59 protein-coding genes (2 of these 59 cut by a window edge) are annotated in these 57,671 nt (G+C 45.2%); 26 read left to right on the top strand and 33 right to left on the bottom strand.

The annotated features are described in order from the left end of the window. From tsgA to NL647_RS17815, 9 genes are all read right to left on the bottom strand, one after another. Nucleotides 1-861, bottom strand: the 5' portion of a protein-coding gene (gene tsgA / locus NL647_RS17775; RefSeq protein WP_038890380.1) for an MFS transporter TsgA. It extends 306 nt beyond the left edge of the window; 861 of the gene's 1,167 nt are visible here — the first part of the coding sequence; it begins with the start codon at nucleotides 859-861; its stop codon lies beyond the left edge, outside the window. A gap of 87 nt (nucleotides 862-948) precedes the next feature. Next, a complete protein-coding gene (gene deoD / locus NL647_RS17780; RefSeq protein WP_253650476.1) occupies nucleotides 949-1,656 on the bottom strand; it encodes a purine-nucleoside phosphorylase in 708 nt (235 codons plus the stop codon). A 224-nt stretch (nucleotides 1,657-1,880) separates the two neighbouring features. After that, a complete protein-coding gene (locus NL647_RS17785) occupies nucleotides 1,881-2,729 on the bottom strand; it encodes an ABC transporter permease (protein WP_253650477.1) in 849 nt (282 codons plus the stop codon). 2 nt (nucleotides 2,730-2,731) lie between these two features. After that, a complete protein-coding gene (locus NL647_RS17790) occupies nucleotides 2,732-4,012 on the bottom strand; it encodes an ABC transporter permease (protein ID WP_253650478.1) in 1,281 nt (426 codons plus the stop codon). Then, nucleotides 4,009-5,148, bottom strand: a complete 1,140-nt coding sequence (locus NL647_RS17795) for an ABC transporter ATP-binding protein (RefSeq protein ID WP_253650479.1) — start codon at nucleotides 5,146-5,148, stop codon at nucleotides 4,009-4,011. Before NL647_RS17795 ends, NL647_RS17790 begins: the two co-directional genes overlap by 4 nt. 74 nt (nucleotides 5,149-5,222) lie before the next feature. Next, nucleotides 5,223-6,137 carry a dihydrodipicolinate synthase family protein gene (locus NL647_RS17800; protein WP_050924254.1) on the bottom strand — a complete coding sequence of 305 codons (915 nt, stop codon included), beginning with the start codon at nucleotides 6,135-6,137 and terminating at the stop codon, nucleotides 5,223-5,225. Between the two features lie 56 nt (nucleotides 6,138-6,193). Continuing rightward, a complete protein-coding gene (locus NL647_RS17805; protein ID WP_253650480.1) occupies nucleotides 6,194-7,165 on the bottom strand; it encodes an ornithine cyclodeaminase family protein in 972 nt (323 codons plus the stop codon). A gap of 105 nt (nucleotides 7,166-7,270) precedes the next feature. Next, a complete protein-coding gene (locus NL647_RS17810) occupies nucleotides 7,271-8,344 on the bottom strand; it encodes a polyamine ABC transporter substrate-binding protein (protein ID WP_253650481.1) in 1,074 nt (357 codons plus the stop codon). Nucleotides 8,345-8,465: 121 nt separating this feature from the next. After that, complete coding sequence (locus tag NL647_RS17815) at nucleotides 8,466-9,722, bottom strand: FAD-binding oxidoreductase (protein WP_253650482.1); 1,257 nt, start codon at nucleotides 9,720-9,722, stop codon at nucleotides 8,466-8,468. Nucleotides 9,723-9,832: 110 nt separating this feature from the next. Here NL647_RS17815 and NL647_RS17820 point away from each other — a divergent pair, with 110 nt between their 5' ends. The 4 genes from NL647_RS17820 to NL647_RS17835 all read left to right on the top strand — a co-directional run bounded on the left by NL647_RS17820 (nucleotide 9,833) and on the right by NL647_RS17835 (nucleotide 13,995). Then, nucleotides 9,833-10,834 (top strand): 4-hydroxyproline epimerase, encoded by a 1,002-nt coding sequence (locus NL647_RS17820; protein ID WP_047516976.1) that lies wholly within the window; start codon nucleotides 9,833-9,835, stop codon nucleotides 10,832-10,834. Between the two features lie 18 nt (nucleotides 10,835-10,852). Next, nucleotides 10,853-12,385 (top strand): aldehyde dehydrogenase (NADP(+)), encoded by a 1,533-nt coding sequence (locus tag NL647_RS17825; protein WP_253650483.1) that lies wholly within the window; start codon nucleotides 10,853-10,855, stop codon nucleotides 12,383-12,385. Between the two features lie 140 nt (nucleotides 12,386-12,525). Beyond that, the gene (locus NL647_RS17830; protein ID WP_005439897.1) at nucleotides 12,526-13,200 is read left to right on the top strand and encodes a GntR family transcriptional regulator; all 675 of its coding nucleotides are present in this window, start codon (nucleotides 12,526-12,528) and stop codon (nucleotides 13,198-13,200) included. A 27-nt stretch (nucleotides 13,201-13,227) separates the two neighbouring features. After that, the gene (locus NL647_RS17835) at nucleotides 13,228-13,995 is read left to right on the top strand and encodes a hypothetical protein (protein ID WP_009697395.1); all 768 of its coding nucleotides are present in this window, start codon (nucleotides 13,228-13,230) and stop codon (nucleotides 13,993-13,995) included. A gap of 111 nt (nucleotides 13,996-14,106) precedes the next feature. Here NL647_RS17835 and NL647_RS17840 read toward each other — a convergent pair whose 3' ends face one another. From NL647_RS17840 to NL647_RS17855, 4 genes are all read right to left on the bottom strand, one after another. Then, nucleotides 14,107-15,228 carry a GGDEF domain-containing protein gene (locus NL647_RS17840; protein ID WP_017190301.1) on the bottom strand — a complete coding sequence of 374 codons (1,122 nt, stop codon included), beginning with the start codon at nucleotides 15,226-15,228 and terminating at the stop codon, nucleotides 14,107-14,109. Nucleotides 15,229-15,423: 195 nt separating this feature from the next. Further along, nucleotides 15,424-16,599, bottom strand: a complete 1,176-nt coding sequence (gene rlmF, locus NL647_RS17845; RefSeq protein WP_253650484.1) for a 23S rRNA (adenine(1618)-N(6))-methyltransferase RlmF — start codon at nucleotides 16,597-16,599, stop codon at nucleotides 15,424-15,426. Continuing rightward, complete coding sequence (locus tag NL647_RS17850; RefSeq protein ID WP_253650485.1) at nucleotides 16,586-17,101, bottom strand: M48 family metallopeptidase; 516 nt, start codon at nucleotides 17,099-17,101, stop codon at nucleotides 16,586-16,588. Before NL647_RS17850 ends, rlmF begins: the two co-directional genes overlap by 14 nt. A gap of 159 nt (nucleotides 17,102-17,260) precedes the next feature. After that, complete coding sequence (locus NL647_RS17855; RefSeq protein WP_005445513.1) at nucleotides 17,261-17,731, bottom strand: type II secretion system protein; 471 nt, start codon at nucleotides 17,729-17,731, stop codon at nucleotides 17,261-17,263. A 272-nt stretch (nucleotides 17,732-18,003) separates the two neighbouring features. Between NL647_RS17855 and NL647_RS17860 the strand changes: the two genes are divergently transcribed. The 4 genes from NL647_RS17860 (at nucleotide 18,004) to NL647_RS17875 (ending at nucleotide 21,768) form a co-directional block, all read left to right on the top strand. Further along, complete coding sequence (locus tag NL647_RS17860; protein ID WP_005439862.1) at nucleotides 18,004-18,231, top strand: glutaredoxin family protein; 228 nt, start codon at nucleotides 18,004-18,006, stop codon at nucleotides 18,229-18,231. A gap of 286 nt (nucleotides 18,232-18,517) precedes the next feature. Next, on the top strand, nucleotides 18,518-19,624 hold the full coding sequence (locus NL647_RS17865) for an HlyD family secretion protein (protein ID WP_005445514.1): 1,107 nt from the start codon (nucleotides 18,518-18,520) through the stop codon (nucleotides 19,622-19,624). After that, entirely contained in the window at nucleotides 19,614-20,615 is a 1,002-nt protein-coding gene (locus NL647_RS17870) for a DUF2955 domain-containing protein (RefSeq protein WP_005445515.1), read from the top strand. Before NL647_RS17865 ends, NL647_RS17870 begins: the two co-directional genes overlap by 11 nt. 133 nt (nucleotides 20,616-20,748) lie before the next feature. Further along, nucleotides 20,749-21,768 carry an FUSC family protein gene (locus tag NL647_RS17875; RefSeq protein WP_253650486.1) on the top strand — a complete coding sequence of 340 codons (1,020 nt, stop codon included), beginning with the start codon at nucleotides 20,749-20,751 and terminating at the stop codon, nucleotides 21,766-21,768. Nucleotides 21,769-21,834: 66 nt separating this feature from the next. On the opposite strand, the gene NL647_RS17880 is transcribed toward NL647_RS17875, so the two are convergent. Further along, nucleotides 21,835-22,704 carry a LysR family transcriptional regulator gene (locus tag NL647_RS17880; RefSeq protein WP_009697387.1) on the bottom strand — a complete coding sequence of 290 codons (870 nt, stop codon included), beginning with the start codon at nucleotides 22,702-22,704 and terminating at the stop codon, nucleotides 21,835-21,837. 112 nt (nucleotides 22,705-22,816) lie between these two features. Here NL647_RS17880 and NL647_RS17885 point away from each other — a divergent pair, with 112 nt between their 5' ends. The 3 genes from NL647_RS17885 to NL647_RS17895 all read left to right on the top strand — a co-directional run bounded on the left by NL647_RS17885 (nucleotide 22,817) and on the right by NL647_RS17895 (nucleotide 25,376). Beyond that, on the top strand, nucleotides 22,817-24,028 hold the full coding sequence (locus tag NL647_RS17885) for an MFS transporter (RefSeq protein ID WP_253650487.1): 1,212 nt from the start codon (nucleotides 22,817-22,819) through the stop codon (nucleotides 24,026-24,028). An 82-nt stretch (nucleotides 24,029-24,110) separates the two neighbouring features. Next, nucleotides 24,111-24,692, top strand: coding sequence for a DUF1415 domain-containing protein (locus tag NL647_RS17890; protein WP_009697385.1), 582 nt, complete (start codon nucleotides 24,111-24,113; stop codon nucleotides 24,690-24,692). Nucleotides 24,693-24,800: 108 nt separating this feature from the next. Then, nucleotides 24,801-25,376, top strand: coding sequence for a nucleoside triphosphate pyrophosphohydrolase family protein (locus NL647_RS17895; protein ID WP_005445519.1), 576 nt, complete (start codon nucleotides 24,801-24,803; stop codon nucleotides 25,374-25,376). An 89-nt stretch (nucleotides 25,377-25,465) separates the two neighbouring features. Here the strand turns inward: NL647_RS17895 and NL647_RS17900 are convergent, their stop codons facing one another. The 15 genes from NL647_RS17900 to NL647_RS17970 all read right to left on the bottom strand — a co-directional run bounded on the left by NL647_RS17900 (nucleotide 25,466) and on the right by NL647_RS17970 (nucleotide 39,226). Continuing rightward, entirely contained in the window at nucleotides 25,466-26,239 is a 774-nt protein-coding gene (locus NL647_RS17900) for a nucleotidyltransferase domain-containing protein (RefSeq protein ID WP_253650488.1), read from the bottom strand. Nucleotides 26,240-26,599: 360 nt separating this feature from the next. After that, nucleotides 26,600-27,043, bottom strand: coding sequence for an AAA family ATPase (locus tag NL647_RS17905; protein WP_017818016.1), 444 nt, complete (start codon nucleotides 27,041-27,043; stop codon nucleotides 26,600-26,602). Nucleotides 27,044-27,590: 547 nt separating this feature from the next. Then, a complete protein-coding gene (locus tag NL647_RS17910) occupies nucleotides 27,591-28,007 on the bottom strand; it encodes a lysozyme inhibitor LprI family protein (RefSeq protein ID WP_009697380.1) in 417 nt (138 codons plus the stop codon). 163 nt (nucleotides 28,008-28,170) lie between these two features. Beyond that, a complete protein-coding gene (locus NL647_RS17915; protein ID WP_017190311.1) occupies nucleotides 28,171-28,527 on the bottom strand; it encodes a hypothetical protein in 357 nt (118 codons plus the stop codon). Between the two features lie 53 nt (nucleotides 28,528-28,580). Beyond that, nucleotides 28,581-29,102 (bottom strand): hypothetical protein, encoded by a 522-nt coding sequence (locus NL647_RS17920; protein WP_061065109.1) that lies wholly within the window; start codon nucleotides 29,100-29,102, stop codon nucleotides 28,581-28,583. Nucleotides 29,103-29,160: 58 nt separating this feature from the next. Further along, nucleotides 29,161-30,342: a hypothetical protein gene (locus NL647_RS17925; RefSeq protein ID WP_253650489.1), complete on the bottom strand. Its 1,182-nt coding sequence runs from the start codon at nucleotides 30,340-30,342 to the stop codon at nucleotides 29,161-29,163. A gap of 246 nt (nucleotides 30,343-30,588) precedes the next feature. Next, nucleotides 30,589-31,356 carry a vitamin B12 ABC transporter ATP-binding protein BtuD gene (gene btuD / locus NL647_RS17930; protein ID WP_080654225.1) on the bottom strand — a complete coding sequence of 256 codons (768 nt, stop codon included), beginning with the start codon at nucleotides 31,354-31,356 and terminating at the stop codon, nucleotides 30,589-30,591. After that, a complete protein-coding gene (gene btuC / locus NL647_RS17935; protein WP_253650490.1) occupies nucleotides 31,343-32,338 on the bottom strand; it encodes a vitamin B12 ABC transporter permease BtuC in 996 nt (331 codons plus the stop codon). The genes btuD and btuC overlap by 14 nt, the downstream gene beginning before the upstream one ends. A 102-nt stretch (nucleotides 32,339-32,440) precedes the next feature. Beyond that, nucleotides 32,441-33,469 carry a succinylglutamate desuccinylase gene (locus NL647_RS17940; protein ID WP_005439838.1) on the bottom strand — a complete coding sequence of 343 codons (1,029 nt, stop codon included), beginning with the start codon at nucleotides 33,467-33,469 and terminating at the stop codon, nucleotides 32,441-32,443. Between the two features lie 238 nt (nucleotides 33,470-33,707). Next, nucleotides 33,708-35,507, bottom strand: a complete 1,800-nt coding sequence (locus tag NL647_RS17945) for a M3 family oligoendopeptidase (protein ID WP_253650491.1) — start codon at nucleotides 35,505-35,507, stop codon at nucleotides 33,708-33,710. An 82-nt stretch (nucleotides 35,508-35,589) separates the two neighbouring features. Then, nucleotides 35,590-36,204 carry an alpha-ribazole phosphatase gene (gene cobC, locus NL647_RS17950; protein ID WP_191117502.1) on the bottom strand — a complete coding sequence of 205 codons (615 nt, stop codon included), beginning with the start codon at nucleotides 36,202-36,204 and terminating at the stop codon, nucleotides 35,590-35,592. Beyond that, complete coding sequence (gene cobU, locus NL647_RS17955) at nucleotides 36,201-36,749, bottom strand: bifunctional adenosylcobinamide kinase/adenosylcobinamide-phosphate guanylyltransferase (protein WP_253650492.1); 549 nt, start codon at nucleotides 36,747-36,749, stop codon at nucleotides 36,201-36,203. The genes cobC and cobU overlap by 4 nt, the downstream gene beginning before the upstream one ends. Continuing rightward, nucleotides 36,746-37,552, bottom strand: a complete 807-nt coding sequence (locus NL647_RS17960; protein WP_253650493.1) for an adenosylcobinamide-GDP ribazoletransferase — start codon at nucleotides 37,550-37,552, stop codon at nucleotides 36,746-36,748. The genes cobU and NL647_RS17960 overlap by 4 nt, the downstream gene beginning before the upstream one ends. Then, nucleotides 37,552-38,595: a nicotinate-nucleotide--dimethylbenzimidazole phosphoribosyltransferase gene (gene cobT, locus NL647_RS17965; RefSeq protein ID WP_253650494.1), complete on the bottom strand. Its 1,044-nt coding sequence runs from the start codon at nucleotides 38,593-38,595 to the stop codon at nucleotides 37,552-37,554. Before cobT ends, NL647_RS17960 begins: the two co-directional genes overlap by 1 nt. Before the next feature lie 19 nt (nucleotides 38,596-38,614). Next, a complete protein-coding gene (locus NL647_RS17970; protein ID WP_049535865.1) occupies nucleotides 38,615-39,226 on the bottom strand; it encodes a flavin reductase family protein in 612 nt (203 codons plus the stop codon). Between the two features lie 675 nt (nucleotides 39,227-39,901). Here NL647_RS17970 and NL647_RS17975 point away from each other — a divergent pair. From NL647_RS17975 to purT, 8 genes are all read left to right on the top strand, one after another. Beyond that, complete coding sequence (locus NL647_RS17975; RefSeq protein WP_253650495.1) at nucleotides 39,902-40,597, top strand: NAD(P)H-binding protein; 696 nt, start codon at nucleotides 39,902-39,904, stop codon at nucleotides 40,595-40,597. A gap of 194 nt (nucleotides 40,598-40,791) precedes the next feature. Next, nucleotides 40,792-42,165 (top strand): L-cystine transporter, encoded by a 1,374-nt coding sequence (locus NL647_RS17980; RefSeq protein WP_253650496.1) that lies wholly within the window; start codon nucleotides 40,792-40,794, stop codon nucleotides 42,163-42,165. Nucleotides 42,166-42,386: 221 nt separating this feature from the next. Next, complete coding sequence (locus NL647_RS17985; RefSeq protein WP_005445535.1) at nucleotides 42,387-43,067, top strand: DUF1826 domain-containing protein; 681 nt, start codon at nucleotides 42,387-42,389, stop codon at nucleotides 43,065-43,067. A gap of 161 nt (nucleotides 43,068-43,228) precedes the next feature. Next, the gene (gene sbcB, locus NL647_RS17990) at nucleotides 43,229-44,650 is read left to right on the top strand and encodes an exodeoxyribonuclease I (RefSeq protein ID WP_253650497.1); all 1,422 of its coding nucleotides are present in this window, start codon (nucleotides 43,229-43,231) and stop codon (nucleotides 44,648-44,650) included. 58 nt (nucleotides 44,651-44,708) lie between these two features. After that, entirely contained in the window at nucleotides 44,709-45,083 is a 375-nt protein-coding gene (locus NL647_RS17995) for a CidA/LrgA family protein (protein ID WP_005445537.1), read from the top strand. A 1-nt stretch (nucleotide 45,084) separates the two neighbouring features. Then, the gene (locus NL647_RS18000) at nucleotides 45,085-45,762 is read left to right on the top strand and encodes an LrgB family protein (RefSeq protein ID WP_005445538.1); all 678 of its coding nucleotides are present in this window, start codon (nucleotides 45,085-45,087) and stop codon (nucleotides 45,760-45,762) included. A gap of 255 nt (nucleotides 45,763-46,017) precedes the next feature. Further along, nucleotides 46,018-46,905, top strand: a complete 888-nt coding sequence (cdd, locus tag NL647_RS18005) for a cytidine deaminase (protein WP_005445539.1) — start codon at nucleotides 46,018-46,020, stop codon at nucleotides 46,903-46,905. A 148-nt stretch (nucleotides 46,906-47,053) separates the two neighbouring features. Continuing rightward, nucleotides 47,054-48,229, top strand: coding sequence for a formate-dependent phosphoribosylglycinamide formyltransferase (gene purT, locus NL647_RS18010; protein WP_172580704.1), 1,176 nt, complete (start codon nucleotides 47,054-47,056; stop codon nucleotides 48,227-48,229). Between the two features lie 76 nt (nucleotides 48,230-48,305). Here the strand turns inward: purT and NL647_RS18015 are convergent, their stop codons facing one another. Beyond that, complete coding sequence (locus NL647_RS18015; protein WP_253650498.1) at nucleotides 48,306-48,956, bottom strand: thiopurine S-methyltransferase; 651 nt, start codon at nucleotides 48,954-48,956, stop codon at nucleotides 48,306-48,308. Nucleotides 48,957-49,292: 336 nt separating this feature from the next. On the opposite strand from NL647_RS18015, the gene NL647_RS18020 reads away from it, so the two are divergent. Then, on the top strand, nucleotides 49,293-50,066 hold the full coding sequence (locus NL647_RS18020) for a phosphoribosylglycinamide formyltransferase (protein WP_005445543.1): 774 nt from the start codon (nucleotides 49,293-49,295) through the stop codon (nucleotides 50,064-50,066). A 143-nt stretch (nucleotides 50,067-50,209) separates the two neighbouring features. Here NL647_RS18020 and ihfA read toward each other — a convergent pair whose 3' ends face one another. Beyond that, a complete protein-coding gene (gene ihfA / locus NL647_RS18025; RefSeq protein WP_005445544.1) occupies nucleotides 50,210-50,506 on the bottom strand; it encodes an integration host factor subunit alpha in 297 nt (98 codons plus the stop codon). Nucleotides 50,507-51,032: 526 nt separating this feature from the next. Here ihfA and NL647_RS18030 point away from each other — a divergent pair. The 6 genes from NL647_RS18030 to NL647_RS18055 all read left to right on the top strand — a co-directional run bounded on the left by NL647_RS18030 (nucleotide 51,033) and on the right by NL647_RS18055 (nucleotide 54,485). Further along, entirely contained in the window at nucleotides 51,033-51,911 is an 879-nt protein-coding gene (locus NL647_RS18030; RefSeq protein WP_017818000.1) for an AEC family transporter, read from the top strand. A 182-nt stretch (nucleotides 51,912-52,093) separates the two neighbouring features. After that, a complete protein-coding gene (locus NL647_RS18035) occupies nucleotides 52,094-52,327 on the top strand; it encodes a hypothetical protein (protein ID WP_253650499.1) in 234 nt (77 codons plus the stop codon). A 256-nt stretch (nucleotides 52,328-52,583) separates the two neighbouring features. Further along, entirely contained in the window at nucleotides 52,584-52,844 is a 261-nt protein-coding gene (locus NL647_RS18040) for a hypothetical protein (protein ID WP_005445548.1), read from the top strand. After that, complete coding sequence (locus NL647_RS18045) at nucleotides 52,844-53,227, top strand: hypothetical protein (RefSeq protein ID WP_253650500.1); 384 nt, start codon at nucleotides 52,844-52,846, stop codon at nucleotides 53,225-53,227. The genes NL647_RS18040 and NL647_RS18045 overlap by 1 nt, the downstream gene beginning before the upstream one ends. Then, the gene (locus NL647_RS18050; RefSeq protein WP_253650501.1) at nucleotides 53,218-53,556 is read left to right on the top strand and encodes a hypothetical protein; all 339 of its coding nucleotides are present in this window, start codon (nucleotides 53,218-53,220) and stop codon (nucleotides 53,554-53,556) included. The genes NL647_RS18045 and NL647_RS18050 overlap by 10 nt, the downstream gene beginning before the upstream one ends. Before the next feature lie 203 nt (nucleotides 53,557-53,759). Continuing rightward, a complete protein-coding gene (locus tag NL647_RS18055) occupies nucleotides 53,760-54,485 on the top strand; it encodes a metallophosphoesterase (RefSeq protein ID WP_253650502.1) in 726 nt (241 codons plus the stop codon). Between the two features lie 89 nt (nucleotides 54,486-54,574). Here the strand turns inward: NL647_RS18055 and pheT are convergent, their stop codons facing one another. Together pheT and pheS are read right to left on the bottom strand one after the other, a co-directional pair. Continuing rightward, nucleotides 54,575-56,980: a phenylalanine--tRNA ligase subunit beta gene (gene pheT, locus NL647_RS18060; protein ID WP_053050944.1), complete on the bottom strand. Its 2,406-nt coding sequence runs from the start codon at nucleotides 56,978-56,980 to the stop codon at nucleotides 54,575-54,577. Between the two features lie 18 nt (nucleotides 56,981-56,998). Next, a protein-coding gene (pheS, locus tag NL647_RS18065; RefSeq protein WP_005439802.1) for a phenylalanine--tRNA ligase subunit alpha crosses the window boundary here: on the bottom strand, nucleotides 56,999-57,671 show its 3' portion. 311 nt of this gene lie beyond the right edge of the window; 673 of the gene's 984 nt are visible here — the last part of the coding sequence; its start codon lies off the right edge, out of view; the stop codon is at nucleotides 56,999-57,001.

Raw genomic sequence — 57,671 nt, forward strand, 5'->3', positions numbered from 1 at the left:
GGTGACGATAACGCTAGTGATCACCATCGCAACAGAGATGATAGTCAGTAGGAAAGTTTGAATCTTCATGCGCGAAACAATCACGGTAGAAACCAATGCCCCCACCAGAGCCGCAGACCAGTATTGTGTGATGATGTTGCCAGCTTGCTCAAATGGGATATCAAACTTCTCTTTTACAAACATTGGTGCCCAAGTTAGGAAGGTATACAACGCAAGCATACCTAGGAACAAACCTACACCGCCGCTGATGATACCAAAGTTCCACTCTGATTTTGCCTCTTGCTCCGAGCCACTTTCGCCGCCACATTGGTTAAAGTTAGTCAGCAAAGCAACGAACATAGTTGCTAACGCCACAACGCCCACACTTAGGTAACTGATGCTCCAGTTCATTGCGTTCGTCAATGCGTAAGTGGTGATCAATGGGAAGACGACGCCTGCAATGTTAAAGGTCGCGTCTTGAACCACCAGCATGGTGCTTTGAATTTTGTCTTTCCATACCGACACCACGATAGTACCCGCAATACAAAGACCGACACCGCCACAGAAACCAATCACAGTCATGCCGAGCATCACGATAAACAGAGAAGGCGCAACGTATAGGCTCAGTGCCGCAGCGGCAATCGCACCGTAACACAATACGGTCATGCGTTTGATGCCGACTTTTTCAATCAAAAAGAAAGCCGCGATAGTACCGGCAAGTGCGCCGCCGTTTAATAGCGAGAAAATCGATGCGACTTCGTTAACGTTCGCATCAAAGGTGTTGGCAAGCGGTTCAACCAACATACCAAATTGGGTCGCAAAACCCGCCATGATGAAGTTGGCGAGAAAGCTAATTGCGGTGAGTGTTATTTTATTTTTCATAATTCACTCCAAGGGCTCATGAGATAGATGTTCTTAGTATTAGAGAGAGCCAGCGAGCCAGCTCTCAAAGAAAACTTAATTGTAGGGTTAAGCTTTAATCGCAGTTTCTAGCGCAATTTCAATCATGTTGTTGAAAGAAAGCTGACGCTCTTTTGCTGTGGTTTCTTCGCCAGTAATGCAGTGATCAGACACGGTCAAAATCGCCAGCGATTCAATACCGAATTGGTGTGCCAAGCCATACAAGCCCGCTACTTCCATATCCACACCAAGCACGCCAAAGCGCTCTAGGGCTGGGATCATGTCTTCATCCGGATCGTAGTAAAGATCGCCTGTGAAGATGTTACCCACTTTGACATCAATGCCCTTCTCTTTCGCAGACATGTAAGCGTTGTGCAGCAGTTCAAACGTTGCAGACGTTGCCATATGGTAGCCACTGCTGCGCTTAGCATTCGTCGGTGAATCTGTGCCTGCCGCTTGGGCTAGGATAACGTCACGCATGTGAACGTCTTTTTGTGTCGCACCGATGCTGCCGATTCGGATGATGCGTTTCACACCAAAGTCATTAATCAGCTCGTGACCGTAAAGCACCATTGATGGAATGCCCATGCCGTGCCCCATCACTGAAATGCGCTGACCTTTGTAATAACCGGTGTAGCCCAGCATGTTACGAATGTCCGTAACCAGTTTGGCGTCATCTAGGTAGGTTTCAGCGATGTATTTCGCGCGTAGCGGATCGCCCGGCATGATAACTGTTGAAGCAAAATCTTCTGCAGAACCTGCGATATGAGCAGTCATAATGTTTTCCTCGTTCGTTCTGATGGCGCAATCATAATGAGGAAGCAGGACAAAGTTTCAGGACAAAAGTCCGGTTTGAAAGTACGAGCTCTCATAACTGAGCAAAGCGTCAGTATTCAACGAAAAAAGCGCCCACAAGGAGGCGCATTCGGTCAAAAAAGTGAGTAATTCTTTGCAGAGAAAGCTCAGGGTAACCGCAATATGGCTTGTTGCTTTAACCAGATTTATTCTTGAATGCCACGGATGCGCACGTTTCGTCTGCGCAGTATTTCTAGCGTGACGAGCAGACACACCGACATAAAAATCAACAGTGTCGCGACCGCGAGTATGGTCGGACTGATTTGCTCGCGAATACCAGACCACATTTGCCTTGGTACGGTTTTTTGCTCCGCCCCCGTTAAAAACAGCGCGACCACCACCTCATCAAACGAAGTACCAAAAGCAAACAAGCCGCCGGAGATCATACCCGGACGAATTAGAGGAAACGTCACGTGCCTGAAGGTATATACTGGATTAGCTCCAAGGCTAGCAGCGGCTTTAACTAAGCTGTGGTCAAAACCACTCAGTGTTGCCGTTACCGTGATCACCACAAACGGTGTACCAAGTGCAGCGTGAGCCAGAATGATGCCGATGTAGGTTTGGGACAGTCCTAAGCGCGTATAAAAGAAATACATAGCTGCCGCCGAGATGATCACCGGAACAATCATTGGCGAGATCAGTAGCGCCATAATGGCATTGCGAAACGGCAAATTACTGCTGGCTAATCCTAGCGCCGCTAATGTGCCAAGCGCTGTAGCAATCAAAGTCGCCATCAAAGCGATGAAGGTGCTGTTCTTGAGTGCTAACAACCACTGCTCGTTGGTGAACATCTCTTGATACCATCGCACTGAATACGCCTCAGGATCAAGATTCAGCATGCCCTCAGTAAAGGTAAAATAAGGTGTGGCATTAAACGACAGAGGAATGATGGTTAAAATCGGTGCGATAAGGAAAAACAGCACCAAACCACAAAAAACCAAATACCCAGCGTAGGCAACTCTCTCACGTTTGGATGCATAATTCGGCAAACCCATGATTACCCTCCTACCTTGATATTATTAATGCCCACGACGCGGTTGAACACATAAAACAGCGCTAACACCACAAACAACAACAGACCGCCTAAAGCCCCCGCCATGCCCCAGTTCAACGATGTTTGCATGTGATAAGCAATCATGTTGGAAATCATCTGTCCGCTTCGTCCGCCAACCAATGCCGGTGTGATGTAAAAACCGATGGAAAGAATGAAGGTCAAAAGTGCGCCTGCGCCAATACCGGGTAGCGTCAACGGCATATAAACTTTGGAAAACGCCACCAAAGGCGTGGCACCGAGTGAACGAGCCGCACGAAAGTAAGTCGGACTAATGCCCTTCATCACGCTGTAGAGCGGTAAAATCATAAACGGCAAAAGGATGTGGACCATCGATACCACGGTGCCAAATGTATTGTGAATCATTTGAATCCGTTCCGACGTCAAGCCAGACCAAATCAGTAAGTCGTTAATCACACCTTGGTTTTGCAACAACACAATCCAAGACGTAGTTCGAACAAGTAGCGAAGTCCAAAATGGTAGAAGAACAACGATCAACAATAGGTTTGCGCGCTTGTCTGGTAAGTTTGCTAACAAGTACGCTACGGGGTATGCCATTACCAAGCAAATGAGCGTGATTAAGACCGACATCCAAAAGGTTTTAAAGAAAAGGTCGACGTAGATCTGGCGTTTTTCTGGTTGCGCTTCAATTTCACCAAACTCATTCACTTGCATGTCTAATGCCGCTAAATAGTGGCTCAATGTAATGGCACCACTGAGGTTCTTAAACGCCGCCCAATACTTAGTTTCTGCCCAGCGCTTATCTAGCTTAGACAACTCTGTAATCGATGTTGGCAATGACTCAAGGCGAGATAACTTTCTTCCGGTTTTCATCATTAAGCTGCGCATTCCGGAAACTTCAATATTCATGCGATTGGCGATTTTTGGCAGCGTTTTGCTTTGATACAAAGCCAATAGCTCATTAGAAAACGCAGTGATCACTTCTGGGTGCGGCTGACCTCGATAGTCCCAGCTTTCCAGCGCTTGAATAGTGTCTGGTAATGCTTGTGGTATGGCTCGGTTGTCGACACTGCGATACAGCATTTCTAAGATGGGAAATGCAAAGGTGAGCAAAATGAAGCACACCAAGGGCACAGTAAGCATGATCGAACGAATGGTTTTTCTCCGTTCTGCTTTTTGCAGCTGAGCTTTGAGATCGTGTTCTTGTTCATGAACTTGGCGCTCGATTTCCAATACCGAGTCCAACGAGGTTAACTCTCGACTCATGCTGCCTCCTCATTGCATTCCGTTTGCGCTTGAGATTGAGGCTGTGAGCAATCAAGGGCGTGACAATCTTCACTTTGCCAGCCGATGCGGCATTGTGCGCCCGGAGTAAGTGAGAGATGGGTGCGATTGTCATTTGGCACTTTGACGACGAGTTTACCCACCGTCTCAACGTCAACCACTAAGCGATAATGGTCACCATGGTAAATGAGCTCACGCAAGATACCGGAAACTTGGTTATCACACTGATCGCCATCAGACTGAAGGATGATTTTTTCCGGTCGAATCGAAAGCGTGGTGCTCTGCCCTCGCTCTTTGACTCTTACAGGTTTCGCATTGAATGCCGCTTTCCCGACCTGCACTTGGCAGCGAGCATCATCTAACGTGTTTACAATACCGGTAAGTTGGTTGTTCTCACCGATAAACTGCGCCACAAACGCATTGCTTGGCGATTCGTACAACTCAGTTGGCGGCGCCAATTGCTGCACTTCGCCATGGTTAAATACCGCAATGCGATCAGACATCGTCAGCGCTTCATCTTGATCGTGCGTCACGTACAAAATGGTGATGCCGAGCTTTTCGTGAAGATGCTTTATTTCCATCTGCATCTGCTCGCGAAGCTGCTTATCCAACGCACCCAACGGCTCATCCATCAACACAAGTTTTGGCTCGAACACTAAGGCTCTTGCGAGTGCAACGCGCTGCTGTTGACCTCCGGATAATTGCTTGGGATAACGACTAGCAACGTGCCCTAGCTCCACCATGTCTAATGCGCTTTGCACTTTGCTCTCGATGGTTTCACTGTCGAGCTTGCGAACCTTCAACGGGAAGGCAAGGTTTTCAGCAATGGTCATATGGGGAAAGAGCGCATAGTTTTGAAATACCATGCCGATGTCTCGCTTATGCGGAGCAAGGTTATTCACCGGCACGCCATCAATATAAATTTCGCCGCCAGTGGCAGTTTCAAACCCTGCCAGCATCATTAAGCACGTGGTTTTGCCCGACCCGGAAGGTCCAAGCATGGTGACAAACTCACCGGGGGCAATATCTAAGTTAAAATCTTTTACAACCAAGTTGGTGCCATCGTAGGTTTTCTTAACGTGTTGAAAGCTGACATAGTCCTTGTTCGCCGAATTCATGGCTTCCCTCCTCTCACTTTTTTGAACATCAAGAATAAGCAGAGCGTCAGTTAACGCCCTGCTAAACAGCTTGGTTATAGATTGTATTTAGTTAGATCTAGACGAGTAGCAAGCGCATGCTCAACCAATTGAATCACCTGTTCACGCTCTGCGCCTTGCAAGATTTGACGAGGGGCACGAACTTGCTCAGAGCCGCGTCCACACACTTGCTCCGCTAGCTTGATGCACTGAACCAAAGTTGGGATGGTGTCTAAACGCAGCAATGGTAGGAACCAGCGGTAAATCTCTAACGCTTCTGCGTAACGACCTTGACTTGCCAACTTGTAAATCGCCACCGACTCCTCAGGGAACGCATTAGTTAAGCCAGAGATCCAGCCAGTAGCACCAAGCATTAGTGATTCAAGCGCAATGTCATCTACGCCGCTGAACACGGTAAAGCGATCGTCAAATTGGTTGTAGAGCTCTGTAATGCGGCGCGTATCCGTGGTGGACTCTTTCACCGCCACAATGCTTTCAAATTCAGCCAACTTCGCCATGATGTCGAGATTGACATCCACCCCGTAAGAAACTGGGTTGTTGTAAATCATGATTGGCATTTCTGGCGTAGCTTGCGCCAACGTGCGGTAGTAATCAAAGGTCTCGCTTTCTGACGTGCGGTACACCATTGCAGGCATCACCATACAGCCATCAATACCGATTTTTTGTGCGTCTTGCATATAGTCAACCGCAGCAGTAGTGATGGACTCTGCCGTACCTGCAATCAAAGGTACACGACCATTGACCACTTCTTGTGCTGCCTGCAATACCTGACGTTTTTCTTCTGGATACAAGGCGCAGTTTTCTCCTACCGTACCCAAACAGATAATGCCGTTGACGCCATCTTTAATTTGGTTATCGATAACGGTTTGTGTTGCATCTAAGTCAATCGACTGATCGTGACGAAACTGAGTACTGACCGCTGGATAGACACCTTTCCATTCTACTTTCATGAATTTTCTTCCCTATATGTATATTGTATGCAATTTTAAAAGACGAGCGAAAATGCTCAAACTAGGCTGATGCCGCTTTCTTTCAATACCGCTTGTACAGCGGCTAAATCGGCTAAGGCACTGCCCACCGATTTGTATAAGGTGATCGCCTCATCACTCTGACGCCCTCTCACTTCTTTGGCGCAAAGCTGTGGCAACTCTCCTTTAATCTGCTCGGCGTTAAACACGCCCTCTTGGATTGGGATCAGTAAATCCCCCGCTTCCGCTAACACATTAATGCGGCTATCGACATACACCTGTGCGCGCTGCACAACTGTCGAGTCACACTCTCGTTTATCCGAATCGTGATTGCCCACTAAGTCGATATGCGTACCGGGTAGAACCTTTGCACCATCAAACAGTGGTGTAGCGGAAGCGGTCACACAACTAATAATATCAACGTGTTCAAGAGTCTCATCGACGCTCTCAACCACCGACACCGCAAACTGACGTTCGATTGGCAAGGATTGATACTCTGGCGAAGAGACAATGCGATCGACGGTAGTCATCGCTTTGTCCAAGTTGCGCCCCCAAACATAAACCTGTTTAAGCGGTCGAACTGTGGCATACGCCCACGCAAAATATGGTGCCAGATTGCCAGTTCCGCATATCAGCAACCGAGAAGCGTTTTCACGCGCTAGGTAATCCGCAGCTAACGCAGACGCCGCTGCTGTTCGCCAGAAGGTCAGCACTTTTCCATCGACCAATGCAACGGGTTGACCGTCTTCTCTATTAAACACCAAGATTTTGGAAGCCAGCGTATCTTTGCCATCCGATGGGTTTTGCGGAAAATAGGTAAAAGCTTTGACCGCGATTAAGTCTTGGTTCCATGCGGGCAGCAAAGCAAATGCTTCATACTTACCTTCTTCCAAAGGCATCACTCTTCGTTGGGGAATAGCGGCAGGCTGGGCATAAGTTTCTCGCATGGTTTCAATCAATGACTTCATGCTCAAACACTTGGCAACTTGCTGCGCATCGATAACGTTCATGGTTTCTCCAAAGCAACTAAAGGGGAACGTCAGAGGCGGAACTTTTGGTTATCAAGCCCGCCCCTTCAGAGGTAACACTCAACTGAGTTAGCGTTTGATTAACGCCTAATTAAGCAGCCAAGTGTTGAATTCTTCATTCAGTTCATCGGCATAATCCGACCACCACTCGTCATCAATCAAAAAGGCTGTTTTAAAGTTCTGCGGTGCGGTAGGCAGGTTTGCCAAAATCTCAGGACTTACTTGCGCCGATGACGACTTGCGGGTCGGACCATAGGCAACGTATTTTGCTTGTTCAGCTAAAGGCTTGGTACCCGACGAAAAAGCGATGAAATCGAGCGCTAGCTTGGTGTGCGCACTGCCTTTTGGAATCGCCCAGCCGTTCATGTATCCCATTTGGTGATCCCAAATAATGCGAAATGGCTGCCCTTCATCTTGTCTGGCATTATGGATACGACCGTTAAACGCCGAGGCTATTACCACTTCTTTGTCTGCGAGCATTTGTGGTGGCTGAGCACCTGTGGTCCACCACAACACTTGTGATTTGATGGTATCGAGCTTGGCAAATGCTCGCTCACGCCCTTGTTCGGTCTCTAGCAAGGCATAAACCTCTTCAGGCTTCACGCCATCCGCCAACAGCGCCCACTCTAAGTTGCCTTGAGGTTGCTTTTGCAGCGCACGTCGACCAGGAAAGGTGCTCAAATCAAAAAGGTCGGTCAACTTGCTTGGTGCGGCTTTACCTTTGAATGCCTCTTCATTGACGGCAAGCACTGTCGAAACCACAATCGAGTTGATAGCGCATTCGTGAATCGCTCCTTCAATGAAGTCTTGTTCTGCTGGCGTGCCATCCGCACCCGGCGGCAAAATACTTGGATTAACAGGCTCCAACAGCCCTTCTGCACAGCCGCGTACAATGTCTGGCTTGTCTAGTGATACCAGATCCCAGCGCACGTTATTAGCTTCTACTTGCGCTTTGATTTCGGCTAAACCACCACTGAAGTCTTCTGAGACAATCTCAACGCCCGTCTTTTTGATAAAAGGTTTGTGGTACGCCTCAACTTGGCTCTTGGTAAACGCACCGCCCCAAGACACAATCGTTAATTTCTCTTCTGCGTATGCAGAGGTCCCCAACAGCATTCCTGAAATCAACATCGCCAGTGGTGCTTTCGTCATTCGTGACATGTTTTACTCCTTTGGTCGTTTTCTGGAGGTATCCGGATACGACTGCTGGACACCTTATTGTTAATTTTTTGTTAACATTAGCATTAAATATATTTTATACAATATTTAATCTTAAAATTTTTTAAGCGAATCGCTTGAGCGTAAATGGTGAAAGATCAACCGATGGGCTTTTACCTTCAACAAGCTCCAAAATGAGATCGGCGGTGATTGCAGCTTGGGTTAATCCAAGATGCTGATGCCCAAATGCTAGCAGCACTTTTCCTTCACAAATCTTGTCAATCACAGGTAACGAATCCACTGTTGATGGTCGATTTCCCATCCACTTTTCTTGTTGCTTGAGTGGGTTTAATCCACTTTCGAACATCGCATCGCCTTGCTGATACAGCATCTCTGCACGCTTCATATTCGGGGGAGATTCTACGTGTGCATACTCCACGGTTCCCGCTAAACGCAGCCCACTCGCCATCGGCGTCATGATGAATTTTCGGTCGGCAGAGCTGATCGGAAACGGCAGCGCTTGCCGTTTATCATCCATCATTAAGTGATACCCTCGCTCTGCTTGAATAGGCACAGCGATACCAGTTAATTGCTCCACTAAAGGCTTGGAATGTACCCCGGCAGCAACGATGATACGGTCGAATAAATATTGACTTGATTCCACCGACACTTGCCCCGATTTACTTAGAGCATCAATCGTTTTATTAACAATGGTTCCCCCCTGCTTCTCAAAGGCATCATAGAGCTCAACGCAGATGGAATAAGGGTCTATCGTATGTCCCGTCTCAGGAAAAAACACACCATGACGAATTTGGCGACTGATCTCGGGAAGTTGTTCACGGATGGTTTTCTGCGTCCAAACTTGATACTTCACATCGTGTTTTTCTAGCTCTTCTAGCGTACTTTGATAACGTTCGAACAACCGCTCGCTTTCAAAGGTCAATAACGAGCCATCCATTTTGATCAGGTCTTTTTTCTCGATGGAATCGAGCAGCTGTTGCCAGCTTTTCACTGCTCTTGAATTGAGACTTTTGATGGCGTTGGTCGAAGGCTCTGTCGACGATGGTTTGGCTTTTGATAAGAATCGAAGCATCCAACCCATAGTGGAAGGGAGATCTTGCCATCGGATAGAAACCGGACTTTTTGGGTTCAATAGCATCTTAGGTAACTGAGGAATAAGACCCGGTGTTGCGAGAGGAAAAACTTGCTCAGTGGCAATGTGTCCTGCGTTCCCTTTCGAGCAACCATTTCCCACGCCATTCGGGTCGAATAGCGTCACTTGATGCCCTTGTTGCTGCAATTTTAAGCCAATTGCCAAGCCGATGATCCCCGCGCCTACTATCGCTATATTTTGATTTCCAGTTTCTTCCTTGACCAACATGAATATGCTCCAAGTCACATTTGAAAAAGCAGATTGTATACAATATATTTTACATCACGATAACATTAAGCCCGTTCGATTCAACCCATTTTTTCAGCAAGGAGCGAAAAATGAGACAAGGAACCTTTTTCTGTATCGATGCCCACACCTGTGGCAATCCAGTCCGTTTAGTGGCTGGCGGTGTTCCTCCGCTTAAGGGCAATACCATGAGTGAGAAGCGCCAATATTTCTTGGAACACTATGATTGGATTCGTCAGGCATTGATGTTTGAACCTCGTGGTCACTCCATGATGTCAGGTTCCGTCGTTTTACCGCCTTGTAGTGACAATGCTGATGCCTCGATTTTGTTTATCGAAACCAGCGGATGCTTACCTATGTGTGGGCACGGCACGATAGGTACTGTCACCACGGCAATTGAGAATCGGCTGATCACACCAAAGGAAGAAGGTCGTTTGATCCTTGACGTCCCTGCTGGACAAATCGAAGTGCATTACCAAACAAAAGGTGACAAGGTCACGTCAGTTAAGATCTTTAACGTTCCTGCTTACCTTGCTCACCAAGATGTCACCGTTGAAGTAGAAGGACTGGGAGAAATCACTGTCGATGTTTCTTATGGAGGCAACTACTACGTGATTGTCGACCCACAAACCAACTATGCCGGTCTTGAGCACTACTCACCTGATGAGATTTTGATGCTCTCCCCCCGAGTGCGTGAGGCGGTTTCAAAAGCGGTGGAATGTGTGCACCCAGACGATCCTACTGTGTGTGGCGTCTCTCACGTACTTTGGACAGGTAGCCCTACTCATGAAAACGCAACCGCTCGCAACGCGGTGTTTTATGGCGACAAAGCCCTTGACCGCTCCCCTTGCGGCACAGGCACCAGTGCCCGTATGGCGCAGTGGCATGCCAAAGGCAAACTCAAACAAGGTGAGGACTTTGTCCACGAAAGTATTATCGGCAGCCTGTTTAACGGACGTATTGAAGGCGTCACTGAAGTGAACGGGCGAGCAGCTATTTTGCCTAGCATCGAAGGTTGGGCGCAAGTGTATGGACACAACACCATCTGGGTGGATGACGAAGACCCATACGCGTATGGATTTGAAGTGAAATAAGGACAGTAAGGAATCACAATGAACCCGCAAACCGACAACGTTTTTTACGCTACCAACGCCTTTACCGGTGAGGCGCTCCCTTTAGCTTTTCCTGTTCATACGGAAGTTGAGGTCAATCAAGCCGCTACTGCAGCGGCAAAAGTCTCGCGCGATTTTCGCCGCTTAAGTAACAGCAAGCGCGCTAGCCTGCTTCGCACGATTGCCAGTGAATTAGAAGAAAGAAGCGATGACATTATCGCCCGAGCACATTTAGAAACGGCGCTTCCAGAAGCACGTCTGACAGGAGAAATCGCTCGTACAGCTAATCAACTTCGCTTATTCGCTGACGTAGTCAATTCTGGCAGTTATCACAAAGTCATTCTTGATACGCCAGACCCAACTCGAGCCCCGCTACCTAAGCCAGATATTCGTTGCCAGCAAATTGCACTTGGTCCTGTCGCGGTATTTGGTGCATCCAACTTTCCGTTGGCTTTCTCTGCTGCTGGTGGAGATACTGCTTCTGCTCTCGCGGCAGGTTGCCCGGTGATTGTAAAAGGTCATACGGCGCACCCAGGTACAAGCCAAATCGTTGCAGAGTGTATCGAGCAAGCGCTGAAACAAGAGCAGCTACCACAAGCGATTTTCACCTTGCTGCAAGGAAATCAGCGTGCTTTAGGACAAGCTCTGGTCAGCCATCCTGAAATAAAAGCGGTGGGCTTTACTGGATCGGTTGGCGGTGGACGCGCCCTGTTCAACCTGGCGCAGCAGCGACCTGAGCCAATCCCGTTTTATGGCGAGCTTGGTGCCATTAACCCGACATTTATTTTCCCTTCCGCAATGAGAGCCAAAGCCGACTTAGCGGAGCAATTTGTTGCTTCAATGACCATGGGATGTGGACAATTTTGCACGAAACCTGGCGTAGTGTTTGCGCTGAACACACTGGAAACACAAGCGTTTATTGAAACCGCGCAAGCCCTTATTCGACAGCAATCTCCTTCTACTCTACTTACTCCCGGAATCCGTGATAGTTACCAATCACAGGTCGTCAGCCGAGGTTCTGACGACGGAATTGACGTCACTTTTTCTCAAGCGGAGTCCCCTTGTGTTGCATCGGCTCTCTTTGTCACGAGCAGTGAAAATTGGCGCAAACATCCTGCGTGGGAAGAAGAGATTTTTGGTCCACAATCGTTGATCGTCGTTTGTGAAGATGTGGCTGATATGCTTTCGCTCAGTGAAACGCTGGCAGGATCGCTAACCGCGACAGTTCATGCAACGGAAGAAGATTACCCACAAGTATCGCAGCTCATCCCTTGTTTGGAAGAGATTGCCGGACGACTGGTATTTAATGGTTGGCCGACAGGCGTAGAAGTCGGTTATGCCATGGTGCATGGCGGCCCTTATCCAGCGTCAACCAATTCGGCTTCGACTTCCGTTGGTGCAGAAGCTATTCACCGCTGGCTACGTCCGGTGGCTTATCAAGCGTTACCAGAGAGCTTATTGCCCGATTCGTTAAAAGCAGAGAATCCATTGGAGATCCCGCGCTCAATGGATGGCAAAGCAGCTCACAGTTAAGTCATTGGCTCAAAAAGGCACCAGTTGGTGCCTTTTATTTCACGCCACATCTCAAAACCTTCGCTTGCAGTTGGCTTAATCCAGAAAAACAATAAACTAAAGAAATTGGATACAATATTTATTTTTGACGGGAGACTTCAATGTCACAAAAACCTGTTTTTAAGACCCGCACTCAACTGGTTGAGGAAGCGATTCGAACTCAGATCCTTAAGGGCGAGTTAAAAACTGGTCAACCTTTACGTCAGGACGCGTTGGCAAAAGAGTTTAATGTTAGCCGTATTCCCGTTCGTGAAGCGTTAGTGCAATTGGAAGCACAAGGATTAGTGAGCTTTGAGCCTCATAAAGGGGCAACAGTAACCGAGCTCTCTCCAGATAAAATCGACGAGTTGTTCGAACTGCGCGCCGTAGTGGAATGCCACATTTTAGAGCGTGCGATTCAGAACATGACTGACGAGGATCTCGAACGCGCACGTGAAGTCCGTGAACGTTTTGAAGCGGTAGTCAACAGCGGCGATGAAGTAGAAGAATGGAGCAACTACAACTACGAATTCCATAAAGCGCTGTATGCCCCAGCAAACATGCCAGAAACCATGGATGTGATTTACAGCCTCAACACTAAGTGCGACCGCTACATTCGCATGCAACTGCTGTTCACGACGGGCATTCAAAAGGCAGAGCAAGAGCATTTGACCTTGTTCGAAATGTGTCAAAACCGCGATGTGGACGGCGCTAAGTATCTGCTGAAAAAACACATTTTGGAAGCTGGTACCGCCATTCGTAACTTGTTGTTGGAACAACAAAACACATCAAAATAAGCTCAGCAGCTAAGGTGGTGTTAAGAAATGAATGTCGGACCTAAATTTCTATTAGCGGCGCTGCGACAAAAAATCAAAGATGAGGGGCTGTGCTACAGCTCTTTGTCGGAGAAAAGCGGTATTCCCTTGTCGAGCATCAAACGCCACCTTCATAATCCTTCTTTGGGCTTGGATAAAATCCTTGTCTATCTCAACTATTTAAACACCGATCTTATTGAACTAGCCAACCTCGCCAATCAGCTTCAGCATGAGAACGAACAAATGCTGACTGAAGAGCAAAGCGCGTTATTTCTTGAACACCCCTACCTTCTCGACTTTATCTATATGGTGACGTCTCGTAACCTTGCTCCGAAGGATATTGCAAAAACCTATCAGCTATCAGAAACCAGTCTGCGTTTTTATCTGCGCATCGCGGAAATGCTAGGTTATGTTGAAGATTTTGGTGATGGGTTGTTCTACCGTTCTGGGCGACGCTTTTTGATGGAAGAAGGCTCTGAACTCGACTCATTATTTCGTGAACGCTTCCAAAAAGAATCCTTATCTCACGAGGTAAATCCGGGGATTTGTGTCGGTCGTATTCGTTTGACCAACGCACAGCGCCAACAACTAGAAGAAGAAGTTTACAACAAGCTGGTTAAGCTCAATGCGATCAATACTTCTAATGATGATGGTGAACTCACCAACGTATTAATGCGTTGTACTCCAGGAGCACAAATTTTCTTCTCTGACGGACTGCCTGACATTGACGGCGACCTATTAAAATATGTCGCGCAACTCACCAATAAAAAAAACTAATATGATTATCATTGAATTTCAATCAATTTTATATTGATTTTCAATTTAATATTAATTATCGAATTTAAAATCGACAACTAGCTACTTTTAATTCACCGCAGTTAATATCGTTTATATCTCGTCTGCGATGACAATATTTCGACCATTGAGTTTTGCTTTATATAAGCACTGGTCTGCTTTATCTAAGTAATAACGAATATCCAAATTCGGTTCTGGACACTGAGTGAACACACCAATTGAACTGGTTAATATGTGACTTTGAGCACTGGTTTCACAAATAATAGAAAGCTCGGCTGTGGCTTTTCTAAACGCCTCTGCGCGGTTGATTGAGGTTTTATGTTCAGACCCTACAATCACAACTAGAAACTCTTCTCCACCAATTCTAAACACGATGTCATCGAGGTCATTAAAGTGAGCAGACAACAATGCGCCTACTTTGGTGATCGCTTCATCCCCTTTTAGATGACCAAACTGATCATTTAGTTGTTTAAAGTAATCTAAATCAATGGATACAAAGCTGACGAGTTGGTTAGTGTCTTGTGCTTTATTAAGAATATCTGGCGTCATGATATTGAAGTATCGGCGATTGTACAGACCCGATAATTCATCAGTAATAGCGAGTTCTTGCAGCTTTTTATTGAGACATCTCAATTCTTTCTCAGCAACAAAGCGACGATGCTTTTCTCTCACTAATTCAATAGATTGACTTGATACCTCAAAATACATTTTAAGTACAGTATCGGCGACCAAGCCATTGATACCTTGCAAAGTGTCGACAGCATTCACTTTCGCCGTCTCTAAAGAGTCACTCGACTCTAACTCTCTTACTGCCACGCTCATTTTTTTATCGTCGCCAATAATATGGAACACGAGCCAACGCACTAAGAACTGTAGGATATGCTCAATAGATTCTTGCCAGTTGAGATCTTTCGACTCCGCTTGGATTTTTATGACTTCATCAACAAAAGAGGCATGGCTCTTCTTATGCTCATCATTCCAAATATCATCAGAAAAGTATTCATTCCATACACTTTCTTCATATGAAAAGTGATATTGAGCATAGTCTTTTAACTCACTAAATACGCCGTCTACTTCAATCTGGTCATCATAAATCAACGTATTAGCTAATTTATTCACCAATAAAAATAGATGGTAATGTTGTTCATCAATCTTTTTCATCCCTGTCTCAAAATTGTGATTCCAAGGGAAGATGATCAGTTCGTTATCGGACATCGCTGGGCATATATAAATATTATTTCTTTACTGGATAGTACCCCATGTTATTTTAACTTGATAGCCCTACCATATAATTTGACATAAAGAGAAAATAAACTTGTTATAATTATTAAATTAATGAATTTCTTGTTAAAAAATAGCACCAACAAAGTGGTGCTATTTTTTAATTATTTGAACAGCTTTGCTGGGTAACTACTTTAATTCAATCCACGCTTTACGCTGCGATTTGTCCATGTAGGACCAAGCGATAAAACGGCTGACTTTTTGTCCTTGGCTCATTTCCACGATTCGGATCGCTTTTACACCCAACTTTTCAAGTTGTTTGCGCATCGGACGAACATTGTCTTTCTTTGAGATTAACGTGGTAAACCAGAGCACTTGTGCACTGAATGCTTGGCTTTCGTTCGCCATCTTACGGATGAAAGCAGCTTCACCACCTTCACACCATAGCTCAGCATTTTGCCCACCAAAGTTAAGCGCGGGTTTATTGGCTTTTACTTGAGGCGTTTTCGCTTGATTAGCTTGAACCTTCACACCCTTCTTACGCTGATTCGCTTTTAAATTATCCAGCTTACGCTGACTGCCCATTGCGGCTTCTTCAGCTGAACGGTGGAATGGCGGGTTACAAGTCGTAATATCGTAGCGATCGTTTGGCTGGATAATACCGCGGTAAATATTGGACTCACTGGTTTGTTGTACGAGTTCGATCTTACCGTTTAACGAGGCATTACGCTCTGTGATTGCTCGTGCTGATCCAATCGATTTTGGATCAACATCGCTACCGGTGTAATGCCATCCATACTGAGTCACACCTACAATCGGGTAAATACAGTTTGCTCCAACACCGACATCAAGCGCTCGCACTTTATGGTGGGCGTATTTGCCTTTTACTTCACCATCAAGCAACTCGGCTACACGATGAACGTAATCCGCGCGACCAGGAATTGGCGGGCACAAGTAAGTATCAGGAATATCCCAGTATTCAATATCATAATGCGCCGCCAGCAATGCTTTATTGAGCATCTTGACGGCTTTTGGATCAGAGAAGTTGATTGAGTCTTCCCCTTTCGGATTCTTTATCACAAATGATTTGAGCTGAGGCTCTGCTGTGATTAGCTTTTTGAAATCGTAGCGACCTCGATGTGCATTACGTTCATGCAATCCACTTTTGGCAGTTTTGATCACTTCCACATCGCTGCTTTTGTTCGCGGCGTTAGTTTTCAGACCAGTGCTTTTTGCCGCACTCGCAGCTTTTGCTGTTGGTTTATTTTTCACACGCTTTGGTTTGATCTTGGTGACTTCTCTGCTCGGCTTAGACTTCGCCGTTTTTGGCTGAGCTTGTTTCGCGTTGTGATTATTGGTCTTCATTCGAATTCGCTTTTAAATCGAGGTAAATCATAAACAGACGAGCATCAAATTCGAGTTGGTGATACTCAGGCTCCATATAACAGCACAGTTGGTAAAAGGCTTTGTCGTGGTTTTTCTCACGCATGTGTGCCAGCTCATGTACCACCAGCATGCGTAATAACGCTTCAGGTGCATCTTTAAACACGTTCGCAATGCGAATCTCATTTTTCGATTTCAGCTTGCCACCATGGTTACGACTTATCACGCTATGCAAACCAAGCGCATTGTTTACAGCGTGAATTTTCTTATCGTAGACCACTTTGCTAATTGGCGCGGCTTTCTTCATGTAGCGATTTTTGATCGCTATTGCGTATTCGTAGAGTGCCTTTTCGCTTTTGATTTGGTGTCTATCTGGGTAGCGTTTTTCGAACCAAGGCACCAGTTTACCGCTGTCGATGAGTGAACTGACTTGCTCGACAATGTTCTGCGGATAACCTTGAATGTATCGAAGTGACGGATGCATGCGTATTAAGTCTGCTATGACAAAAGAAAGGCGCTAAATATACCTGAGATAAGCAAGAGTTTCATCTTAGGTTATAACCAATCTTTGAGGAGAGTTTAAAAAGGAGTTATTTGCTGGATAGGAGCACCTCAAGCCCCTACCCAACCTAGAAGGTCGCTATTAGCTATCTACGCGGACATCCCCTGTACCGGATTTATATGTCACAGCGCCGTGTTGTAAATCTGCATAAGAGCAAGTGGCTTCATTACGATCAAAAGTCGTCTTCAATTCACCTTTTTTGGCATCAGCCCCTTTCGCTCTAATGCCATTAACCGCAGTGTTCCAGATATCCATACATTGCTCGACATCTGTCGCTGTTGGGTATTCAAACGACTGAGTGTTGCCATCTTCTGTGGTAAAGAATGATAGTTCTGTACCGTCAACAATCAAGGTATCGGGTTCACCCTCAATTTTATGTTTGCCTGCAATAATCCCAATACTAGCAAGCAACGCACCTGCGTAACCTTCCAGAGTTGCATCTCGCGCATCATCTTGAAGGTTTAAAAATCTCGGAGCTGCGGTAACCGCCAAAATACCGAGTAGTACAATAACCACAACCATCTCAATTAAAGTGAAGCCTTTATTTCTCATGTTTTTCTCCGTCGTTATATCGGCTTCCTGCCTGTCTAACTTTCCTTTTTATTGGTTTGTAAATGAATAGCGTTCTGTAATTATTTTAGTGTGCTCTATACTATTAAATTATACCAGCGTGCGTACCTTATTTTTTAAAATCAATTCGATGTTGTGGCTACTCTTACTTTGATAGATAGCAGGCATTTGTAATGCGGTGTAGTTCCACAAGCTTTCCTTTGTTGCGAAACCTCGCTAAACTTCGCCTCCCGACGATAATGGAGAGAAATTGAATGAAACGTGTCGTTCTTTACGTCAAAGACAAATGCCCGCACTGCAAAGATGCTCAACGTTATCTTGATTCGAAAAATATTAACTACCGCTTGTGCAATGCAAAAATGCAACGCGGACGCAAAGAGCTCGATGCACTGGGGGCTCGTTCTGTACCTGTACTGAAGATTGGCGATCGAGTCATGATTGGCTGGAATCCAAAGAACTTTGAAAAAATGTACAGCAACTAAGTGACATATTAATCAATTTGTTTGATCACTTAGTCACGTTATCTCTACCCCAAAAGAGCTTCTCCAAAGAGAGGCTCTTTTTCTATCTGCCCGCCCTATTTCTTTGTCTGTCGCTCTTATTCAAACCACTACTCTGCAAAATTTCCGAATGTCGCATAATGGCAATTTTTACTTCCTCACACATTGTATTTTAACGCTCAAACGAACTGGTCTCAGTTTAATTCGCGCCTAGCTTGCGTCGATGGAGAACTCTGACCATCTTTCTTCATCATTAGTGAGTGTTTATATGTCAGAGACAGCAGCAGAAAACCAAGTAAGCCAGACGCAGCAACCGGTTAATAAGGTCAAGCGCACAACCAATGCATTATTGGCACTCACTATGGTGTCCATTGGTACAGCGATAGTGGCAGATCGCATCATTCCGACAACCGATAATGTCCGTGTTGAAGGCAATGTCGTCTCATTGATCCCTCAAGTCTCTGGTCAAGTTGACAGCATCAGCATTAAACCAAATACCGAAGTCAAAAAAGGCGATGTGCTACTGCAAATCAATACCACCGATCACCAGATTGCGGTCAAGCAAGCAGAAGCAAAGCTCAAGATCGCAGGACAGAATGTTGGCTCGCAAATGGCAGGTGTGATGTCAGCACAAGCTCAATTGACCACCGCGCTCGTGGCACAAGAAAATGCTAAACGCCAAGGGCAACGAGTTTTAGCCATGGCAGAAAAAGGCGTGGTTTCAAAATCAGATGCAGATACAACTCGCGCAGCCATTGATAAAGCGAATGCCGATGTCGTTAACGCCAAAGCGAACCTAGAAAAAGCAAAAGCTCAGGTGGGAGCGGCAGGTGAAGAGAACGCTCAGATCCAATCGGCTTTACTAGAACTGCAACAAGCGCAACTGAACTTATCACGCACGACAATGCGAGCACCTTCTGATGGCGCTGTGACCAATTTTAATTTGTCGCAAGGTGCTTATGCCACGGCAGGTTCTCCCTTGATGACGTTTGTTGAAAGCGACGGCTTATGGCTTGAAGCCTTCTTCCGCGAAAACAGCATGGGCAATATTAACGCCGGAGATAAAGTTGAAATTGCACTCGATTATGCGCCCGGACAAACCTTCTCTGGCACAGTATCTTCAGTAGATTTAGGGGTTGCATGGGGCGCGAATAATCAGCCAGGCACCTTAGCCACCGTGAAAAATCAAAATGGTTGGCTGCGCGATACACAACGTATGCCCGTGACCATTAAGCTCGATGATAAACATGCGGCTGACTTCATGCGCATCGGTGGACAAGCAGATGTGGTGATCTACACAGAGAGCAACGCTCTATTTAACTTTCTGGGTAAGATTTGGATCAATCTAGTGAGCGTGTTCTCTTATGTTAGATAGTCTGACTCAAGCACAAGAACGTCGAATACTGCGCTATGTTGTCACCGTAGGTTTGGCTACTTTTATCGCGCTATGGTTTAACTGGCCTTTGGCATTTTGTACGCCTCTTTTGACGGCAAAATTCATCGTCGATAAACCCCAGTTTCATATCCTGCATGTCAAACAACTTGGCTATGCGTTGATCTCCACCGCGGTCATTGGCTTTTTGGTATCGAGCGGCTTGCCAGAGTACAAAATAGGTTTTCTGGCCGTACTGTCGTTGGGCATGTTGTGGAGCTATTACCTATTTACCGATCCAAAATGGGTAATGTTTGCCACTTTCTTGATGATTGCCCTGATCTTGATTCCATCGGTTACCATTATAGACAAGCAAGCCGCGTTAGACGTGGGCATCGGTTTTGCGTTTTCTGGTATCGTCGCCGTAGCGCTTTACGGGGTGTCGCATGTTTACTTCCCAGAAGAGGATGCGACTGAATTTGCTGGCTTCCCTCCCTCCCCTCTAACTCAAGAAGTTCGTTGGAATGCTGCGATTCGAGCTTGGATGATGTCGTTTCCCTTGGTTTGTTTTTATTTCTATTTCCAACTGTCACAAATATTACTCACCGTTGCGTTTGTCATGCTGCTTTCTCTGATGGCAACCAGCGACAAAGCGGGCAAAACATCATTGTTTTTTGTTATCAGTAATGTGTTAGGAGGACTACTCGCTTTCGCCGCTTTCGTTACCATTTCTCTGGTGCCAAATATGTACATCTACATGCTAGTGATGTTGGTGGTTATTACGTTACTTGGGACCAAGATTTACACCGAGCCCGCCAAAGCCCCAGTCTACGCCACTGCATTTACGGGCTTTATGGTGTTAATGGGTACCTCCATGAGCAGCGGTGCGCTAGACGATAAGTTTTACGTTCGGATATGGCAGTTAGTGTTGGTCGTTGCCTACATGGTATTTGTGACCTATTTCTTCGAATCTCGCGACAAGAAGACCGCGTAGTCGCATTAAGCTTGGGCACTTTATGCTGCTCAAGCTTTCATCACTATTGTCGCAAACTGGCAATGAATATTTCATCAAATTGGTAATCTCATACCTTCCATATTGTTATTCACTGAAGGATGGGAAATACGCCATGCTCGATTCACTCGCTCAAAAATTCATCCCGCCAAAGCCTTACCTTGTGCTAGGCAACCGCATGTTTTTGCTTTCTATCGTGCTGCTTATCATCAGCGCGTATTTTTATGATGTCGGAGAAGCTTTTGTTGCGGTGGAAGTAGGAATCATCCACTACCTGTACAATCTTAAATTCAGCACAACAAAGGACACGCTATTAGGCAGCCTTCATCCTTTGGTCATGACATTAGTTGCGGTACCACTTTCCATGGTGCCTATCACTTATGCGCCTTTTACTAGTGCGCTGTTTGCCTTCTTACTCGTCATAACAGAGCGCGATAAACACCACCAAGGAGTACCAAAGTACATTCTGCCGCTGACGTTTATGTTGTTATCGATGATGATGCCGGTAGATATCCCAGCCACAGAACTTATGCTTCAACGTTCAGTATCGGTTGTGCTTGGCATCACTGTGGCGATCATTGCTAGTACGTTGGTTTGGAGAAACACCAACGCCCAGAGCGGCTCGATGAGCACCACACATAAAATTAGTCGTGTTGATCTCAAGTACTCCAGCCGCAAGGCGCTAGGGATTGGCTTGGTGCTGTCGTTAGGTATATGGGGTGGCACAGGAGCCGTTTTAGGTGCTTACCTATTTATGATGATCCACAGCCCGTTCAGCAAAGATTTAGCACCGAAAGCTTGGCAACGTTTGAACGGAACCTTGCTTGGCGCATTAGTTTATTTGCCTGTGGGGTTGCTATTGGGCTCTTTCAACTCCGACATAGCAATGACAATAACCATGTGGGTTTTGGTCATCGCTTCGCTTTACGGCATCCTTGTGTATCTCGAACACAACTACACCATTGCCACGGCTTGTATCATGCTGCTTATTCTTACTGTCTCAGTAGGTCCTTTTAATCCGGAAATGGCAGAATTGATCTTTTCGCAGCGAGTATTGTTCACCGTAATCGGGGGCGCTGCCATGGTGGCTCTTGGGGTATTGATACCACTTAATGAGAAAGAGATAACTGCATAAAAAAGAAAAGCCTCCCAATTAAAGGGAGGCTTTCCATTGAACAGTTTAGTTTTAATTGGATGCAAATCAAACATACCGCTTCACAAAGTCAATAAAAGTACGGTCGGCAATGGATAGATAGCCTTGTTTTCGCCACGCGAGTGCAAGGTCGAGCTTAACGCTCGGTTCAAATGGAATACCCACCACACCCTGTTCATGTTGTGTCACCAGTTCTAGGAGAGCGGTAATAGCAAATTCTTGTTTAACGATACTCAGAATGAGCGGCAACAAGTTGGTTTCAAATGAGGACTTCATTGTAAAGCCATGCTCTTCGCTGACGTGGTCTAAGAATTCTCGGTGGAAGTAGCCATGTTGGAACATCACCAAATCATGCTCGAAAAACTGATCAAATGTGATGGCGTTGCGCTGAGCTAAATCATGTTCCGGAGCCACTACAGCAACCATTTGGCTAGTAAACAGGTGGTCAGTTTCTAAGTCTTCTGGTACATCGTCACAGCTGATCACGCCAATATCGAGCTGTCCATTAAGTAACATTCGGCGGATAGACTGAGTACCCGCCTCCACCAGCGTCAGCTTTAAATCTGGATACTGGCTCTTAAACGCCATGACAATTCGAGGGAAAAAATAGCTGCCCATCATTGAAGGCGTACCAAGGCGCACTTCACCTTTGGCTAAACCTTTGAGCTCATCAATCGCTAACTGCGCATCGTGTAACTGCTGAATTACTCGCTTAGCGTGAACCAACAGGGTTTCCCCTTCTTTGGTTAAGCTGATTTTCTTTTCTTCTCGGCGAAACAGCGTCACGCCAAGAGACTGTTCGAACTTCTTAATTGAAATACTTAACGCTGGCTGAGCAATGTGCAAAGCCTTAGCTGCATGAGTAATGTTGCCATGTTCCGCGACCGCCAAAAAGTGTTTGAGTTGTTTCGATTCCATTAGATCAAAAATATATACCAACCATATTTTTAATATATTTTTTCAATCCACAACTAACTGATAGATTGATCACAGTTTCTTTATATTTGCTCGCTCGCATTAGGCAGGACTCATGGTCAGTTTCGGCACTCCGGAATACAAACGCATTACGCTATCTCTGGCACTCGGCTCATTTTTGGTTTTCTCGAACCTATATCTCCTTCAGCCGATGCTGCCAAGCTTTGCGGCGCACTTTCAGATCTCGGAAACGCAGGTCAACTGGCTATTCGCCGCCACCACACTGGCTCTCTCATTTAGCTTGGTCCCGATGGCTGTGCTCTCTGAATCGATTGGGCGCAAACCTGTAATGATGTTTGGTCTGTTTTCGATCCCTGCTATCTCCGCATTAATGCTGCTTGGCGATTCGTTTTTGTTCTTAGTGGTTTGTCGCGCTTTGATCGGTGTTGCGCTTGCCGCGTTTGCAGCTGTTGCCGTTGCTTATATGGCGGAAGAGCTAGATAAACACGCATTTTCAATGGCGATCGGTACTTATATCGCAGCCAATTCATTGGGAGGAATCGCAGGACGTATCAGCGGAGGATTGTTGGCAGACAACTTCAGCATCGATGTCGCCATCGAAGTCATGATGCTATTCACCCTTATCGGTGTGGTCAGCGTGCATTACTTGCTGCCAAAACAGAAAAACTTCACCCCTTCTTCGAGCAGTTTAAGGCATCACAATCGAGCTATTATCGGACACTTCAAAAATCAACGTGTGTGGTTCGCTATGCTAATTGGCGGTTTGAACTTTGCCTTGTTCGTTAATCTTTATTCGGTAATGGGATTCCGCTTGGTTAGTGCACCACATAATGTGCCTGTCGGGTTAGCTTCTCTCATCTTTGTTTGCTATTTGGGTGGTACGTTTTCTTCCCGTTGTGCCGGACATTGGAGTAAACGCTTTTCACCGATACTTGGCATGTTTTTAGGCTCTATCGTCAGTATGGCTGGCATGTGGATCGCAGTAATTGAAAGCATACCTACAATGTTGGCAGGTTTGTTATTGATCAGCTTCGGTGCGTTCTTCACTCACACGCTCGCCTACGGTTGGGTTGGACAAAACGCAACACAAGCAAAAGCGACGGCGACCGCATTGTATCTCGTGCATTACTATATTGGCGGCAGTTTAGGTGGATTCCTATTGCTCTATTGTTGGCAAAACGGCGGTTGGTCGAGTGTACTCATCGGCGGTAGCACACTGTACATTGCCATGTTCGCTGCTATCGCATTCTTAAAACACATTACAGAGCGAATTGACGCTGGCGATAACGCAGATATAACTGCTTAGTAAGGCGTTAAGCCCTATTGATTTTATGTTGTGGTGTTGGTCTGCTATGCTTGCGCCACATTCATAAAAGCAAGAAAGTCGTATGCCAACGCGCTCAACACAAGAATCACCCAACACCGATATCAATGCGATCACAGAGCAAGTCGATCAGTGGCTCAATGATGTCGTGATCGGGTTAAATCTCTGCCCGTTCGCCGCTAAGCCACAGCGCAATAAACAAATCAAAATCTTCGTTAGTGAAGCCTCGCAAGAAGAAGCTCTACTTGAAGACATTTTGCTGCAACTGATCGAACTCAGTAATACCGAGCCGGAAAAACTGGAGACAACCTTGGTTGTGGTTCCAAACATGCTGCAAGATTTCTGGGATTACAACTTCTTCATTGATTGGGTTGAAGGCTTGATCAAACAGCAAGATTGGGAAGGCATTTTCCAAGTTGCCACCTTCCATCCTGATTACTGCTTTGGTGGAGCAGAACCAGAAGATGATGAAAACCTGACGAATCGCTCTCCATACCCAGTGTTTCATTTGATCCGCGAAGAGAGTATGGAAAAGGTACTCAAACACTACCCTGATCCCGAGTCCATTCCAGATACCAATATCGCACGTGTTTCAGCGCTTTCAGAGGAAGAACGTAAGAAGCTCTTCCCTTACCTATTTCGCTAAGACTCACTCCCCAAGAGACAGATTTCTAACCAGTTAGAATGGGATCGCTTGGGGATTAAAGTTCGGTTTGATATGATTGCGACTTCAATCGATTCAATGGACATTAGAATGCAACTGTCAAAGCTAACCCAAGAGATTTTTGATCACCTATACCGTGACATCACCGAGTTCCGTAGCACTTTCGACCTACCAGTGGCGGATGTTGCAAGCCTAGACGCTCAAGCAGATACGCTACACACTTCTCTTGCGATCGAAGAGCTTACTGAATTAGCGGAAGCGGATTGCAAAACAGAGCAAGCAGACGCAATCATTGACAGCGTTTACGTTCTAATGGGTCGTCTAGTACACCTTGGTGACAGCAAAGTTGAAGATAACCTAGCGATCAGCTATCTGATCGATCTACTGCTTAACGTAGCGGTGAACCGTGGTATCGACTTTATCCCTTGCTGGGACGAAGTACACTCAAGCAACATGAGCAAAGTGTGCCGTAACGAGCAAGAATACGCAGAAACAGAAGCGTTCTACGCTGAACAAGGCATCAAGCTGATGGCGGTTCAAAAAGGCGAATACATCATTGCGAAATGCGCAGAAGATTTTGTATCTGAAGGCAAAACGGTACGTAAAGGTAAGGTTCTAAAATCGGTTTACTACCGCCCTGCAGACCTTAAGCCACTTACACAGTAAGTCGCCGATTAGGCACTACAGATAAAATTCAGCGCCCACAATACTCGATATTGTGGGCGCTTTTTATTCTGAGCGTTCTTGATAAACAATCAACTTTGTAAAGCCCTAGCATTGATGTGTTGACTTAACCGCTGATAAAGTGCGATGGCATCTATTTTGGACGCTATGTTGCCTATTGCACATTGGTAAGCAAGATCAATATCTTGATGTTGATTTGGGTAGTATTTTCTCGCTACTTCGACACATTCAGGCAAGTTGATGTACCAACTGCCGTCCTTCTCAGCGACAAAATAGTAGGCAGCTCTTATCAACTTCTTACCAATCACTTTTGCTACCGCTTTGTCACTCATTTGCGCAAAACGACCACTCATTTGCTCCAAAAAAACCGCGAGGTCACTATTGAGAGCTTCAGCGATTTCAAAGCTGGGTTTATGTGACACAAGCTCTTTTGATAAATCATTTCCCCAAATGCAGCAGCAACAGTGTTTGAGCCAAAATTGCCAATGGTATTTTTCTTTTGGGTCTAGAACACGATGACGCTCACCTGGGTCAATATCAAGTTTGCTTATTTGCGGATAAGCTTTGGGGATGCTTGAAGACAGTTTGTTGAATATGCCCAGTTCATTTTGACTCACCGGTGCGGTCAGTATTACGGAAACATCGAGATCTGAGTGCCCCAGCATTGCTGTGCCTCTGGGAACGCTGCCGTACAAGTAGATACCATCTATTTGTTTTGGAAGTTGCGTTATCAACTCACCAACAACGACCTCAACAACTGGTTGGAACTCTATTTGAATATTTCCTGGTGAACAGTCATTGCGGATAAAGCCCTGGGCATCGAGACCATTATCTCGCTTGTGCATGTCGAATCTCCATCATAAAAGGAATGCTAAATTCAAATACCAAGCTTTTCGACCAATTTGGCAAACGACGTTTCGATACTGTCTGCTGCCGTATCAATCTTGACGACTTCCGTCTTCCAAGCCTCGTAGTGACGAGCTTTTATACCCAAGTAACCTCGAGATGCTAGGTTCAGCGAGAATGACTTGGTTTGTAGACGCGGCGGCGATTTAAAGATCTAGTCATTCTAAATCAAGAATCGTCAACAAAGTATACAAGCCAAGACAGCTCGCCCTTTGGGAGCGTGTCATTGACCCGATTGCTGCGTCAAACAACTTGGAAAGAGCTAACTATTACACTGCGTTGTTTTCCTTGATCTCGAATCAATGACAACGCTCTGAATCCTGCATCTTGAAGTCACTTGGGTATACTTGTTGCCAATTCGGTAGCTGCAGGTTCTCAACTTCATTCTTACGAGAATCAACACGTTGTTTATGCTCATTCTCATCCGAGCAACTTATCTCTATGTTAACAAAGTGAGCAGACATGCTTGTTGCCACTTGCTGCCATTCATGCCGTGTAAGCTCTATGGGGTTACAAGAGTCAGCGATACAACTCAACCCAAGTTCAAGGTTATCTCGGATGATCCGGTAACTTAGCCGATAACCCTCACCTTCAACCTTGAAATGACACAAATCACGTAGACCTTGCTCTATAGTATCGACGCGTACATACATCGCGCCAACTCTTGCGGCTAATAGCTTTGCTAACGTCGACTTACCAGACGCAGGAAGACCAGAAAAAATGTACAAGGTAGGAATCGTCAAATGAACTCCTTCTCTATTAAATGCCATAAGCTTGAAATACATGATTCAAAAGAATGATGCTAAAGAACATCAAAGCGACATGCCAAACATTCGTCACCATCAATGTACTCTGCGAACCAATAATGGCCATCTTCCAATTCTCGATAATTGACCAAAGTATATGATTTGGAAAACCGATATTGCAATACAATGAGCTTATTGCATTTTGGTGGCCAACTCGTTGTTTCAACAATTAAATTGTTGTTTTTCAGCTCAGATTTAAGGATCTCAGTTAGAAGGAGACTTTGGAACATACTATCGGTCCTCAAAAGAAGTGCTAGCTCTCCAACAAGAGAAGAAACTTACAGCTAAATTTACCCGCAAAATGCCCTACGATCAGGTTCTGAATCACATTTGCCCTCTTTGGCATAAAACACTTCCCATTTACTGCCTGAGTGGGCTAAACAGTATCTCTCATCCGCTATACCGTTTAGCGTGATAGAAGCCGTGTTGAGGTTAAGTACGTTGACGCGTTTTAAAAAATGAATCTATCCGCGTTTAAGTAACACTACTCAACATTTGGTTCGGGTAAAACCGGTGGCGTACTATCCATGTAGGTTAAGAAGTTTTGCCAAATTTCGTGAGTTCTTTGTTGAGTTAATTGAGTTTCGCAGGAAATAGCCATCACGCCACGAATTGTCCCTTCACGCCACTGCGTATATACCGAATCACAATGCGACGTCACGTACGCTTGCCAATCTTTTTGTGCAACTTGAATCGCTTTAATCAGCTCAGGATCATAAGAATTATGTTCGAAACTCGTTTCCAAATACTTATTTAGTTGCTTTTGAGCAGCCTCTAACTCAATGGCTGCACACTGATTAATCTCTAGGGTACTGACCGCGTTATTACAATCTATCGCTTCTTCTTGAGCAAATGCCATAGATGACAAACTCGTTAGAGCCACAATCACGTATTTTTTCATTCCTTTCTCCAAGTCAACGCAAGTAAATTTTCTTTTTGTTCTATGCCATTTCAAAGCTCGCATAAACCTCTTTTAGGTTTCGTTATTGTGCTTGCCTGTTTATCCTGATCCAGCTTTTCTTCCGTTTTAACCAAAACTCTAAAATAAGAAAAGGTCTCTTATCTTAATCACGCTCCGAAACGCGGCTCAGTTTTTTCAAAAAAGCAGGGTCGCTTTCTAAAGTAAAACACTTCACAAGTAGAGGCGACGTCTCTTTCTTATACTGAATCTGGGGCTCATAGTTACGAACTAATTCATTAACTTCAACGAATTTATCTGCGGGAATATGGCTCATCTGTACAATACCTGCCGAGATGCTTCTTATATCTTTTAAATCATAATTTTTGTATGAAAAATACTGATATAAACAATTTGCTTGTGCAAATTGAAGCAACGGTTGTTCGACTTTGGGTGAGAGCCCTCTCTCCGCTTGCACTGAAAATGCCAACCCTAAACTTAGTAAAGCAATGAGTCTTATCACTCTTCCTCCTTGTATATTCGTAAAGGCGCAACAAGAGCTGTGTCCTACATGATTTAGTGAATATCCCGTATTTCAATGTGACTTAATCTATTGATAAGTTGGGATGCCATCAAAGTTAACTTTCCTTCGTTAGCTTCAGAAATCGACCTGAGCGACTGCATTACATCGACTCTTAACGTTTCAAGTCCCGCTTTGTCGTTAGTGTCATAGGCGGTAAATGCCATTCCTTCCAACTCATCAAGCCAATTGTCGAATGATAGAGGCTGTTTCGAAAGTAACAATAAGGTGGTGTAAGGGTCCGCAATTAATGCCTTCAGAATTAATGGGGACACCTCCCCAGAAAGCGCTCCATCACGACGTTTCCAGATTTCAATTAAAGTGAAGATGGTTGGTACTAATGTAGATGGGTTACTATCTTTAAGCGTGGTTTCGATCGTTTGATGGTTATCTATCATCCAGTTAAGTAAAAGATGTATCTCTGAGCTTTTAGCTGGTGATACCGTCGGATAAAGAAGAAAAGCAAAGAGTAATAACCTACTTTTAATCACTGTGGCTAAGCTGACATTAATATGCACCCCCTTACATTATTACCATCTAGTTTTTCGTATAACTTGTTTTCTAAGAGCTGCACTTTTATGTCTTGCTTAACATCTTCAGTGCAAACCTACCTCGCTCGGAGACAGAGTTTGATTTATCTGCTGAAAATCCCTGTGCGTATCTCTTTGCCTTACTACCAAGAGACTCTAACTCTCGAATAAGGAACTCAGCTGCAACTCTGCGAACAATAGGAGAAGCGTCGCGTGCTGAGCGGTTTAATAACTCGGCAGATGAAAGGGAGACACTAATCTGCCGTTCGTAGACGATGGGCTTGAACTGCCCTTCACAGTAACGAATATCTGTCCAAACCCACTCTCGCCCATGAATCCATGTAAGCCGTTTTTCGAAAAGAGCACGAAAAGCCTTGGCTCTTATACAAGGTTGAATAGCACTCTTCGCGATGTTAGTTAGATGCGTATCTAAAATGTTGGTCCGACTTAACTGAGAAAATAACGAGGGCATGGGACCGCAAGAAGAGTTCATCAATTTGGCGACAATAGCGTTTGCTACCTGGGGTCTGCTTATTATATTCAGCAATACTTGCTTTTCCGTCTCATCGATTCGTCCCCAAGAGTTCCAATGAACAAGGACTACGCTTGTCGCATTTGCAACGTCTTGAGGATCACTGTGCTTTGCTATCTTCGCTAATTGCTCTTTGGCGGCTTGGCGAACTTGAGGTGCCCAATCATTAAGTCTGCGTAGCGCCATACAAAGAAAAAATGCATTAGGCGCACCACCACACAACGTTCTGAGCGTCTTCTCTCGTTTGCGTCCATCAGCACTAATTAAATCCAACCAAGTGCACATTTGTGAAGCGTGTTTCGTGTCTGATACCACTTTTGAAAACTGTGAGCGAATAAGCCTCTCCCAATAATCAAAGTTTGCTAGTGGTAAATTATCAGTCACACAAACCAGCTCTGTCATGTCTGCGATTACCTTCCCCCGAGCATTCAATGACATAGCGAAGTTGTTGACCGCAGCCATGACCTCAAATTTCTTGCCTGGGAGCCAGTGTTCGAAGCGACCTGCCAGCTCCCCAACTGGTTCACCATCAAATTTAAAAGGTATTTGGTTTCGTTTTCGTAGGTCTTCAGTCTTTTCCGTTAAACGGGCTGATTCTAAATTGGGTTCGTCCATTGAGTTATAGTTCACATGACCATTAAATGAATATGGTTTGAAAGTACCTTTGTTTTGATGTCTCTCATCTTTATGTTTCACTATCAACTTTATAGGCAATTGAGATCAGCCTTCAAATAAGAAATGGCTTAGAAGCGTATAAAAATGGAATCGCTCGAAATATCACTGCAACTGCTAAAATAATCACTTGCACGAAAAGAGTGTTAGAGAAAACGGCTAATTGCAGCTTAGTATTGGCATTGAACATCACAGTCTTACAACCAGATTGACACTTTTTAGCGTGCTCTGTTTGATGTCAATACGGCGGTTTTTAGCTGCGAATTCAAGTTAATCAAAAATCAAATAGGGTCTATCTTCCAATACGACTTTACGAACTTGAGTTTGGAAAACTTCTGCCAAGCCCTCTTCCGTGAGTACTTCATCTGCATGACCTAAAGAATGCAATACGCCGTTATTGAGCAGCAAGACTTTATCAGCGTGTTTAAGCGTTCGGTTTAGGTCGTGGTTTGCGACCAACACCCCAATCCCCTGCGCAGCGACGGCATTAATGAGCTGATATAGCAGTCCTTCTTGGGCAATATCCAGCGGCGCTGCGGGTTCATCCAAAATCAATAGCTGAGAGTAAGGGTTAATTGTGCGCCACACTTGCAAACACACTCCGGCTAAACGGACACGCTGCCATTCACCGCCGGATAATGTCTGAATACTTCGATGAAGCTTGTCTTGCAGTTGTACTAGCTCAATAACAATATTAACGGCATCTCGTACTTTCGCGTCGCTGATATTAGCACCAGTTGGCAATGAAAGTGCTAAGTATTGAAAGACATCAACATTGAATGCAGGTCTTGATTGCTGACACAAATACCCACGGATATGCGCTTGTTCTGAAAGTGGCATTGTGAGCAGGTCGTTATTATCGACAAGTACTTCCCCACTTACGCCTTCACGCTGAGTTAAGGTGCCAGATATCGCACCAAGTAATGTACTCTTTCCTGAGCCGTTTGGACCAACGACATGGACAACCTCACCCGGCTTACATTCAAAGGAGAGCGGTAGCAGTCGACTTCCCACTGCGATGTGCTTAACGTGCATCATGACTTTTCACCAGCATCCAAATGAAGATAGGTGCGCCGATAGAAGTGGTCATCACTCCCAGCGGCAGCTCAGCGGAATCGAGCAACAAACGCGCGCCGATATCAGCAAACACCAATAAGGCTGCGCCAGATATTGCCGACAGAGGCAACAAGTAACGGTTTTCTGTACCAAACGCTAATCGAAGCAGATGCGGCACGACTAAGCCCACAAAGCTAATGATCCCCCCCAATGCAACGGAACCACCAACGAGAATGGAAATTGCCAAAATGAGTTTCCAGCGCATCTGATGAACATCAATACCTAGTTGAGTGGCATGGATTTCCCCAAGCATCAACTTATCAAGCGGTTTGCCCTTGCAACAGAGCCAAATCAATACAGGTAGCATGACCAAAGTAACGGTGTGCTGATACCAACTTGCCCCACCAATACTGCCCATTAGCCAGTACATTAACTGACGTAGGCTTAAGTCATCGCTAAAGTAGAATGCCCACGTCACAATGGCGCTCGACAAAATACCCAGTGCAACGCCGACGAGCAGCAGCCTTGCAGTAGTGAGATGCATTGCCCTTGCGATACCAACCAATATGACGGTAAACAGCATCGAACCGGCAATGGCAGCCAACATAAAGATCATCGGAGAAGGTAAAACCGGCAAGGCAAACATGACGAGCACCATTGCCAAGCTCGCGCCACCGGAGATCCCGAGAACGCCGGGTTCGGCTAATACATTCCCGAGTAGAACTTGTAAGGTAGCACCAGAGACCGCCAATGCTGCACCGATAATGGCGGCAGAAACCAAACGTGGAAGGCGTAAATCCAACAAGAGTTTTTGTTCAAATGCTGAGAGAGGCTGAAAAGGAGAAAGGAATACCTCTCCGACCATCAAGTGGATAGCAGAGAGCAGCACGAGAATCACTGACATAATCAAAAGATTGCGTTGCCAGCGTCGTTCCTTGTTCAGGATAAGTTGTTGAAAATCCATAGTAGCCGATAAATACAAACGAGGCTTAACCTTACAGTTAAGCCTCGGTAAATTGCAAATGTGTTCTTACGCTTTATTCGCCGAAATTAAAGCGATATGGCATTAATCGTAGACTAACTCACCATCTTCGTAGCGCGTTTTCACTTCACACACCATTAATGCTGCGCGTTGACCAATCGCGACGTGGCGATTTGGGAAAACAACGGCTTCGTTATCGTTCTTCGCCATCAATGGTTTGTCACCATCGTGGCCAAACACTTCGCCGTGAACGAATGAGGTAAAGTTCTCGACGTTGTCATCAAACATGAAATCGAAATCTTCGTGCAAGCGTACAATCGTACGACTCACACGGTACTTGATACATGGCTTAGACAAGTGCTCCGCTTTCGCCTCTGCGATTAGGTTACGCAGTGACAAATCGAACGCAGTCAGTTTGTCTAAGTCGTTTTCACCAATGCGAGCCACACGACCCAGTTCCATCGTCAAAGCTTGAGCGCCGTAGTTCTCTGCACTGAACCAACTGAATGTGCTGGTTGGTGAGTTAGACAGTAGCACGGCTTCAATATGTGCACTGTCGAGAAAATCAATCAAAGCTTTGCTACGAACAGGATGACGCGTTTTCGGACTCACCGCAAAGGTGTAGTGCTTTGAATCACGGATCGCACAGTGCAAATCTAAGTGCCAGCGTGTTTCCGCTGCCGTATCTTGATAGAAATCTCTCACTAACAATTTGAGAGTATCAGCAATCGCAAGCTCTTTGGTTGGCTCGTGCTCTTTCTCATCAAACAGTCGATTAAGGTTTTCTTCTAAAAATCGCGTGTGCGCCAGAGTCGATTCTGGGTGAGCGATAATGAATAAGCATCGAGCTTCGACTTTCTGGAAGCCGGATTCGATGTCTTTGATAATTGAATCCACCAGCTCCATCGGTGCGGTTTCATCCCCGTGGACACCACAAGAGATGATGACGTTCTTGGTTTCCTGAGTGTATTCATCAGGAATCACTTCTAGCACACCACGCTGATAGAGTTTAAGTTTTACACCATTAGACAGCACCTGCTCCGCTGGCGCGACATCAATATGAACATCTAACGTGTCAGTTAAAAACGATTGGCGAAAGAGAGACTTCGTCATGCGTTACTCCTTAATAGCACGGCGGGTATGTTAATAAATTGTACAAAGGATTTTTGTTGTTGCGATCCCACTTATGAGTAGAAGCCGCCAAATTTATTTAAAATCCCATACCTTTTCGCGCCATGCACTCAAATCAAGCATTGAGGCGTTTATTTTTTAAACAATTACAAAGTGTTAGGGCTGTGAACTTTACCACAGCCCTAAAGAAGATCATTATGATTTGATCAACTTTTAGCGTTTATTCACCACGTTGTGCGAGTAAACGTTCAAATTCGTCTACTTTGTCACGAACTAGCTCCACACTCTGCTGCCAGAATTCGGGTTGCGTCAGATCCATTGAAAGATGCTTGTCTACAACCTCTTCAGCCATCATGTTGCCAGTGTCACGTAATAGATCTACGTAATCGTCGTAGAAACGCTCCCCTTTAGCTTCACGTTGAGCGTAGATACCTTTACTGAACAAGAAGCCGAACAGATATGGGTAGTTGTAGAAGCTCACCCCAGAAATGGAGAAGTGAAGTTTGCTCGCCCAGAAATAAGGGTCAGCCTCGCTCATCACATCGCCATACCAATCTTTCCACGTTTCTGACATCAGTTCACAGAAATCATCTGCTGTCAGTTCGCCCTCTTGGCGACGCTCGTAGAAAGCTTTTTCGAATTCGTAACGAACTGGAATATTGATCATCAGCGCTAACGCCGAAGAGAGCTCTTCCCACAGCATTTCGAGCTTGTCATCCACACTTTCTGCTTTTGAAATCAGATGATCACGAACGATGTTTTCAGCGAAAATCGAGGCAGTTTCTGCCAACGTCATTGGGTAGTACGTCTGGCAAAGCGGCAAATCACGAATCACCCAGTTGTGGAAGGCATGACCAAGCTCGTGAGCAAGCGTCATTAGGTCTGAGCGGCTACCACTCCAAGTCATAAACACAAGCGGCGTACGCGTCGCCGGCAGCTTAGTACAGTATGCACCAAGGCGTTTATTGGCATTAGGCGCAGCATCAATCCAGCCGTTTTGTACCATCATGCGGACAAACTCGGACATGTCTGGATTCACGGTTTCGAACGCTTCACAAATGACGTCGATAGCTTCATCAAATGGATAAACTTTCGCTTCGCCACTCAAAGCAGGCATCGCAGCAAGATGATTCCATGGTTTCATCTCATCCAGACCGTGGACCTTCGCCATTAGCAAACCGGCTTTTTGACCAATCTCACGGCTGTCTTTAGCGACTTTCATCATGGCATCCAACGTTTCCGCTTTAATTCGGCTGCCATGTAAGCTTGGATCAAGGAAATGGACATCACGTTTGGTAGAACGCTTTTTATTCTCTGTTAAACGCCAACCTGAAAGCGCGTTAAGGATAGAAGCGAAAGATTCTTGATGTGTCGCCATCGCCTTTTGAACGCCACGCCACGCAGCTTCTTGGCGATCAAATTCAGAACCATAAAGAATGCTTGCTGCTTGCGAGAAGCCAAGCTCTTCACTTTCACCATCAGCGTAGTCAAGCTTCACTTTCAAAGAACCCGTGAGGTTGTTGTATAACTTACCCCACGCAGATTTTCCATCCACGCTCATTGCCGCTAATAGCTTTTCTTCTTCGGTGCTTAAACGTGTGTCAGCCAGTTTGCGAGAGTTCACGATTGAAAACGCCTGACCACTGATGTCTGGATTTTCATGATCCAAAACGCGAGTAATGAACTCTTCATCAGCGTGAGTCAATTTAAGCTCAAACGCACTGTAAGCTTGAGAAAGCTCAGAGAAAATACGCGTCATACGACCCAGCAGTGCTTTCGCCTCTGCATTTGTCGCATCCACCGACGCGTAACAGTTAGCGAAGTTCGCAATAGTGCCAGCCAAACGGCTTGCCGCCTCGCTGGTTAAGATTGCGTTTTGCATCACTTCAACAGAGTTACAATCGGCAGACTGTTTATTGAGAAGGTCAATGCATTGCTCTACAAGGGCAATGTCATCTTGAATTCGTGGGTCAGCGAGATCGTTATAAACGATGGATAAATCCCAGCTAGGAGCGGTCATTTATGGTTCCTTTTGATGTAATCGAGCCAGCCCTTTTATCTCTTAAACTCGGTAGAGATCCAAGCGTTGGCTACTTCCGTGACTAATTTTCAAATAGTGGTACGCCTATCGAACGAGCTGAGGCGTAAATCTGATCATCGATGGTAATTGTTATATGTGTTACTGACGCATTTCCTATCGCTAATGTCGAATACCATCGCGGATTGCGCCAATCTACACCCAATACATGGGCAAGAATCATTCTAATTACGCCACCATGCGTGACAATTAGCAAGTTGTCATTGATATCATTAATGATTTGAGACCAAGCACAAGTTACACGATGAGAGAAATCATCTAAGCTCTCAGCATTCGGTAAGGTGTGTTGTGCCGGTGCTTTCCAAAACGCATCGAGCTTATTCCAGTGCTCAGAAAGCATGTCAAATGGGATGCCATCGAAATCACCAAAATCCAACTCTTGAAGTTGTGGCTCCACACTTAAAGGCAAAAGTTGCTGCTCAGCGAGTATCTCAGCAAGGTCGTGACAACGTGACAAGGGAGAGCTGATGATCCCTTCTACTTCTCGCCCCGTCTGTTGCCAGGCTTGCGCAATTTTGCGTTGCTCAGCTTCATCAACTTTTAAATCGGCTTGTCCGTGTAAACCTGGGGCTGCGTTCACTTTTCCGTGTCGCAGTAAATAGATATTCAACGTTTTCATCTTTTCCCTTCCTGTGGTTTGAGCTCAAGCGGCAAGCCCGCGGCGACAAACGTGACTTGTTCACATACGGTCGCCAGTTTTTGATTCATCCGTCCCGCATTATCAACAAAATAACGACTGACGGCGCCGAGCGGCACAATGCCCATACCGACTTCGTTAGAGACAAAAATCAGCGTCGCGTCAGATTGCGCCGCCGCATTCACCAACAACTCAATTTGCTCCTCTAACCGCTCATTACAGCAGTCATCACCGAGTTCAAAGATCCAGTTGTTGAGCCAAAGCGTGAGACAGTCAACTAACACAATATCTTGAGACGAAAACCCACAAATGAGCTCAGGCAAGTTAAGCGGACATTCATGTTCAATCCACCCAGCCCCTCGCTGCTGTTTATGGTGAGCAATGCGTTGCCTCATCTCGTCATCAAAAGGCAATGCCGTCGCCACATAGTGAAGCGTTCCGTTTTTATTTTGTGCCCATTGTTGCGCCCTGCTCTCTGCTAAGCTCGACTTTCCTGAGCGAGCACCACCTAGAATAAGTTGCTTCATAATGAATGGCTAAATGCGATAAGAATGAGATAAACAAGCAACTCTGAAAGCTGCTGCGCGGCACCAAGGCAATCGCCAGTAAATCCGCCGATACGTTTGGTCAGCCAGCGTTTAAAGCCGACACGAAACAGTGCCAATACCAATACAATAACAACAGCCTGAGTCACACCCAGTAACAACGTTACAACCCCACCAGTTAAGAGCAGTATCGCGACTTCCAAGCTCGATTGCTTATTCGCTAACGGTTTACTTTTCGAGGTATCCGCGTCACTAACGTAAGGCATGTCATATATGAGAGTGGCAGCCAACGCTCGGCTCACGGTAAACGCCACAACGATCATCAGCCAAAATTGAGGTTCATTGGCTAACTCGCTCCAAAATACAAACTTCGCCAGCAGCGCCATCATTAGCGTTGCCGCGCCGTACGTCCCGATGCGGCTGTCTTTCATGATGGTTAAGCGGCGCTCTAACGTCATGCCACCGCCAATGCCGTCCGCCATATCCGTTAATCCGTCCTCATGAAAAGCGCCGGTAAGCAGCAGGCTAAATGCCATGGTCAACACGATGGCAACTGAGTTTGGGAACAACAAACTTGCCAGTGAAAATACAGCTGCGCACAATAGCCCAAGCACCACACCGACCAAAGCAAAGTATCGCCCTGCTTGGTTCATGCGCGTTTCACTATAAGGTAAATCTGCGGGCACAGGTATACGGCTAAAAAAGCTTATTGCGAGCAAGAAAAGCTCACTCTGATAGCGCAAAGAACGAGTCTCTGAAGTGTGGGTATTCTCAGATGCAGACACTAAACCGTCACTCCCGCACTCTCAAAGCTCGCCATGTTGTTGTAAAGCTGAGCCGCCGCTTTTACCAGTGGCAAAGCAAGCGCCGCTCCGGTTCCTTCACCTAAACGCAAACCAAGATCCAAGAGAGGCTCCGCTTGTAGGCATTCCAACACAAACTTATGCCCATTCTCTTCTGAGTTATGAGCAAACAGCATGTAATCTCGCGTCTCTTCATCCAATAAAGTCGCGACATAAGCGGCTACAGAGACGATAAATCCGTCGACTAAAATAGGCGTTTTGTGGCGTTTCGCTTCTAAGAATGCACCAACCATTTGCACGATTTCAAACCCACCGACTTGAGCCAACGCGCCTTTGGTATCAAGCTCACGGCAGCGATTCACACCTTGTGCGACTAGCTTGATTTTACGGTTGAGTTGCTCTTGAGTAATGCCAGTACCATAGCCAACACAATGGTCGACTTCCAATGGACTCAACGCTGTTAACAATGCCGATGCCGAACTGGTATTGCCAATCCCCATTTCACCAAACATCAACAAGTTCGAGCCATTAAGAATCGCCTGCTGCGCGACCTTTGCACCATATTCCAAACCTAGCGCGACTTGTTCTAGGGACATCGCCGTTTGTTTAGCAAAGTTTGCCGTACCATTTCCGAGACGTTTCTCAATCAAGTTGGGATGATTTTTAAAGTCAGGAACTAAGGTATCGATCGGTGACAACATGCCACAGTCAACAACCTTAAAGTCAATTTGGTTGAGATCGCAGAAACAATTAATAGCGGCGCCACCGGCGAGAAAATTCGCCACCATTTGTTGAGTCACAGCGCTGGGCGCAATACTCACCCCTTCTTCGGCGATGCCGTGATCACCAGCGAATACCAACATGGTTGGTTTGCGAATTTCTATTTTTTCAACCGCTTGAGGTTTATCTTGGCTTTGAATTAACGCCAGTTCTAGCGCCACTTTTTCGAGCAAACCAAGAGCGCCTAATGGTTTGGTTTTGTTATCAATGCGAGCTTGAATTTCTGAGGCAAAAGAGCGATCCATGATGATGATTCCTTATTCTTTATTTTGGACGAGCGACAGAAAAAGTTTTTTCTAACGTGGCGTATTCATTACCGCCTAACCGAGCTAATGGGTCGACAGCTAAGGCATCAACTTTTAAACGGTCACCCTCCATGGATATGACCCGCTCATCGACATAAATGTGTTCAATCTCTACAAAGATTAAACTTTGCGGCGTCTCCCCCATCTCTATCACTTCATGCAACTTACAGCCGAATGCAATTGGCGCGCCCTCTAAGCGTGGTAATTCGAAACCTTGGAAATCAACCGTCTCAAGTTGAGTCGTCTCCAGTTCAGATTCCCCATGTTCTAATGTGGCAGAAGATAAAGTGACTTTATCCGCGAGATCGCTGGGTGCAATATGGATAACCAACTTACCGGTTTCTAATGCATTTCGCGTGGTGTCCTTGATGTCCCCATTGGGCTTTTTTCCCACAGAAATCATCAATAAAGGTGGACGGCTGGAGACCGCAGTAAAGTAGGAAAATGGCGCTAAGTTGAAGTTTTGCTCACCTGAGTCTGTGAGCACCCAAGCGATTGGGCGAGGAATGACAGTTTGAGTCATCAAATGGTACACCTGCGTTGGCGCAAGCGTACTGAGATCTATGTTCATACGACGTCCTTGGTCTTAGAAAACCGCGAGAGAAATGAGACTCCCGACAAATTGAGAGAACAAGTGTACCCCTCTCCCGTGCAATTTCATCTGATTTTCTCTTTTTGACAGCGCTTTTTGTCAATTCGACAGTCATATTGATAAAAATGTTATTTCAACAAGCTTGTTCTACTAAAGAAAGCATTCAACTTAAACCAACTCAGTCTCAGTCATTTATTTTTCAGCGCTCTAATTGATAACATCCGATGGTCAAAATCAGTCTAACCAAATAAATTAACACATTGATAAATATAAGTTATCCAATAAAACGCTCAACAAAAATTAGGCGTAAATGAAACGAGAGCTGATTTCCTCATCGTCTGTATTTTGAAAGTTGGCACGTGTGATGCTTTAAAGAAATTGTCCCTAACAAAAAAGCGAGAAATTATGTTTGCCAATCAAAGTCGTCGCCCCGCTAAGAGAGGCAAGCCCAACAAACAACGCCCATCGCGGCAATCCATACCCTTATCATTCTCCTAGGAAAAAAGACCCGTTCGTCCCGCGGGTCTTTTTATTTGCCTCGTTTGAAGAGCGAGCAAACGGGTCGTGCGTCAAACATTGATAGCATGCCTAATGCTTGGCTGAACAATTAAGCTACAATAGCCTAAGCAACTGTTCTCTATGAGGAAGAATACAATGAGTAACGATTCAAATGCATGTGTCATTATCGCTGGCGCAACAGGGCTGGTTGGTAGAGAAGTCATCCTTCAACTGATCTCACAGCCTAGCATCGAAACGCTATATTCTCTCTCCCGCCGAACGATCACTGGTATCGAGGATCCAAATAACAAAATTGTCCCATTGTTAGACGCGGCGCTCACAATCCACGATTGGGACGATCAGCAACCGATTCCACGCGTCGGTTTTATTTGTCTCGGCACCACATTAAAACAAGCTGGCAGCAAAGATGCTCTGCGAAAAATCGACGTCGAATTGGTATGTAAAGTTGCTCAACAAATGAAGATGATCGGTGTAAAACGCATCGCTGTGGTTTCGAGTCTAGGCGCAAAGGCGTCTTCTTCATCCCATTATCTAGCTTGCAAAGGACATATGGAAAAAAATATCGAGAGGATGGGCTTTGAAGAAGTGGTGTTCGCAAGGCCCGGACCTCTGGTCGGACAGCGAGAAAATCCTCGTACGGATGAAAAGGTTGTTCAGACACTTTCTAAGGTAATTCGTCCGCTTATGCTTGGTAAATTGGCGAACTTTATACCCGTTCATGCTCAAGACGTAGCCAAAGCGATGATTTATCAAGTTTTCAGCTATCAAGAAGAAAAAGTCATTTATTTGCATAGAAAGGATATGCTTGATCTCATTAGGCACTATGATTGAAAAATTTCGCCTAAATATTACGCTAAATCAGTCATCAACGAGAGTCGAGTCGCATTTTTATATTCATTTTAGATCTATCTAATACCTGTTTATCATTTTTAAAGTTATATCCCACTCGGTATCTTACCCAACCAGTATATAGCTCCGTATAAAATTTAATCAGCACTTCTTATGCCGATTACTAAGGTAAGATTATGAATTTCGCAGTGGTTGCTTCTCTGGCGGTGTTTATCGCCATATTAATGTTCCTTTTTAACCAACAACAAAAACAAAACACACTCTCGCGTTTGGTTTTAATTGGCTTGATTACGGGCTCTCTTTTCGGTCTTGGACTGCAACTTATTCATGGCGAAGGCAGCGATGTCATTGGACAAACACTTGAATGGGTCGGCATAGTCGGCAGCGGTTATGTTGGTCTCCTTAAAATGGTGATTATGCCTTTGGTATTGATTTCCATGATTTCCGCCGTTGTAAAGCTAGAGAAAGGCGGTTCGCTGGGTAAGATCTCTGGTCTAACGATTTCTGTTTTGCTGGTAACAACAGCCATTGCTGCCATGATCGGTATTCTTGTTACGACTACATTTGGTTTGTCTGCCGCTGGATTAACTGAAGGTGCACGTGAAACGGCTCGTATTGCCGTATTAGAGAGTCGAGTAGGATCAGTAAGCGACCTAACGATTCCTCAGATGTTAGTAAGCTTTATTCCAACTAACCCGTTTGCCGATCTTACAGGGGCTCGTTCTACATCGATCATTGCTGTGGTTATCTTTGGTGTTTTAGTAGGTATCGCTGCACGTAAAGTGATGGCAGAAAAAGAAGAGTTGGAATCTCCAATTCGTACTTTTGTGGAAGCGGCACAATCCGTGGTTATGCGCCTGGTTAAGATGATCATGGCATTAACGCCTTATGGTATTGCTGCCCTTATGGCGAAAGTGGTCGCAACATCAAGTGCTGCCGACATTTTTAATTTGCTTGGCTTTATTGTTGCATCTTACGTTGCAATTGCACTGATGTTCCTTGTCCATGGTCTACTTGTTTCTTTTGTCGGCGTTAGCCCTGCTGAGTACTTTAAAAAGATTTGGCCAGTACTGACATTTGCATTCACATCACGCAGTTCAGCGGCAACGATTCCACTTAACGTTGAAGCACAAATCACCAAGCTAAACGTACCACCAGCGATTGCGAACTTGTCAGCGTCTTTCGGTGCCACTATCGGTCAGAACGGCTGTGCAGGTATCTACCCAGCAATGCTTGCGGTAATGGTAGCGCCAACAATGGGTATCGATCCTCTAGACATCAACTTTATTCTGTCACTGATTGCCATCATCACGATTAGCTCATTTGGTATTGCCGGTGTCGGCGGCGGCGCAACCTTTGCAGCCCTGATTGTACTGCCTGCGATGGGCTTGCCTGTGACAATCGCAGCGCTACTGATCTCTATCGAGCCACTAATTGATATGGCGCGAACTGCACTTAATGTCTCTGGTGCAATGACTGCAGGTACCATTACCAGCCGATTGTTGAAATCCACCAACGACAATGGACAGTTAGAAGAACAAAAAGCGTAGCTGTTCTCAAAAAATAACTCTCAGTTTGAGCCGATGGTTTCTCCATCGGCTTTTTTGTATTTAAGCGCACCAAAGTGAAGAGTCATCCCCTTCCTATCTTCTCCAATTAATGCCTTACTCCCTACTCGCTAACTGTCTAAACTGATTTATTGAGCAGTATTGTTATAATATAACATTTCACAAATATCAAAATGAACACAGATAACATCGGAGGTAATGTCATGAGTTCAACTTTAATCGAGTCCACTTCAACTGAGGCTCTTGAATGCACACTTCGAGCGCCGTGTTTCAGTTCAGGCGAAGAGCCAACTGTGTTAGCGAACATCTATCAAGAAGACATCAATATCGCAATCTGGCGGCGACAATTCGATCAACCGCTTGCCGATGCCACGAATCGGTTCATCACCTCCCACCCTAACTTCAATAAATCGCTGAATGTATCTCCTGAAAATGCTTATGAAGTACTGCAATACGCAACCGATGGGCAGGCGCCGGATGTATTGTTGAGAAATATCGTGGAGTTAGTCGACATGTTTTGCTATTTGTTTGAGTTAGAAGACGCAGGACTGCGCCTAGCGACACTCAATAGCGCGATGTGTCCCCGTTTTCACGTTGATCAAGTCCCCTGCCGCCTAGTCACTACCTACCAAGGCATTGCGACTCAATGGATTGCTAATGACGTACTTGATCGCTCAAAGCTCGGTCGCGGTAGTCATGGGCTTTCGGATGCAGAATCCGGCTTATACAGAGCAGAATCAGACATCAGGCACCTTTCTGTTGGTGACGTTGCACTGCTAAAAGGTGAGCGTTGGATCGGAAATGAAAACAAAGGGCTGGTTCATCGCTCGCCTAGTATCCAATCGAATCAAGCTCGTTTGTTGCTCACCCTTGATTTTGGCTAATAAAAATCAGCGATTGTCCAAGCATTAACCAAATAAAAAACTTCAAGCCGAAAGTGACACTTCGGCTTTTTCATTTTCACAACGTCACATTGCATCTTTCGTTGCGAGTCAAGGCGTTGAATGGTCTAATACTCCTATCGGTTCCGTAAACGGTAAGCAGAATGCACCAAGACAATCAGCCCACTTTTTTCTTTTTCGATTACGAGACTTGGGGAACAAGTCCAGCCAAAGACCGCCCAAGCCAGTTTGCTGGCGTTCGCACTGATGAAAACTTCAATATCATTGGTGAACCTTTGGTGATGTACTGTCGTCCACCTGCTGATTACCTTCCTTCGCCAGAAGCAGCTTTGATCACTGGTATTACACCACAAAAAGCAATGCAAGAAGGCTTACCTGAACCTGAGTTTATCGCCAAAATTCATGCTGAATTGTCTAAACCAAAGACGACTAGCCTTGGCTACAACAGCATACGTTTTGATGATGAAGTCACTCGTTACACTTGCTACCGAAACTTCATCGACCCATACGCATGGAGCTGGCAAAACGGCAACTCACGATGGGATTTGCTTGACGTGATGCGAGCATGTCATGCCCTGCGTCCTGAAGGTATTGAATGGCCGGAGAACGATGAAGGCTTTACAAGCTTCAAGCTAGAGCATTTATCCGTAGCGAATGGCATTGAACACAGCAATGCTCACGATGCGATGGCCGACGTGATTGCCACGATTGAAATGGCGAAGAAAGTTAAAGCCGCCCAACCTAAGCTATTTGACTACTTTTTCTCGATGCGTAACAAGCGCAAACTCAATGAGCTGGTTGATATTGTCAATATGACTCCGTTGATGCATGTATCAGGCATGCTTGGGCGTGAATGCCAATACACAAGCTGGATTGTGCCTGTGGCTTGGCACCCAACCAACAACAACGCTGTTATCACGATTGATTTAGCCAAAGATCCTCAGCCGATCCTTGAACTTTCAGCGGAAGAACTGAAAGAACGCTTGTACACCAAGCGTGATGAATTGGGCGACTTACTGCCTGTACCAGTGAAGCTGGTGCATCTGAACAAGTGCCCTATTCTCGCTCCAGCAAAAACATTAACCGCGGAAAATGCGGAAGTCATTGGTATTGACCGCCAACAATGTTTAAACAATTTAGCGTTGTTGCGCCAACACCCAGAGATCCGAGAGAAGCTGATTAGTCTATTCTCTATAGAACGTGAATTCGAAAAGAGTAATGACGTTGATATGCAGCTTTACGATGGTTTTTTCTCGCCTGCTGTTCGCGCTGCTATGGACATCATTCGTGAAACCGATCCGAATAACTTAGCCGCACTGGACATTGAATTCGATGATAAACGAATCAAGCCATTGCTTTTCCGTTACCGTGCTCGCCATTATGCAGGCACATTAGATGAACAAGAACAAAGACGCTGGGCACAACATTGTCGTGAAGTTTTCGAAAGTCAGATTGAAGAGTACATGATGAATTTGGAAAACTTAGTTCACGAACATGAAAGTGACGAAAAGAAGATAGCAATATTAAAATCCGTCTATCGTTATGTAGAGAGCCTAGCCTCCTAATTTCTTACCTTGTTCAAGCGCACCTTCGGGTGTGCTTGTTGTTTTATATGCTGTCAAAATGATAAAAGATCGATTACTACAGCTGATCCATTTGCTCATCTCCCTCGCACTCATCATGGGAGCACTTGGTATCGGCAACACCATTCAAAAATTCATTGGCATTTCTGTTCCAGGAAGTGTCATCGGGATGCTTGTGCTGTTTTTCTCAATGACCCTTGGCTTAGTCAAAGTGGAATGGGTTAAGCCAGGTGCAACCCTATTCATCCGCTATATGATCCTGCTATTCGTGCCTATCAGCGTGGGTCTGATGCAACACTTCGATATGCTACTGGCTAACGCACTGCCAATTATTGCGAGTGCAGTAGGCGGCTCACTGATCGTATTGGTCAGCTTGGCATGGTTCTTAGATTACTTACTGAAGGAGAAGCACTAGTATGTGGTTACTTGTCACTATTGTGGTTTTCCTTGCCGCACGCCAAATTGCAATCAAGGTGAACAATCCGATTGCTAACCCGCTTTTGATCAGTATCGCGGTATTAATCCCGTTGCTAACCTTTTTGAAAGTGCCATTTGAAACATACTACGCTGACAACGAATACATCAGCTTTTTACTTCAACCCGCCGTTGTTGCGCTGGCATATCCACTTTATGAACAACTGCCTCAAATCAAAGCCAATTGGCGCATTATCACTCTGGCTTGCACGTTAGGTAGTGTTATGTCCATGCTTACCGCTACGCTTATTGCGGTGGCATTTAAAGCTGACATTAGCTTAATAGCCAGCTTGGTTGGTAAGTCTGTGACGACCCCTATCGCGATGGAAATCTCTAGCCACTTAGGCGGAGAAGCAGCTGTTGCGGCAATTTTAGTGCTTATTGTGGGTTTGTTTGGTGCCATCCTCGCGTACCCGATCTTCAATATCATTGGTATTAAGCATCCAATTGCGCGCGGTCTAACAATGGGTACTGTTTCTCACGCTCTCGGCACCGCAACATGTGCTGAGAAACAACCGGGAGACGCAGCGTTCTCATCTCTTGCATTGGTGCTTTGTGGCATCATCACCTCAATTCTCGCGCCAAGCTTCTTTGCTTTGGCGGTTTGGTTATACCAATAATAACCTCAATGACCTGCTTTGCTATCAAGTGAGCAGGTCATAATCTCCTCTAGAAAATTCGCAGTATGAATGTACGTTGATATAGTTATTAGTGGGACAGAGATAACGTTAAATCTTAGTGAAATCGAATACATGTGTGAGCTCACTCTAATTATGTAACGTAAATTATCATTACACACATTAACGTGATCTAAAGCACAGAACATTTCCACCTTTCACATAGAATAACTGTCCATGCAATAACAAGGATTCAACATGAAAAGTCGCATTGAACAGGCGCTAGCAAGCGCTCCTGAAGCACTTTCAACACCTCTTGCTCCTATCGTCCTTTCTGACGATTTTGATGCCACTATTTCTGAGCAACAGTTTGAAGCGCTACTAAACGCTACCAATCTTTCTGATAAAGAGCTTCGTGTTGCTCTACTTCCTTTTGCCGCTGCGTTTTCTTACGCACCGATTTCTGAATTCTATGTAGGCGCGATTGTTCGTGGTCTATCTGGTCGCCTTTACTTCGGTGCGAACATGGAGTTTTTTGGTGTTCAGTTAGGTCAAACTGTTCATGCTGAACAATGCGCGATTAGCCATGCTTGGATGAAAGGCGAACGTGGTGTTAAAGATATCACCATTAACTACAGCCCTTGTGGTCACTGTCGTCAGTTCATGAATGAACTAACTACGGCGAAAGAATTAAAGATCCAATTGCCAGAGCGTGAAGAAAAATCGCTACACGACTATCTTCCTGAAGCATTCGGTCCTGCTGATCTTGGTATCCAGTCAGGTCTAATGGCAGAAGTGAAACACGAGTTTGCTTGCGATGACAACGACACTCTGATCCAAAAAGCAGTTACTGCGATGAACATTAGTCACGCTCCATACACTAACAACTTAAGTGGCATTGCTCTTGAGATGAATAGTGGTCGTGTATTCCAAGGTGCTTACGCAGAAAACGCAGCGTTCAACCCTAGCCTTCCGCCACTTCAGGTTGCCTTAATTCAAATCCTGATGGCAGGCGAGCAGTTTGAAGACATCAAAGCCGCAGCACTAGTGGAGAACTCACAGGGTAAGATCAGCCACCTAGCCGATACTCAATCAACACTAGAGGCACTGAACCCAGATATTCCAGTGAGTTTTGTTAACATTTAACTCACAATGCTCTTATGAGAGAGGCTCTGCATGACGCAGGGCCTTTTTTTATTGTTTAAAATCACACGCAAACGTTTGCTTCGTTCGCAAAAATCAGTATGATCCCCTGCAAATTCGCTTCCACCACTTTATTTTGTAAGGGAACACTATGTTTGGTACTGCTACTAGCACTCATGCTACCCGTGTATTACTTCTGGGCTCTGGCGAGCTTGGTAAAGAAGTAGCAATTGAATGTCAACGTCTTGGTTTAGAAGTGATCGCGTGTGACCGTTATGCTGACGCACCAGCAATGCAAGTGGCTCATCGCAGCTACGTCATCGATATGCTTGATGGCGAAGCATTAGAAGAAATCATCAAGAAAGAGCAACCTGCTTATGTGGTTCCGGAAATTGAAGCTATCGCAACAGACAAATTAGTTGAGCTAGAAGAAAAAGGCGTGAACGTCGTTCCGACAGCAAAAGCAACTAAGTTGACTATGAACCGCGAGGGCATCCGTCGTCTTGCAGCTGAAGAGCTAAGCTTAACGACTTCTCCTTATCAGTTTGCAGATAACTTTGATGACTTTAAAGCGGCAGTTTCGCACGTTGGTATCCCTTGTGTAGTAAAACCCGTGATGAGTTCGTCTGGTAAAGGACAAAGCGTCATCAAAACAGAACAAGATGTGCAAACAGCGTGGGAGTACGCGCAAGAAGGCGGTCGTACTGGTGCCGGTCGTGTGATCGTCGAAGGCTTTATTGACTTCGACTATGAAATTACGCTGCTGACAGTACGAGCGAAAGATGGTGTCCATTTCTGCGCACCAATTGGGCATCGTCAAGAAGATGGTGACTACCGAGAGTCGTGGCAACCACAAGCAATGTCAGATACTGCGATTAAAGCAGCAGAATACACAGCGGAGAAAGTCGTAAATGCGCTCGGTGGTTACGGCATCTTCGGTGTAGAGCTGTTCGTGAAAGGTGATAAAGTAATTTTCAACGAAGTTTCACCTCGTCCACACGACACTGGCATGGTAACTATGATTTCTCAGGAAATGTCTGAGTTTGCTCTGCATGTTCGTGCGTTCACTGGCATGCCAATCAACAGTATCATTCAATACGGCCCGTCCGCGTCAGCTGTCATCCTAGGGCAAGGTACATCAACAGATATTCGCTTTGATAATCTTGCCAATGCCCTGGCTCAACCACAAACTCAAGTTCGTTTGTTTGGTAAGCCTGAAATCGATGGTCGCCGTCGTTTAGGCGTTGTTCTAACGCGTCGTAAGACTATCGAAGATTCGATTGAAGATGCAGTGAGCAGCGCTTCTAAAGTACAGATCGTTTACTGATTTCACTAGTTCGCTCCAAGAAACAAAAAGCGCAGCCCAATTGGCTGCGCTTTTTATTTGTATAAACTCGGTTACCCTATTCACTTTCAATTAAATACACTTCTTCAGAGAAGCGACTCAGACCCTTTTTGGCAATTTTAGGGTGATTATCATCGGCTTGATCTACGTTTAAGCATGCGATCTTATAACCGGAAAATAACTGTTCAATCTCTTCTACAGGAACACTAAAAGGAGGTCCTGCCATCTCTTCTTGCGGGTAGTTCAACGTGACCAACAAGATACGACCGCCAGGATTCAGCAATTGCTTAACACGAGCAGCATATTCTGCTCGCATCTCTTTAGGAAGAGCCACTAACGCAGCGCGATCGTAAATGATATCGGCGTTAGATACTGGGGCGGTAAAGAAATCACCCGTATAAATCGACAGCTCATCAAACTGATATAACTCGTGCATACCATTAACAGGCGTTACCGTTGGTGTGTAAAAATGCTCAGCAAAAAACGCTCTTACCGCAATTTGGCTTAGCTCAACGCCCTGAACTTCGTCGTGTTTGGTCGCTAACCAAATCAAATCCTCTGACTTACCACACAGAGGCACCAAAACTTTATCATCACGCTTTGCAGCCGTATGTTGCCAAAATGCAGGCAATAGTGGGTTCACGTCTTCTAGATGAAAACCAATTTGGTTACTGGCCCATTTATTGTGCCAAAATTCTTGATCTCTCATGATTCTTCTACTTGTCGGCTGATAGTGGATTCGAGCTTTGCGCTTCACTTTTGTGGGCTAAGACTAATGATTTTTTCAAATTTGTCTATGCCGTTCATCTTTGGTTAATACTGCAATGTTAGTATGGCTAACGTTCAAGAAGGAACCCTTCCTTGTTCTGATGGTCAGAATAAAGGAAAGCAAAATGGTGATCTAGAACACGATTCCACCATAAGGTTGAAAATCAACCTTGGAATCTATCGTAGAGACCCCATTAACTAGGTAGTACCTGATTTGCGAATCTTAGTGACCTTTTCGTTACCCATTTTCTAAGTGCAAGCAAGTTAAGGAGAGTGAATGAGCTTATTTCTACGTACTACGGCATTGATGCTATTAGTACTAAGCCGAGCGCCGGCTTTCGCCGCACTTCCAAATGTCCCGAGTAACGAGCAAGACCGTTCTGCTAGCCAAAACGAAGTTTGCTCAAAATTGTTTAAACATAGCCTTAGTGGTTTGTATGGCATTCAGTCAATCGACTCCAAACCAACACAGCCTTATTCAGATTTCGACGTACTTTACAGCAAAGCGCACCAAGCGCAGTTTGAGCTAGAAACCATCTGTAAGAGTACTGCCCTTCTCACTGACGCACAGCCTTATTTTGCTGGCGTTAAATCTCAGCACCGCGCCGAAGAGAAAATCGCCCACGAACTTGACGGTCAAGTAGAACGTATCACCGACTTAGCCCGTGCAACTATCGTTGCAAATGACGTAGCAAGCTTGGTGTCGGTATATGAAACGTTAGAGCGCGAAACAACCATTGTTAAAGTAAAAAACCGCTTTAAAAAACCAACGGCTTCTGGTTATCGTGATCTCAACTTGTTGGTCCGTTTACCAAAAACCAACCTAATTGCTGAAGTCCAATTGCATCTAAAAGCGATTGCTGATGTAAAAAGTGGTCCGGAGCATGATTTGTACGAGCAAATTCAGAAACTGGAACGTCAAGCTCTGGTTGAAGGTCGTAACCTAAATGATATCGAGATGGCATCAATTCGTAACATGCGTACTCAATCTAAAAACTTGTATCAAGAGGCTTGGCATCCTTACCTAACGACGCACCTAGAAGCAGCCTAAGCAAACAGTATTTTAGAAACTGATTCCCTGAATACTGAAAAACCACCGCAATTGCGGTGGTTTTTATTTGTTCTTTAGTCAGTAATGAAAGCCACAAACAAAAAGACCACGACAAAGCGTGGTCTCATTCCATGTTACATGGCTTACTGGTCGGTCTTTAGGTTCTCTACGCGAGCTTTCAACTTCTGACCCGGGCGGAACGTAACGACACGTCGAGCAGTAATAGGAATATCTTCGCCAGTTTTCGGGTTACGACCAGGTCGTTCATTCTTGTCACGAAGGTCAAAGTTACCAAAACCTGACAGTTTTACCTGTTCGCCACTTTCTAGTGCCTTACGAATCTCTTCAAAGAACACTTCCACCGTTTCCTTGGCGTCCCGTTTACTAAATCCCAATTTATCAAACAGGTTTTCTGCAAGTTCGGCTTTTGTGAGCGCCATAAAACTTTCCTCAAAGCTATGTTAAACAATGCTACCTTAGTGTAGCGCCAGAGCAGTTTTACCCTACCAATTCAACAACATATCGGGGTTACATCAGGAAGTGTATGCCAAGCTTATGATTTTCGCCAACTTTTTTCTTTGCTAATATACGGAATGTTGCACCACGCAGATAGTTTACCCACCACCATTTCCAGATTTTCCTTTAATTCCCTCTCCAATGGCAAAAATATCCAGTTCAAATTACTAGTTTTAAAACTCAAAACAACATTAATCACTATTTAATAAAAATGTCAGATACTGGCTACTTTACAAACAATTGACACAAAACTTCTTACCTTTTCAGTAAGTTGAGTACGTTTGAAAATAGATCTGGTCGGTCCTATTTAGCAGACTTGTTATTCAGATATAGCGTGACACTAGGAGCATGAAAGCTTGAACAGCGACAAAATTCTATTGATTGCTCCATGACGGTTAACTGAAAGGTTGTTACTGTTTATCCCTGTTTTCACCACGCGAAAGAGCCGCCATGTTGCACCAAGTCATCAGTATCTTATTTCCCGTCTTTGTCTTGGTTTGCGTAGGTTACTTAGTTGGTCGATGCCTCAAGCCCGATTTTCGCCCAATCAATCGCATCAATATGGATGTGTTTACTCCGGCACTGGTATTTTCTTCTCTTGTCGGTATGCCACTCAACATGGGGCAAGTCCCCTTGCTACTAGCCGCGCTTATTGCTGTCGTAGTACCTGGCATTGTGATGGTTCCCATCGCGAAGTTTTGCGGATTATCATTCAAAGCATGGGCTCCACCACACATGTTTCGAAACAGCGGTAACTTAGCGATACCGCTGTTTACTTACACCTTCGGGGAAATCGCCCTTCCCTCCGCAGTATTGCTTTTTGTCGTTTCAGCATGCCTACATATAAGCCTTGGCGTCATGCTACTGAGTAATGGCAATCCGCTTAAACAAATCGTCAAAATGCCGATCTTCTTATCCGCTTTGCTCGCGTTGCTTATCAACATTTCTGGTATTGGTATTTGGTCTCCTCTTTTTGAAGCGACCACATTACTTGGGCAAGCCGCCGTCCCAGTTATGTTGTTATCATTGGGAGCACAAATGTGCCATTTAAGATGGGATGGTCTTCGAGTGGGTCTTTGGTGCACACTTCAATCACTCGGTACCGGAGCACTCGCCTTTGCCTTAATCTATACCTTGATACCATTGCCAATCATGCAATTACAGATGATGGTGTTGTTTACCATGTTGCCACCAGCTGTAATGAACTACTTGTTTGCTGAACGACTCAATATCGAACCTCTGAACGTTGCTTCTATGGTCTTGTTTGGCAACTTTTTAAGCATTATTACTCTACCGCTGCTACTAACGTTTGCTTTATCACTTGCTTGAACCATGCCTCCACATAATCCATCAACATCAAGCAACGTTTAACAAATCACAACGTAACGCTTCAAATTTGAAATCTAATTTTTAACAATAAATTCACCTTATCTAGCCTTTATACCTCGCTTTTTGAGTGTTTTATCTATTAGCCTGAACCCTCCGCAAATTTACAAAGGAGTTGTAATTTTATGGATAAGACATGCCGTGTGATTTTTCTCGGTGGTGCTCATCACTTAGAGGAAATCACAACAACACTCAACACAATCAAATTTACACCAACAGTGTGCTTTGGCGATGACGAATACGTTCTACTCCCAAAAGGAGTTGGTAATTCACCTAGATACTTCGTTTATGTGCACTCCACTTTGACAGATGAAGAACAAAATGAACTGATTCAATTAATCGAAATTCCGATGAATTAGTCACTCAGTTTTCCGACGGGAAGACCGTCCACGCATACGCCTCTGAAGATGTTCCAGAAGTATTTTTAAATGAAAGAATGCAAGCATTGCTCAAAGGAGATTGAAGCAAACTTTATCGCTGACATTGTTTATTTAACAAATTCGCAATCTAAATTTTACGGCTAAATTAACCATGTCTCTTTTTTGAGTCTCGCTTTTTGAGCAATTTATCGATTAGCCTAAAATCTCTCAACACTTGCAACGGAGTTGTAATTATATGGATAAAGAGTGCCTTGTAATTTTTCTAGGTGGCTATGAACACTTAGCAAAAGTTGTAACTACGCTTGATGCCATCAAATTCTCTTCAACAATAAAATTTGGCAATGATGAATATACCCTCATGCCAAATGGATATGGAAATACACCTCGAATCTTCTTTTATGTACACACTGAACTGAGTGAAGACATCATTAGAGAAATGAAAAATATGGTGAAACTTTCTATTGATAAAAAATGGTTTGAAATTGGTGGTGAATAATGGCGTTAGAAGTATTTATTGATATTTGTGGAGTCTCAGCAACAACACGAGAGATAGACAGGGAATGGGTAACCGGACTCGTTAACAGAGCAAAAGACCGCAAATCTAAGGTATGGGTGTCTGTGATTGTCCGAGATTTGAAGCAAGATATTAACATTCGGCTTGCATGCGGTAGTGCACCAAGAATAGCAACAACCACAAACAGCCCAAGACGAAAGCCGCTAACCCAGCTCGAAAGTAAGCTGACGGATCTCTGGTTTATGTTCCGGTGCGAAGGTGGGAACGTTAACGTTCAGGGCGTATGTGATTTTATCCGCTACCTCGAAGGGTGTCAGAGACGTGAGAGTGATGAAAAGCTAAAAAAGGATAAGCAGTGGCATTAATTATTTCCATTGATTGCTGTGGAGTAGTCATTGATTCATTAGAGAGCAACTCGAAAGCCATAAACGCTATTGTGACGAAAGCTCAAGAACAAGGACAAAAAGTGTGGCTACGTATATGCCTAAAAGATGTATCGCAGAACATCGATATTGAACTTTGCTGTGGAGAACCGCCGTCTAACTCTGTGCCACCAGCAGCTAAATGGGGCTCACTCATAGAGAAGAATATTAAAAAACTTTGGTTAGAACTTGGTTGCGCGGGTGAACAAGTGAATGCACAGAAGATCTCTGCATTTTTACTGTATTTTCAAAGCTATATTAATCAGTCCTAGAGAGTAGAACCTGCAAGCACGAACTACCTATCAAGTTAACGTTTAAGAAAGGCGCTGGTGTTCTTCAGTTATCGATTAAGCTGTGGCACTGCGCTTTTAAACAGATGACCTAGAGAAACCTTTTAATGGTAGAGGCATATCAAAAACAAAAGATTGAATGATAGACTAACGTCAAACAACTACCGTTTTTGCTTTGCAACTCTATGACATCAATTATTCAAATCAGCGACTGCCATTTAAGTGACGATTCAAGCTTTGAGAATCTACGTAGCGCGCTTCTTTATGCTCAAAAAGATTCATCATGCGATACCCTTTTGCTCACAGGCGATCTTTGTTGCAACCCCAAACCGGGTGATTACCGTGTACTACTAAGTTTCCTAGAAAAGCACATTCGCGATAAGGAAATATTCGCAATTGCAGGCAACCATGATGACACCAAATTGATGAAGCGGGAACTGGTCGGTAGCTCTATTAACGTAGTGAATAAAGCCAAAATTCATAACCGTGACATGCTGTTCTTAGATTCGAGTGCTAAACCTTTGGATACGCGCCACCCTTTGGGCTCTGGTCGTGTCGATAACCGTGGGCTAGCACGCTTCAATAAACAACTTCGCCATGCGATCAATCCTATTGTTGTTATCCATCACCCTATTATTCCCGTAGGCTCGGATTGGATACAAGCCATTTGCTTGGAAAACAATGCAAGCTTACATGCGCTTTTGGCTAAGTACCGAGTTCAAGATGTTATTTGCGGGCATGGTCATGATGCACTGACTGTAACGCGCCAAGAAGTCACTCAACATATGGCACCCGCTACTGCTTACGGTTTTGACCACAGTATTGACGAATACAACCGCAATGCAAAGATTGGCGTGAATAAGATTCACCTCGAAAGTGAGAAGATGAAGGTAGAGACAGTTTGGCTCTAGTTATTCCCTATTTCCTATCTCTCAAGATATAAAAAAACCCTGCCAAACTGGCAGGGTTTCCATTTCTTAAGAAGATACGTTACATGAGATTAGTCACGTAGAGACGCACCAAACTTCTCAGAAACGTGAGCAACGATAGCGTCAACCGCACCAGCGATATCTGCATCTTCCAGAGTACGCTCAAGTGACTGTAGAGTCAGAGCGATTGCTAGGCTCTTCTTACCTTCTTCAACGCCTTTACCTACGTAAACGTCGAACAGCTTCGCATCTTTAAGGAACTCGCCACCTTGCTCTACACAAGCGTTAACGATATCACCAGATGCAACAGCTTCATCCACGACTACCGCGATATCACGACGGTTTGAAGGGAATTTAGAAAGTGCTACCGCTTCTGGGATCACTTTGCTGTTGATTGCAGACCATTCGATTTCGAATACGATAGTACGACCATTTAGACCGAACTTACGCTCAAGTTCTGGGTGAACAGTGCCGATCACACCCACTTCTTTGCCATCTACGATGATTGCCGCAGATTGACCCGGGTGAAGTGCTGGGTTAGCTTTTTTGCTTTCAGGTGACAGTGCAGCGAAAGAGTACGCTTTTTCGTTAGCAGATAGCTCTAGAATTGCTTCTAGATCGCCTTTAAGGTCGAAGAAATCAACAGTGTTAGTTTCGATATCCCAATGCTCTTCACCGCGAGTACCTGCGATAACACCGGCAAGCATTGGCTCTTGGCGCATACCGTTTTCTGCAGATTCACATGGGATGAAACGTAGACCATATTCAAATAGACGAACGCGTGGCTGTTGACGCTTCTGGTTGTGAACAACCGTGTTCAGCAGACCTTGGATAAGACCAAGACGCATTGCTGACATGTCTGCAGAAATTGGGTTTGGAAGCACTAGAGGCTCAACACCAGGTACAACTAGCTTTTGTTGCTCAGGCTCAACGAAGCTGTATGTGATTGCTTCGTGGTAACCACGGTCAACAAGAAGATCACGAACGCGTTTCAGTGGAAGATCCGCTTCAACGTGGTTGTGCATCTTAAGTGCTGCTGCTGGGTGTTGGTTAGGAATGTTGTCGTAACCGTAGATACGACCAACTTCTTCAATCAGGTCTTGCTCGATAGCGATATCGAAACGCCATGTTGGTGCTACTGCCACCCAACCTTCTTCAGAGGCTTCAACTGTCAAACCTAGGCGCTCTAGGATTTCTACTACGTCAGCATCAGCGATGTGGTGACCTAATAGGTTGTCTAGCTTAGTACGACGTAGAGCAACTTTGTTTGGCTTAGGTAGGTCTGCTTCAGACTCTACAGCAACAACAGGTGCTACTTCACCGCCACAGATCTCAACAAGAAGCTGAGTTGCGCGCTCCATTGCGCTCACTTGTAGTGCGTAATCCACACCACGTTCAAAACGCATTGAAGAATCAGTGTGAAGACCGTAACTACGTGCGCGACCACGGATGTGGTCAGGTGCAAAGAATGCACACTCTAGTAGAACGTCTTTAGTTTCCGTTGTTACACCAGACTCTTCACCACCAAAGATACCTGCGATTGCAAGTGCTTTGTTGTGGTCAGCAACAACTAGTGTATCTGCGTTTAGTTCTGCTTCGCTACCGTCAAGAAGTGTTAGCTTCTCACCTTGCTCAGCCATACGAACTACGATGCCACCTTCGATCTTCGCTAGATCGAATGCGTGCATTGGTTGACCTTGCTCTAAAAGAACGTAGTTAGTGATGTCTACTACAGGGTCGATAGAACGAATACCACAACGACGCAGCTTCTCTTGCATCCATAGTGGCGTTTCAGCTTGAACGTTTACGTTCTTAACAACGCGACCTAGGTAACGTGGACACGCAGCTGGCGCTTTCACTTCGATAGACACTTTATCTTCGATTGAAGCTGCTACTGCTTCTACTGATGGCTCAGTTACGTCAGCGCGGTTTAGTACGCCAACTTCGCGAGCTAGACCACGAATGCTGAAACAGTCAGCGCGGTTTGCTGTTAGGTCTACGTCTACTGTTACGTCGTCTAGACCTAGGAATTCACGGAAATCGGTACCGATTACTGCGTCTTCTGCTAGCTCCATGATGCCATCTGACTCAACATCGATACCTAGTTCAGTGAACGAACAAAGCATGCCGTGAGATGGTTGACCACGTAGTTTTGCTTTTTTGATTTTAAAATCGCCTGGAAGAACAGCACCAACCGTTGCTACTGCAACTTTCAGACCTTGGCGACAGTTGTGTGCGCCACAAACGATGTCTAGAAGCTCTTCTTCACCCACGTCTACTTTAGTAACGCGCAGTTTGTCTGCATCTGGGTGTTGACCACATTCAACAACGTGACCAACTTTAACGCCGTTGAACGAACCTGCTACAGGTAGCACGTCATCAACTTCTAGACCCGCCATTGTAATTTGATGAGTTAGTTCGTCAGTGGTAATCGAAGGACTAACCCACTCACGAAGCCATGATTCGCTGAATTTCATAGTGATTTATCCCCTGGATTACTTGAACTGTTTTAGGAAACGAAGATCGTTCTCGAAGAACGCACGTAGGTCGTTCACGCCGTAACGAAGCATTGTTAGACGCTCAACACCCATACCGAATGCGAAACCAGAGTATTTTTCAGGATCAATGCCTACGCTACGTAGTACGTTCGGGTGAACCATACCGCAGCCTAGTACTTCTAGCCATTTACCGTTTTTACCTTTCACATCAACTTCAGCTGAAGGCTCAGTGAACGGGAAGTAAGATGGACGGAAACGTACTTCCACTTCCTCTTCGAAGAAGTTGCATAGGAAATCGTGCAGGATGCCTTTCAGCTGTGCGAAGTTTACGTTCTCATCAACCAGCATGCCTTCCACTTGGTGGAACATTGGCGTGTGCGTTTGGTCGTAGTCGTTACGGTATACACGACCAGGTGCGATGAAACGGAATGGTGGTTTGCCATTTTCCATCGTACGGATCTGTACGCCTGACGTGTGAGTACGAAGCATCAAATCTGGGTTGAAGAAGAAAGTATCATGGTCAGTACGCGCTGGGTGATCAGCTGCGATGTTTAGTGCATCAAAGTTGTGGAATGCATCTTCGATTTCTGGACCAGACTCAGTGTTAAAGCCAAGTTCACCAAAGAACTTCTCAATACGCTCTACAGTACGAGTAACTGGGTGTAGACCA

It is taken from the genome of Vibrio sp. Y29_XK_CS5 (genome assembly GCF_024181835.1).
GTDB classification, from domain to species: Bacteria; Pseudomonadota; Gammaproteobacteria; order Enterobacterales; family Vibrionaceae; genus Vibrio; species Vibrio harveyi.

Bases quoted from the DNA above. Each gene is read 5' to 3' on its own strand.
- deoD (WP_253650476.1), bottom strand. From the start codon at position 1,656: ATGACTGCTCATATCGCAGGTTCTGCAGAAGATTTTGCTTCAACAGTT.
- NL647_RS17785 (WP_253650477.1), bottom strand. From the start codon at position 2,729: ATGGGTTTGCCGAATTATGCATCCAAACGTGAGAGAGTTGCCTACGCT.
- NL647_RS17790 (WP_253650478.1), bottom strand. From the start codon at position 4,012: ATGAGTCGAGAGTTAACCTCGTTGGACTCGGTATTGGAAATCGAGCGC.
- NL647_RS17795 (WP_253650479.1), bottom strand. From the start codon at position 5,148: ATGAATTCGGCGAACAAGGACTATGTCAGCTTTCAACACGTTAAGAAA.
- NL647_RS17800 (WP_050924254.1), bottom strand. From the start codon at position 6,137: ATGAAAGTAGAATGGAAAGGTGTCTATCCAGCGGTCAGTACTCAGTTT.
- NL647_RS17805 (WP_253650480.1), bottom strand. From the start codon at position 7,165: ATGAACGTTATCGATGCGCAGCAAGTTGCCAAGTGTTTGAGCATGAAG.
- NL647_RS17810 (WP_253650481.1), bottom strand. From the start codon at position 8,344: ATGTCACGAATGACGAAAGCACCACTGGCGATGTTGATTTCAGGAATG.
- NL647_RS17815 (WP_253650482.1), bottom strand. From the start codon at position 9,722: ATGTTGGTCAAGGAAGAAACTGGAAATCAAAATATAGCGATAGTAGGC.
- NL647_RS17820 (WP_047516976.1), top strand. From the start codon at position 9,833: ATGAGACAAGGAACCTTTTTCTGTATCGATGCCCACACCTGTGGCAAT.
- NL647_RS17825 (WP_253650483.1), top strand. From the start codon at position 10,853: ATGAACCCGCAAACCGACAACGTTTTTTACGCTACCAACGCCTTTACC.
- NL647_RS17830 (WP_005439897.1), top strand. From the start codon at position 12,526: ATGTCACAAAAACCTGTTTTTAAGACCCGCACTCAACTGGTTGAGGAA.
- NL647_RS17835 (WP_009697395.1), top strand. From the start codon at position 13,228: ATGAATGTCGGACCTAAATTTCTATTAGCGGCGCTGCGACAAAAAATC.
- NL647_RS17840 (WP_017190301.1), bottom strand. From the start codon at position 15,228: ATGTCCGATAACGAACTGATCATCTTCCCTTGGAATCACAATTTTGAG.
- rlmF (WP_253650484.1), bottom strand. From the start codon at position 16,599: ATGAAGACCAATAATCACAACGCGAAACAAGCTCAGCCAAAAACGGCG.
- NL647_RS17850 (WP_253650485.1), bottom strand. From the start codon at position 17,101: ATGCATCCGTCACTTCGATACATTCAAGGTTATCCGCAGAACATTGTC.
- NL647_RS17855 (WP_005445513.1), bottom strand. From the start codon at position 17,731: ATGAGAAATAAAGGCTTCACTTTAATTGAGATGGTTGTGGTTATTGTA.
- NL647_RS17860 (WP_005439862.1), top strand. From the start codon at position 18,004: ATGAAACGTGTCGTTCTTTACGTCAAAGACAAATGCCCGCACTGCAAA.
- NL647_RS17865 (WP_005445514.1), top strand. From the start codon at position 18,518: ATGTCAGAGACAGCAGCAGAAAACCAAGTAAGCCAGACGCAGCAACCG.
- NL647_RS17870 (WP_005445515.1), top strand. From the start codon at position 19,614: ATGTTAGATAGTCTGACTCAAGCACAAGAACGTCGAATACTGCGCTAT.
- NL647_RS17875 (WP_253650486.1), top strand. From the start codon at position 20,749: ATGCTCGATTCACTCGCTCAAAAATTCATCCCGCCAAAGCCTTACCTT.
- NL647_RS17880 (WP_009697387.1), bottom strand. From the start codon at position 22,704: ATGGAATCGAAACAACTCAAACACTTTTTGGCGGTCGCGGAACATGGC.
- NL647_RS17885 (WP_253650487.1), top strand. From the start codon at position 22,817: ATGGTCAGTTTCGGCACTCCGGAATACAAACGCATTACGCTATCTCTG.
- NL647_RS17890 (WP_009697385.1), top strand. From the start codon at position 24,111: ATGCCAACGCGCTCAACACAAGAATCACCCAACACCGATATCAATGCG.
- NL647_RS17895 (WP_005445519.1), top strand. From the start codon at position 24,801: ATGCAACTGTCAAAGCTAACCCAAGAGATTTTTGATCACCTATACCGT.
- NL647_RS17900 (WP_253650488.1), bottom strand. From the start codon at position 26,239: ATGCACAAGCGAGATAATGGTCTCGATGCCCAGGGCTTTATCCGCAAT.
- NL647_RS17910 (WP_009697380.1), bottom strand. From the start codon at position 28,007: ATGAAAAAATACGTGATTGTGGCTCTAACGAGTTTGTCATCTATGGCA.
- btuD (WP_080654225.1), bottom strand. From the start codon at position 31,356: ATGATGCACGTTAAGCACATCGCAGTGGGAAGTCGACTGCTACCGCTC.
- btuC (WP_253650490.1), bottom strand. From the start codon at position 32,338: ATGGATTTTCAACAACTTATCCTGAACAAGGAACGACGCTGGCAACGC.
- NL647_RS17940 (WP_005439838.1), bottom strand. From the start codon at position 33,469: ATGACGAAGTCTCTCTTTCGCCAATCGTTTTTAACTGACACGTTAGAT.
- NL647_RS17945 (WP_253650491.1), bottom strand. From the start codon at position 35,507: ATGACCGCTCCTAGCTGGGATTTATCCATCGTTTATAACGATCTCGCT.
- cobC (WP_191117502.1), bottom strand. From the start codon at position 36,204: ATGAAAACGTTGAATATCTATTTACTGCGACACGGAAAAGTGAACGCA.
- cobU (WP_253650492.1), bottom strand. From the start codon at position 36,749: ATGAAGCAACTTATTCTAGGTGGTGCTCGCTCAGGAAAGTCGAGCTTA.
- cobT (WP_253650494.1), bottom strand. From the start codon at position 38,595: ATGGATCGCTCTTTTGCCTCAGAAATTCAAGCTCGCATTGATAACAAA.
- NL647_RS17970 (WP_049535865.1), bottom strand. From the start codon at position 39,226: ATGAACATAGATCTCAGTACGCTTGCGCCAACGCAGGTGTACCATTTG.
- NL647_RS17975 (WP_253650495.1), top strand. From the start codon at position 39,902: ATGAGTAACGATTCAAATGCATGTGTCATTATCGCTGGCGCAACAGGG.
- NL647_RS17980 (WP_253650496.1), top strand. From the start codon at position 40,792: ATGAATTTCGCAGTGGTTGCTTCTCTGGCGGTGTTTATCGCCATATTA.
- NL647_RS17985 (WP_005445535.1), top strand. From the start codon at position 42,387: ATGAGTTCAACTTTAATCGAGTCCACTTCAACTGAGGCTCTTGAATGC.
- sbcB (WP_253650497.1), top strand. From the start codon at position 43,229: ATGCACCAAGACAATCAGCCCACTTTTTTCTTTTTCGATTACGAGACT.
- NL647_RS17995 (WP_005445537.1), top strand. From the start codon at position 44,709: ATGATAAAAGATCGATTACTACAGCTGATCCATTTGCTCATCTCCCTC.
- NL647_RS18000 (WP_005445538.1), top strand. From the start codon at position 45,085: ATGTGGTTACTTGTCACTATTGTGGTTTTCCTTGCCGCACGCCAAATT.
- cdd (WP_005445539.1), top strand. From the start codon at position 46,018: ATGAAAAGTCGCATTGAACAGGCGCTAGCAAGCGCTCCTGAAGCACTT.
- purT (WP_172580704.1), top strand. From the start codon at position 47,054: ATGTTTGGTACTGCTACTAGCACTCATGCTACCCGTGTATTACTTCTG.
- NL647_RS18015 (WP_253650498.1), bottom strand. From the start codon at position 48,956: ATGAGAGATCAAGAATTTTGGCACAATAAATGGGCCAGTAACCAAATT.
- NL647_RS18020 (WP_005445543.1), top strand. From the start codon at position 49,293: ATGAGCTTATTTCTACGTACTACGGCATTGATGCTATTAGTACTAAGC.
- ihfA (WP_005445544.1), bottom strand. From the start codon at position 50,506: ATGGCGCTCACAAAAGCCGAACTTGCAGAAAACCTGTTTGATAAATTG.
- NL647_RS18030 (WP_017818000.1), top strand. From the start codon at position 51,033: ATGTTGCACCAAGTCATCAGTATCTTATTTCCCGTCTTTGTCTTGGTT.
- NL647_RS18035 (WP_253650499.1), top strand. From the start codon at position 52,094: ATGGATAAGACATGCCGTGTGATTTTTCTCGGTGGTGCTCATCACTTA.
- NL647_RS18040 (WP_005445548.1), top strand. From the start codon at position 52,584: ATGGATAAAGAGTGCCTTGTAATTTTTCTAGGTGGCTATGAACACTTA.
- NL647_RS18045 (WP_253650500.1), top strand. From the start codon at position 52,844: ATGGCGTTAGAAGTATTTATTGATATTTGTGGAGTCTCAGCAACAACA.
- NL647_RS18055 (WP_253650502.1), top strand. From the start codon at position 53,760: ATGACATCAATTATTCAAATCAGCGACTGCCATTTAAGTGACGATTCA.
- pheT (WP_053050944.1), bottom strand. From the start codon at position 56,980: ATGAAATTCAGCGAATCATGGCTTCGTGAGTGGGTTAGTCCTTCGATT.